Here is a 57,671-nt window from a genome sequence, read left to right as displayed (position 1 = left end):
CCCTAACGTGCAGATCATCCTGACCACCCACTCGCCGGCAGTCATCATGAGCGGATGGATGGACAAGGTGACGGAAGTGAACGACATAGAGGTTAACGGATAGAAAATGGGTAACCGGCTGAGTGATAATCTGAATTCAAGCTACTTCGAGGCGGCCAACAAGCTGAAGTCGAAGACGGCGCGGCGCAGGATCGTTGCCTACGTCGAGAGCTACGACGACATCTTCTTCTGGCGAACCGTACTCACACGCTTTGAGGACGACACCCGATACTTCGAGGTCATGCTGCCCACACACCGCAAACTGGAGCGCGGCAAGAAAGCCGTGCTGGCCTTGCAAGGACTGGGCGAGGCGATGATAGCCTGCGTGGATGCCGACTACGACTACTTGCTGAACGGCGCCACCGAACAGTCGCGCAGAGTGCTCGAGAGCCCCTACGTCTTCCACACCTATGCCTATGCCATCGAGAACCTGCAATGCTACGCCCCCTCACTCCACGACGTCTGTGTGGCAGTGACGCTCAACGACCACCGCATCTTCGACTTCGAAGACTATCTGCGCCAGTACAGCGAAACCATCTTCCCGCTGTTCGTATGGTCGGTATGGGCCTATCGCACCGGGCGACATAATCATTTCTCCATGTCAGACCTGTCACGCGTGGCCGACCCCGGCGGCTTCAATGTGTCCAATCCCCAGCCGTCCATCGACCATCTGCGCCACAAGGTGAGCACCCGCGTCCACCAACTGCAGCAGCAGTATCCCGGTGCCAAGGAAGAATACTTGCAGACCAAGGAGCTCGTCAAGTCGCTGGGTGTGACGCCGCAGACCACTTACCTCTATATGCAAGGACACAGCGTGTTCGACAATGTCGTGGCACCTATACTAAATAAAGTGTGCGGCAAGCTGCGCCTGGAACGTGAGGAGGAGATATGCCGCACGGCGCGCCACTTCACCCAGCGCCGCAACGAAATGTCCTGCTACGAACACTCGCAGCAGGACATCCGTCAGATGTTAAAGAAGAATATGGGCTATATGTTGTCCGAATGTTTTCGCCGCATACAGCAGGATATCAACACATTCCTTACGAAAGAACGTACGTCTCAAGAAACTTAATCGTTCCGCTGGTGCGCACCTCCTGAGCCGTTGCCGGGATGAGCATGCTCTCGCCCTCGCGGAAGATGCACTCCTCGCCGTCAACGGTCAGCGTGCCTGTTCCCTTCAGGCCAATGAGTACGACGAACGAATCGAGGTCGCTATAGTCGATGCACATCGGTTCGGTGAGGTCGTAAACGGCGGTATTGAAGTAAGGACACGCCACGAGCAGCTGGCTCTCATCCTTGCGGGCGGTGTAGTTCGTGCGGTAGTCGGGGAGCACGTGGTAGTCAATGCTCTCAGCAGCCTCCTTGGTGTGCAACTGCCGCAGGTTGCCGTCCTTGTCGCGCCGTTTGTAGTCATAGATGCGGTAGGTGACGTCAGAAGTCTGCTGAATCTCCGCCAGGTAACAGCCGGCACCGATGGCATGGATGCGCCCGGCAGGAATGAAGAAGCAGTCGCCCGCCTTCACCTGATACTGTGCCAGGGCGTCGCAGATGGTGTCGTTCGCCACCATCTCCTGATATTCTTCGGGTGTTATCTGCTGTCTCAGTCCGTTGTAGAGCATGGCGTCGGGAGCCGAATCCATGACATACCACATCTCTGTCTTTCCGCGGGGCTTGCCCTGGCGGTGAGCTGTCTCGTCGTCGGGATGCACTTGGATGCTCAGGTTCTGGTGCGCATCGATAAACTTGATAAGCAGTGGGAACTCATCGCCGAAGCGTCGGTAGTTGGCTGCTCCTACCAGCTGGTCTTTCAACTTGCGGACGAGTGCGTTGAGCGACTCTCCGTCTTTGGTCAACGTCTCATTGTCCTGGACACCGCTGAGTTGCCAACTCTCGGTGCCCCAGATAAGCGTTTTGACTAGTGGGGTGAATTGATAGAACTTCATCATGTATAGTGTTAACTGTCTTTCCAGAATGCACGAGTGAACAATACCAGTACCGACATAATTTCCAGACGCCCTACCAGCATGAGGAAAGAGCAAAGCCACTTGACCGTATCTGGCAGTTCCGACCACGACATCACCGGACCTATCTGCGTGCCCAGTGTGGGACCTACGTTGCTGATACAGCTAAGGGCAATGGTAATGGCATTGGTGTTGTCGATGCCTGACGCTATCATCAAGGTCGCCGTCAGCAGGACCATGATAGTGAAGATGGCAAAGAATGCCAGCAGGGTGCTGAGTTGAGACCGCGGTACGGGAACGCCGTCAATCTTCACAGGTAATACGGCATTAGGGTGGAGCAGTCGGTGGAACTCGTTGCGAAGCACCTTGAACACCATGACACAGCGGATGCACTTGAAACCGCCAGTGGTAGAACCCGAACAAGCTCCGATAAACATCAGACAGGCTAGGATGACCCACGTGATGTGTGGCCACATGGCGGCATCATCGTTGAAAAGCCCCGTGGTCGTGATGAACGACACCACCTGGAAGAGGGCGCTACGGAGGGCATGTTCCAAACCATAGCCATTGCGTGTGATGAGCAAATACATAATCCATACCGTGGAAACGAAGATGATGCTAATGTACATCTTGAATTCTGAACTCTTCAGCAGTGCACCCGGCCGGAGCTTGAAGATGCTGGCATAGAGCATCATGAAGTTGATGCCTGCAAGGAACTGGAAGAGAATGGCAAGATATTCGATGGTGGGTGAACGGAAGAACTCCGTGGAGTCGTTGTGCGTGGCAAATCCGCCTGTGGCTGTCGTTGTCATGGCGTAGTTGATGCTGTCGAACAGGTCCATGCCTGCAGCATAGTATGAAAGGATACACGCGATAGTGAGTGCCAGGTAAATGGACCATATCCATTTGGCCATCGTTGAGAGGCGTGGGTGCATCTTGGTGCGTAAAGGTCCGGTGGCCTCAGCGGCAAACACCTTCACAGAACCACTTCCCACCATGGAAGGGAGAATGGCGATGGTGAAGAACACGATACCCAGTCCGCCTATCCATTGTGTCTGGGTGCGCCAATAGAGTGTGGCATGGGGTAGCCACTCCACGTCGTCGAGGATGGAAGCTCCCGTGGTGGAGAAACCTGACATCGTCTCGAAGAAGGCATCAGTCACATGTCCTATATAGCCACTGATAAGGAAAGGTAGCATGCCAAATAAACTGAACACAATCCATGTGACCGTAACCAGTAGGTAAGCGTCACGGCGACTCAGGTTGTTGTCGGCATTGCGCCCCAGGTATCTTAGTACAAAACCGCTGCAGAGCGTAAGGAGCGCGGAAATGAGGAATGCAACGAAGTCGTCTTCCTGATAGCAGAAGGCAATGGTTGCACAGAAAAGAAGCAGCGATCCCAACATGAAGAGCAGAGCCCCCAGTACCTTATATATCAGTTGGAAGTTCACCATAACGTGTCGGTCTTGAAGTATTTCTCCAACTTCTTCAGGTTCTGCTCATGACAGAATACCATGACAGAGTCGCCAGCCATAATGCGGGTGTTACCATTGACCAGGATGCCTACGTCATTGCGGACCAGTCCGCCGATGGTGACACCGAAAGGAAGGCCTAAATCCTTGACCGCCTTTTTGGTGACCTTGGAGTCTTCTGCTGCCACGAACTCGGCAACGTCAGAGTCGACCATCATCAGTGAACGCACGTTGCTCACGTCGGCATCAAGCATCATTTGGTAGATATGGTCGGCTGCCAAAGTCTTTTTGTTAATGATGGTTCCAATATCAAGACTCTCCGCCATTTCGACATAATCCAGGTTCTCAACCATAGCTACGGTCTTTCGGACTCCCAGTCGCTTGGCTGTCAGGCAAGCAAGGATGTTGGTCTCTGCATTACCCGTAAGGGCAACGAAAGCTTGGGTGTTCTGAATGCCTTCCTCCTGAAGCAAACCAAGGTCACGGCCGTCACCATGGATAACCATCGTGTCGACATCGTTCAACTGCTCATTCAGTTGTTCGCAGCGCGACTCGTTAGCCTCGATGATTTTCAGGTTCATATAGTCGGGAGCTGTCTTCGCTACGCGTACAGATGTCTTGCCGCCTCCCATAATGATGACATTCTTTACATCGGCATAGTGCTCCTTGCCGGAAATCTTGCGGATATAAGGAATGTATTCACGGGTGGTCATAAAATAGGCGATGTCGTTGATGCGCAACTCGTCGTTACCGCTCGGTATCAGCGTGTCATTACCCCGTTTGATAGCCACGACATGGTAGGGGTCGTCGGGACCACATAACTCACGCAGTGGCTGGTTAAGGACTTCGCACGTTTCGCGCAGCTTGATGCCCAGCATAACCAATGCTCCTCCGTGTACATCCCACCGCTGGCGTACCCACGACATCTTCAGTCCGTTGGTAATGTCAATGGCTGCCAGCGCCTCGGGGTAAATGAGGGAGTTGATGCCCATCTGTTCGAAGAACGACAGTTGGGCTGGAGCCAGGTATTCGATGTTGTCAATACGCGCTACCGTTTTCTTGGCTCCCAGCGCATGGGCTATCATACATGCTGTCATGTTGCGACTCTCGTCGGTGGTGACACCCACAAAGAGGTCGGCATCCTCTACACCTGCTTCCTTTAGCGTCTGGATGCTGGTGGGTGAACCGTGCAGGGTCATGATGTCGTACCGACTTTCCAGTCCGGCCAACCGTTCCACGTAGTCGTCTACCAGCACACAGTCCTGGTGGTCTTTCGACAGTAGTTTAGACAGGTGAGTACCTACGGCGCCTGCCCCGCCAATGACTATTTTCATAAAAGTCCTTGTATAGTTTCCCTGATATGTTCCTCGTCAATGCCTACAATGTTCTGTAGTTGTGCCACCGTACCATGTTCCACAAAGTGGTCGGGCAGTCCGAGACGCTTGATAACTGGCGTATAGTCGTGCTCGCTCATCCATTCCAGGATGGCTGAGCCCATACCTCCGTTACGTACGCCGTCTTCTACAGTGACGATCTTCTTGAATTTGCGGCCTATCTCATGGAGCATCTCTTCATCGAGCGGTTTAAGGAAACGTAAATCGTAATGAGCAACCTTAGGGGTGAATGAGGCAATAGCTTTCGCTGCCGTGACGCCAATAGGACCAATGGTAATGACGGCCACGTCAGAACCATCTTGTAACTTGCGACCCTTTCCGATGGGTATTGCTTCAAGCGGACAGCGCCAGTTGACGACAGATCCATTGCCACGGGGGTAGCGGATGACAAAAGGTCCCTGATTCGGCAATTGTGCGGTATACATAAGTCGACGCAATTCGCACTCGTCCATTGGGGAGGAGATGGTCAGATTGGGAATGATGCGCAGGGCTGCCATGTCGAAGGCACCGTGGTGTGTAGGCCCGTCCTCGCCAACCAAACCTGCACGATCCAGACATAGAACTACGTTTAGTCTGAGAATGGCTACGTCGTGTATGATATTGTCGTAGGAACGCTGTGCAAAAGCACTATAAATGTTACAAAACGGTATCAGCCCTTCTTTTGCCATACCCCCTGAGAAAGTGACAGCATGTCCCTCGGCAATACCCACGTCAAAGGTGCGCTCAGGTATCTCCTTCATCATGATATTCATGGAACAACCTGTTGGCATGGCAGGTGTGACTCCGATAATATTCGGGTTCTGTCGAGCCAGTTCCAGCAACGTATGGCCGAACACATCCTGAAAGCGTGGGGGCATATTAGTTGTGTCCCTGACCAGTCGTTCTCCCGTTTCGGGATCGAACTTACCTGGTGCATGCCAAATGGTGACATCCTTCTCGGCAGGTGCATAACCGTGGCCTTTCTGGGTGTGCAGATGGAGCAACTTGGGACCTTTCATGTCCTTCAGTTGGCGCATGATGCGTACCAGTTCCTTGACATTATGACCATTGAAGGGCCCGAAATAGCGGATGTCCATACCTTCAAACACGTTCTGCTGATGAGAAATGGCAGACTTTAAGGCGTTTGACAGACGGATGATGCCTTTGCGGCGGTCATCATTAAGCAGTCCCTTGTTGTGCAGCCATCGCGAGGCCTTAAAGCGCAGGGCATTGTATGTCTCGTTGGTATTGAGTGACAGCAGGTATTCCTGCATGCCGCCAACAGCCCGGTCAATAGACATGTTGTTATCATTCAGAATGATGAGGATGTCACTCTGCGAGGAAGCTATATTGTTTAGTCCTTCGTAGGCCAGACCACCCGACATGGCGCCATCGCCAATAATAGCTACCACATGTCGGTCCTTACCTTCTGTCTTGGCGGCAACAGCCATGCCCAATGCTGCGGAGATGCTGTTTGAGGCATGCCCGCACTCAAAAGTGTCGTAAGGACTCTCCTCTGGAGATGGGAATGGACGGATGCCTCCCAGTTTTCGGTTGGTACAAAACTGCTCACGTCGGCCAGTTAAAATTTTATGTCCGTAGGCCTGATGGCCCACATCCCATACAATGCGATCTTCTGGTGTGTTATAGACATAGTGAAGGGCTACCGTAATTTCTACAACGCCAAGACTAGATGCCAAATGGCCAGGGTTTACAGACAGTTCTTTGACAATGTCTTCGCGAAGTTCCTGACACACTTCTGGTAGTTGGTCGACGCTCAGCTTCCTTAAATCATCCGGATATTGTATTTGGGCTAATAATCCCATATTTCCTTATTCCTTATTTATTATTATTTTGCAAAGGTAGTGTAAAATGATTAAATGGCAAAATAAATTAGGGAAATCCTTGCAGTTTACATAAAAACTTTATATATTTGCACAAAATAATACGCTACAGTTCATCTAACCTATGCTATATATAGACTTGCCCGAGGCATATAAAGATAGACAATTGTCATTCTATTTGGCAATGGAGGAGTTCGTGGCCCGTCAAATGGATATTGACGATTGTCTGCTGATGTGGCAGGTCGGGCCTAGTGTAATCTTCGGGCGTAATCAGTCTGTGGAAAGTGAGGTGAATCTGGCGTTTTGCAAAGCTCATCAAATTAATGTCTACAGAAGGAAAAGCGGTGGTGGCTGCGTCTATGCTGACCACGACAATGTGATGCTTTCGTATATCAGTCAAGGTGATAATGTGGGGCAGGCTTTCAATCGCTTTATCCAAATGATGCTCCTGGTTCTGCGACGAATGGGCGTTGAGGCTGTTAGTACGAGTCATAATGACGTTATAATTGGCGACCGGAAAGTTAGTGGCACTGCGTGCTACCAAGTAGGTGGAAAGAGTATAGTACATGGAACGTTGCTCTATGACACAAATATGGACTATATGCTACATGCTATCACACCGAGCAGTGAGAAACTTCACCAGAAGGGTATACAAAGTGTCCGCCAGCGAATCACGCTCCTAAAAGACCATGTGACGCTGACGAAGGAAGAGGTAAAATCTCTTTTTCGGACTACCCTCTGTCAGGGAGAACGTCTACTGACATCCGAGGAGGTAACTGCCATTGAAGTATTAGAAAAGGAGTATCTGTGTAAAGAATTTATCAATAAGCTATAAGTATTTAATAACTAAGGACAATATGGAAAATAAAAGAACTTGTCTCTATGACAAGCACGTGGCGCTAGGAGCTCTCATCTCTCCGTTTGGAGGATTTGACATGCCTATCCAGTATACCAATATCGTGGACGAACATCAGGCTGTTCGTCAGGCATGTGGTGTGTTTGATGTGAGTCATATGGGTGAGGTGCTCGTTAGCGGAACGGATGCAGAACGCTATGTGAACACCCTCTTCACCAATGATGTTAGAGAGATGCCCGTTGGGAAAATTCTTTACGGCATGATGTGTTATGAGCATGGCGGGGTCGTTGATGATTTATTGGTCTATAAAATGGCTACCGACTGCTTCTTCCTGGTCATCAATGCTTCGAATATTGACAAGGACTGGGCATGGATACAACAGCATGCCACTGGTTATGACGTGACATTGGAGAACCAAAGTGACTATTATGGAGAACTGGCCATTCAAGGTCCTGATTCTGAGCAGGTCGTCAAGGAAGTGTTGGGTATTGACGGCTCAGATCTCGCATTCTATACTTTTAAACCTCTTCGTTCGTCTATTACTCCTTCTCCCTCTCCTCTGATTAGCCGTACTGGCTATACAGGTGAAGATGGTTTCGAGGTGTATGCTGACGCAGCTTTTATCAATGAGTGCTGGGACAAACTGGTAAGTAGCGGACGTTGTAAGCCCTGTGGCTTAGGTTGTCGCGACACGTTGCGCTTCGAGGTCGGATTGCCCCTCTATGGAGATGAGTTGTCTGAAGAAATTACTCCCATTATGGCGGGCCTAAGCATCTTTGTCAAACTGGATAAGGATGAGTTTATCGGCAAAGATGCCTTGGTACAACAGAAGGCAATAGGTGCTCCCCGTAAGTTGGTAGGTATCGAATTAGCCGATAAGGCAATTCCACGTCATGGCTATGCCGTACTAAAGGACGGTAAGCAGATAGGTGAGGTGACGACCGGCTATCACACCATCTCGACCGATAAGAGCGTATGTATGGCACTCATTGACGCCTCTTATGCTGTTTTGGGAACGGAGGTAGAAATACAAATTCGAAAGAAAACGTTCCCAGGAACGGTTTGCAAGAAGAAATTTTACGAGAAACATTATAAGAAATAATAACTAAAAACAAGAACAATGGCAAAAGTATTAGAAGGACTCTATTACACAGAGTCACACGAGTATGTAAAAGTAGAAGGCAACATCGGTTATGTAGGAATTACGGACTATGCCCAACATGCATTGGGTAACGTCGTCTATGTCGATATGCCTGATGTAGATGATGAGGTTTCTGCCGGTGAGGAGTTTGGTGCTGTGGAGAGTGTCAAGGCTGCTAGTGACCTTATCTCACCAGTTACAGGAGTTGTCCTTGAGGTCAACGAAGCATTAGAGGACGAGCCAGAACGTATCAATGCCGATGCTTATGAGAACTGGATTATTAAAGTGGAACTGTCTGACAAAGGTGAATTGAAGAACCTGATGGACGCTAAGGCATATACGGAATTCTGCGAACAATGACCTATAAGTATTTTCCCCATACTGACGAAGACTTACGGCAGATGATGGAGAAGGTTGGCGTGCAGTCACTGGATGAATTGTATGCCGATATTCCTGATAATATCCGTTTCCGTAAGGACTATGACATTCCTTTGAGTGCCAGTGAACTGGAAGTTCGTCAGGCTTTTGAACGACTAGGCTCTTGCAACCAGCAACTGACCTGTTTTGCTGGAATGGGAGTTTACGACCATTATACACCGTCTGTCATTCCGAGCCTATTACAACGCTCAGAATTCTTAACAAGTTATACTCCGTATCAAGCAGAAATATCACAGGGCACGCTGCATTATATCTTCGAATACCAGTCGATGATGGCAGAACTGACAGGTATGGATATTTCCAATGCCTCGATGTATGATGGCACAACTGCGGCTGCTGAGGCCATGATGATGGCTGTGGCTGCAGGGAAGAAGGCAAGGAAGCTACTGGTGACAGAGGCTTATAACCCCTTGACTTATGAAGTGCTAAAGACCTATGCTTTACACCAGGACATAGAGTTGATAACCATCCCTGTAGAGGATGGAGTAACTACCCTTAATGCCCTTAAATCAAAACTTGTCCAGTATACTGGAGAGGTTGCAGGTGTTATCGTGCAACAGCCTAACGTTTATGGTATTGTAGAAGACTTTACTGGCTTCGCCGATGCCTGTCACGAGCATAAAGCCCTATTTGTCATGGACAGTGTAGCCGCAGACTTGGCGATATTGAAGACACCTGCAGAGTGGGGGGCTGACATCGCCGTTGGTGACGGACAGTCATTGGGAATCCCGATGGCTTACGGAGGTCCTTATGTTGGCTATATGTGCTGTACGGAGAAACTGATCCGCAAGATGCCCGGACGTATTGTCGGCAAGACTGTTGACAATCGTGGACAACGTGCCTTTGTATTGACATTACAGGCTCGTGAACAACATATCCGTCGTCAGAAAGCTACGTCGAATATATGTTCCAACCAAAGTTTGATGGCACTGCATGTAACGATGTATATGGCGCTGATGGGACGACAAGGGTTGCGTGAGGCTGCAGAACAGAGTTATGGAGGTGCTCACTATTTGTGTGAAGAACTGGTGAAGACTGGTCATTTCCAACTGGTTTATGATAAGCCCTTCTTCAATGAGTTCTATGTCAGGTATGACGGTGATGCCGATGAATTGTACCGCCGCTTTTTAAAAGCAGGCATCTTGGGAGGTGTACGCTATCGGGATGGTTTCCTCTTTGCGGTTACCGAGAAACGTACGAAGGAAGAAATGGATAACCTTGTAAAACTGGCAGCTCTATGAACAACCGACTATATGGAAAACTGATATTCGAACTCTCTAAAGAGGGACGAAAAGGATATAGCCTACCAAGAAACCGTTTTGAAGGCTATGAAATCCCCCAGGAGATATGTCGTGGACAAGAGGCGCAAATGCCTGAATGTGACGAGATGACAGTGGTGCGTCATTACACCAATCTCTCGCAAAATAATTTCGGCGTGGATAATGGATTCTATCCACTGGGGTCATGCACGATGAAGTATAATCCGAAGATTAATGAGGAAATGGCAGCTCTTCCCCAGTTCCAGAACTTACATCCCTTACAGCCCGATGACACTGCCGAAGGTGCGCGTGCCGTTATGGTGATGCTGGAACGTTTGCTGTGCCAGTTGACAGGTCTTCAGCATTTTACCTTCAAGCCCTATGCTGGTGCACATGGTGAACTGACTGGCCTAATGGTGATAGATAATTATCATCGTTCCCAGGGAGAATGGCAACGCAAGAAAGTCATCGTGCCAGATTCGGCACATGGCACGAATCCTGCCTCAGCTGCTGTCTGTGGGTTAGAGATTGTCGAGGTAAAATCTACCTCTGAAGGACTAGTAGATTTGGTTGATTTGGAACGACTTGTTTCTCAGGAAGGTCCGAATATTGCTGCCATGATGATGACTAATCCCAATACACTGGGTCTTTTTGAGCGTCAGATACCGGAAATCACCAAACTCATCCACGACTGCGGTGGGTTGATGTATTATGATGGAGCTAACTTGAACCCTATGTTGGGAGCTTGTCGACCAGGGGACATGGGATTTGATGTGATGCATATTAACCTGCACAAGACTTTCTCAACGCCTCATGGTGGAGGTGGTCCGGGTAGCGGACCTGTCGGCGTGCGTGAGGGACTACAGCCTTTCTTCCCCGTGGTATCGCCTTATCATGGTAATTTCACGGTTATGATGCGTGCTTTGGCCTATATCATGACGTTGGGTCGCGATCATGTGAAGGAAGTTGGTCCGTTGGCTACATTGAATGCAAACTACATCAAGGAGTCTTTAAAAGATGTCTATGAATTGCCCATCAGTGGATTGTGTAAGCATGAGTTCGTATTCGATGGCTTAAAGGATAAGTCGACGGGGGTTACCACGATGGATGTAGCCAAGCGTCTGCTGGACTACGGCTACCATGCACCGACGATTTACTTCCCGTTGTTGTTCCATGAGTCTCTGATGATTGAACCTACAGAGAACGAGTCGTTAGACACCATCAATGGCTTTATAGCGGTAATGCGTCGGATTGCTGAAGAAGCCAAGAATAATCCGGAAATGGTGAAGTCGGCACCTCATGATACCCCCATAGGGCGCGTGGATGATGTGCTGGCAGCCAAGCATCCGATAGTAACCTACAAGCAACTTATCAATGATGCAGACTGATCTTCTCATTATCGGCGCGGGGCCTGGTGGTTACCGCGCCGCTGAATATGCAGCCAAGCAAGGACTGCAGGTGGTTATCATAGAACAGGACGAGGTCGGAGGTACCTGTCTGAACCGAGGGTGTATCCCCACCAAGACCTTTGTTCATAGTGCTTCGTTTGCAGAAGCCGTGGAGCGCCAGCAGCAGGTGGTTAGCCAGTTGCGTAGTGGGGTAGAGGGCATTCTTTCTGCCCCAGGAATCACATTGGTGCGTGGACATGCGGCTTTTGCCGACGCTCGCTCTGTCTCCGTTGGGGATGATATCATTAGTGCTCGGCATATCATCATAGCCACAGGTAGTAGTGCCAAGATGCCACCTATTGAAGGTCTTGATGACCCTCGCGTGATGACGAGCACAGGACTATTACAATTAAGAGAACTGCCCAAGCGGCTTTGCATCATCGGTGCAGGCGTTATCGGAATGGAGTTCGCTTCTGTATTCCAGCGTTTCGGAACGGAGGTTACGGTGATAGAATTCTTAAAAGAATGTCTGCCTATGCTGGACAGTGATGTAGCCAAGCGACTACGTAAGCTGATGGAAAAAGCGGGTATTGTTTTTAAGATGAAAACGGCGGTTCATTCTGTTGATGATATCGATGCAGACGCAATCTTGATAGCTACGGGGCGTAAGGCTAATACTGAGGGACTGAACCTGGCTGCTGCAGGTATCACTCTCGCTCCTAACGGAACGATTCCTGTAGATGACAATTTCATGATTAATGCTCTCTCCAGTGTTTATGCCATTGGTGATGTGAACGGGCGTCAGATGTTGGCTCATGCTGCAGAGATGCAAGCCATGCGTGTGGTGAACCATATCGTGGGAAAATCGGATGGCATACGTTTTGATGTGATGCCGGCAGCAATCTTTACAAAACCCGAGGCTGCCTGTGTAGGTGTCAGCGAAGACCAACTGAAGGAACAGGGTGTTGACTATAAGTGTCACAAGTCGTTTTGGCGTGCCAATGGTAAGGCGTTGGCGATGAACGAGAGTGAAGGATTACTGAAACTTCTGGCTGATACTGATGGGCGTATTTTGGGCTGTCATGCTTTTGGCGCTCATGCAGCCGATATCATTCAAGAAGTCAGCGTGTTGATGTGTCGTGATACCACAGTCTGTCAGTTGCGTGATATGGTACACATCCATCCGACACTCAGTGAAGTGTTGAAGGCTGCTGTGGAATAAGCAGCCTTCAGACAGATACCTCTGCCTTGATATGGGGCCATGGGTCATAGCCTTCTAGCTCAAAGTCCTCGAACTGGAAATCAAAAATGTTTTTTACATCTGGATTGATTTTCATCGTGGGTAGTGGGCGAGGCTCACGGGTCAGTTGAAGCCTAGCCTGCTCCAGATGGTTCAAGTACAGGTGGGTGTCACCTGTGGTATGGATAAAGTCACCAGGCTTGAAGCCTGTCACCTGTGCCATCATCTGCAAGAGTAGGGCGTAGGAGGCGATATTAAAGGGTACTCCAAGGAACGTGTCGGCAGAACGTTGGTAGAGTTGTAGTGACAAGCGATCGCCTGCCACATAGAACTGGAAAATGGTGTGGCATGGGGGCAACGCCATCTTGTTCACTTCGGCGACATTCCATGCAGAAACAATCATGCGGCGTGAGTTAGGATTGTTTTTCAACTGGTCCACCACATATTGTATCTGGTCAATAACCCCTCCGTTGTAGTCGGGCCATGAGCGCCATTGGTGACCATAGACGGGTCCCAACTCGCCATTCTCGTCAGCCCACTCGTTCCAGATGCGGACACCATGTTCCTGCAGGTACTTTACATTTGTGTCACCTTTGAGGAACCAAAGTAGTTCGTAGATAATACTTTTCAGGTGCAGCTTTTTCGTCGTCAAAAGCGGAAAGCCGTCTTCCAGATTGTATCGGCTTTGCGTTCCGAAGATGCTGATGGTGCCAGTTCCTGTGCGGTCACCTTTCTCGGTGCCCTCCGTCAGGATGCGGTTCAGTATGTCTAAGTATTGCTTCATATCTTTTTTAGTATAGGTTCGTATGCTGTGGGTATATGTGTGGTCTTTATTCTCCAAGGTTTGGGATAGAGATTGTTGGCACGTGTGCCGATGTTTTTCACCTGTCCTAAGATCTTTCCCATGAAAGACACCTCTACCAGTCCTTTGGGAACATCACCGGAAAGGACCAATGATTCGCCTCGCAGGAATTTCAGGGCATCTTCATAGGATAGTCCTGCCTGTGGGAGTGCTCCCTCATGACGAGCCGTAATGTCGTTGGCGACGAGCCGTAATGTCGTTGGCGACGAGCCGTAATGTCGTTGAGAATGAGCCGCCACCCCTCTCTTGCGGAGCACGCAGACAAAGAGTCCTTCGCTGCGGCTGATACCAGGGATGAAACGATAGACAGGCTCCTGGAATCCCTCGAGCAATGACCCTGTGATGGTCCATTCTGGCTTTATCTCTACTTTCAGCACTTCTGCATCATACTCATTGAGTATCCAACGGATGTTCTCCTCGTTTTCCTTCGTGTTAAACGTGCATGTGCTATATATCAGGAATCCCCCCTCATTCAGGCAAGCCCAGGCATCGGCAACAATCTCACGTTGCAACTGCCAGCACTTCTCCACCTGCTGGGGACTCCATTCGCGGATGGTGCTCTCGTCCTTGCGAAACATCCCTTCCCCCGAACAGGGCACATCGCACAGAATCAAATCAAACTTCATCTTCGCCTTGCGATAGTCGCGTGGATAACAGTTGGTGACGAGGTGATTCTCGTAGCCCCACTTCGTTACATTCTCCAAAAGGATGCTGGCACGATTGCGAATGGGCTCGTTGGAGTAGAGCAAACAATCCGCTGGAAGTGCTGAGCGGAGTAGGGTGGATTTTCCACCAGGAGCAGCACAGAGGTCGAGAGCAGTAAGAGGTCTAATGGCTGATGGCTGATGGTTGACGTATGCGTTATGCATTTGTCTCAACACCTCGTCAAGGAACATCGAAGCAGCTTCCTGCACGTAATAGCAACCTGCGTGAAACAAAGGGTCCATGGTGAAGTTTGGACGTTGCTTCAGGTAATAGCCCTCTCGGCACCAAGCCACCGGTTCACCATCAATGACTTCCAACCTCTGCCCTCTGCCTTCAGACATCTTTTTCGGGTTCAGTCGGATGCTGACAGGAGCAGGCTCTTCAAACGATTTAAGGTATCGCCCGAAGCGCTCCGCACCCATTAATTGACGGGTATATTCGGTGAATTGAAGTGGTAATTGTGCCATTCGCTTGCAAAATTAAAAAAAAAATTGCATCTTTGCAACTAATTTGGCAAGGATTCCGTCAAACAGATAAAGAAATCAAAAAAAGTAAAGGTATGAAAAAGGTGTTATTATCTGTTATTGCGCTTGGGATGCTGACCGCTTGTAACGTACATTTTACTAAAAGAGTAAAGGCACAGGCAGAGGAACAGCGCCAACTGAAAGGCTTTGAGCGCATAGAGCTGTTAGGCTCGCTGGACGTGAAATATGAGCAGGCTGACTCGTTCTCTGTGGTGGTGAAGGCTCCCCAAAAGGTGATAGATGATGTACAGACCCGTGTGGAGGGTAACAAGCTGGTGGTCAATATGAAGGGCAGCAACAAATTCCTGAATATGGGCGTCTCTGATAGCAAAGGCGTGACGGTCTATGTGACATCACCCGATTTCATCGGCATCGAACTGAAGGGGTCTGGCGATTTTGAATGCAAGAAGCTGCTGGATACCGACCGTCTCGATATTGTGCTGAGAGGCTCTGGCGACATTGCATTTGACGACATTATCTGCGACCAAGTCAATGTGACGCTGGTAGGCTCGGGCGATGTGGATGTAAAGCATGTGAAGGCCCTGCGCTCCACAGTGGACTTGGTAGGTTCCGGCGACGTCAAGATGCGCTTTGATGACAGCGGTGAGGTGGAGTCACTCCTGACAGGTTCTGGCGACATCACACTGTCTGGCGCTGTCAAGAATTACAAATCACATGTTCGTGGTTCAGGTGATATGCACACGGAAAAACTGAACATTGGCGAGGGCACCCGCATAGTCAACAAGTGAAAACAAAACAAACTAACATAAATGATAGAATTGAGTATGAAGAAAGTATTATTGACAATGACATTGCTGCTTACGCTCAGCATGGGTTTGCAGGCAGCAGGACAGAAGCACCGACATACACCTCGTAAAGAACAGGTAGATTCGACCAATCAGGGTGGCATCGAGGTCTTCTCGGATACTACAAGTGCGGATACTGCCACCGTGACGAGAAAGGTCACCGTTACCACTCGTACATCACCCTGGAGCACGACATCTACGACATACGATGTTGATGGAGATGACCTGGGAAGCATAGTTGGCAGTCTCTTCAGTCAGATGGATGGTAAGGATTTCGCAGGCATGTTGTTTGTGCTGGGCGTACTGTTCATCCTCTTCGTCCTGGCTCCTGTGCTCATCATCATTGCCCTGTTCTATTTCATTAACAAGAACCGCAAGGAGAAGATGCGTCTGGCACAGATGGCCATGCAGCAGGGACAGCCTATTCCCGACCAGTTGTTAAATGAGCAACCAACGGATGTCAATGATGAATATCAGAAAGGCATGCGCCAGTGCTTTGTTGGTGTGGGCTTGATGGTGTTCTTGGGCTTCGCTGCTGGTGAGGTAGGTTTTGGCATCGGTGCATTGGTGTTCTGCATCGGACTGGGCAAGGTGTTTGCCTCCAAGACGGCTCAGAATAAACAACGTAGAGATAACGAATTAAATCAGAATAATTATGACTAAGAAATTAGAACGTAGCAACGACCGCGTGTTAGGCGGCGTTTGTGCAGGATTTGCGGAGTATATGGATTTTGACCCGGTAGCAGTACGCTTGGGCTATGCAGCATTGACGTTGTTTACCGCCTTCGCAGGTATTCCTTTTTACATCATAGCGTGGATTATCATGCCAGAGAAGAACGCTATCAGCAACTTGTAATCGTCAATCGTCAAAATGTCAAAGACAACTGATATCTCTCTTGTTGCGCAGGTGGCGGTATTCGGCAACGGACGGGCTTTCGACGAGCTTGTACGCCGTTACCAGTCACCTGTCCGCCGGTTCTTCCTGAACCAGACACTGGGAGATAGTCAGTTGAGCGACGATTTGGCACAGGACACCTTCATCAAGGCTTACACCAATATCCGCTCCTTTCGCGGTCTGGCATCGTTCCAGACGTGGCTGATGCGCATAGCCTATAACGTGTTCTACGACTACGTGAGGAGGGAAAAGGGGAAGGTAAACAGTGAACAATTTTCTTCCGATGCTCCCGCTGTGGAACGTGTGGCGGCAGCAAATTCCTCATTTCTCACTTCTCATTCCTCATTTAAAATGGATCTCTATGCTGCGTTGGCATTGCTGAAGCCTGACGAACGGACGTGTATCACCCTACAGCTTATCGATGGCTATGACATAGCAGGCATTGCCAAGATAACAGGACTCAAGGAAGGCACGGTGAAGTCACACCTGTCTCGTGGCAAAGAAAAATTAGCAACTTATTTAAGACAGAATGGATATGATAGATAAAGACGAACAGCTGCTCCGGCAGTTTTTCAGCGAGGCGGCTCATCAGAAGGTTGAGGACGATGGCTTCACCGAGCGCGTGATGAAGCGTCTTGAAACAGAAGGCAGACTTCAGGCATCCGTCATCCGGCTTCATACGATTACCCGTCTGTGGACGGTGTTCTGCATCTCCGTCTTCGTGATATTGTTTGTGGTATTCCGTGGCTGGGAGCTGTTGGCAGTCCACCTGGAAGTCATGCTGCGTACAATGGCTGCACAGTCGTTCAGCATCAACCTGATGATGCTGTTTAGCGTAGTCTTCGGCCTGCTGTTTGTGGGTACTGGTGAGATTATTTCTTCGGAAACAGCCCGTAAGTAGTGCGTAGCACACGGAACTCCGTACGGCGGTTCAGTTGGTTACACTGTTCCTGTTCGTCGTCTTTTAACGTCTTGATGTATGCCTCCGTCAGGACGTCATTTTCTTTTAAGAAGGGATATCGCTCTGCCACCTTTTTACGAATCAGCTTAGGCTGCTCCTTGCCATAGCCAACGGGGGTAAGTCGGTCGTTCTCAATACCATGTTCTGCTAGGTATTTCACTACCGACTCGGCACGTCTCTGACTCAGACGTTTGTTATATTCCGACGAACCCTTGTAGTCGGTATGGGCCGACAGCTCTATCGTCACGTTAGGATTCTCCTTCAGCAGCGCCACCAGTTGGTCCAGTGCCGCTGCGGATTCCGGGCGCAGGGTAGCCTTGTCGAAGTCATAGAAGATATTGTCAATTAAGACGGGTGCTGTGATGGAGGCCAACGGAAATTGCAAAACGTATTCTTCTGATTTTTTCACTGGCTCCACCTTGATGTGCTCCTGATGGTTCAGGAAACCTTTGCAAGTACCCAACAATACATAGTCTACCCCAGCTTTAATCTCTTGTGTGAACGACCCGTCACCCTTTACGCTTAGCTTCAGGTTGGTTCCGTCGTTGCCCACCATATAGACAACCGCCTGGGTTAGTTCATAGCCGTCCTGCTCGTAAACCCAACCCTTAACGGTTTGGATGATCTCTGGGTTATAGAAAGAATAGATGTGGTCCCACCCCTTGCCGTCGCCTCGGTTGCTGGAGAAGAATCCTTGGTTTTTCATACCTTCAAAGGTCATTCCGAAGTCATCACCTTGAGAATTGAGTGGGAATCCAGGGTGTGAGATGGTATAGCCATTCCCCTGCTGACGGGCAATGTAGATGTCCAGTCCCCCCATTCCTTCATGACCATCGCTGGAGAAATACAAGTCACCATTAGGACGGAATGTGGGGAAAAACTCATCGCCCGGGGTATTGATAGGAGAGCCGACATTTTCAACACCGCCCACACCACTTGTTGTCAGTCGGACGCGCCAAATATCATAACCGCCCATGCCTCCTGGCATATTACTGCTGAAGTAAAGCCATTGACCGTCTGGGCTGACGGCAGGGTGGGCGTATGCTGAAAGGGTGTCACGGGTTAGCTGTAGTTCGACAGCCTTGCTCCAAGCTGCATCAGACCGCTGACTGGTCACGATGGTAGCGTAGCGCGGATAGTCCGGATCGGTCTTACACTGAGTGAGATACATGGTGCGTGCGTCGGGCGAAAAACTGCAGGCACCCTCGTCGAAGTCGGTGTTCAGTTCAGTATCAATAGCCTCTGGTCGTTGCCATTTGCCGTTCTCATCCTTTTGTGAATAGAAGATATCGGCATTCTTGGTGCCGGTAATGCCGCTCAGTTCATCACCTTTAGCTTGATTGCGGGTGGAAGTGAAGAAAAGTTGGTTGCTGTCGTCGCCAGCCAGCATAGGGGAGTAGTCTGCCCGTCGCGAGTTAAACAGGTTCTCTCGTTTGGCAGTATAGTCGCTACCTTGCTTCTTCCATTCTGGAGCTTGCTGTGCTGAACGCAGCCCTGTACGTGCCAACTGGATATTGGCGGCTTGCTGTTGGATGTCGGCAGAATCAATAAAGGTCTGGAAGGCCTTGGCAGCCTCCTTGTAGTTGCCGTTCTTCATCAGTTGCTGACCCAGTCGCAATTGTGTTAGCGAATCTGTTTGTTTGTATCGGATGGCATTGTTGTAGGCTGCGATAGCCTTCTGTGTGTAATTGATACGTCGATAGCACTCAGCCATCTTTAGGGCGATGCGTCCTCGTTGTACTCGCTCTTTGGCAGGTGTCTGACTGTATGCCTTTCGATACTTTGTGGAAGCATCGTAGTATTCGCCTAATGCATAGAACTTATCACCCTTCTTTAGCGCTTGATCTGCACCACATCCCGTGAGGAGCATGGCTGACAATATTATATATATAATAAGGTGTAAGTTCCGTTTCATACGCTACGAAATTCCATTATTTATTTTTCTTCCCTTTCCCTTTCTTCTTTTCCTCTTCTGGAGGCATCACAGTAATGCGACGGTTCGTAGGGTCGGTCATCACATCGTGTACGATATCGGTCACCTGCTGTTTCAATTCATTGATAAACTGTTGAGCATCGTATTTCTGAAGTTCTATGTCACGTAACTTCTTTTCCCAAATACCTGTCAGTTCGCAGCTCTTTAACAGTTCTTCACGGATAAGGTCGATGAGTTCGATACCTGTCGGTGTAGCTACCAGCCGCTTGCGCTCACGTCTGATATAATGGCGTTTGAAAAGGGTTTCGATGATGCTGGCACGACTAGAAGGTCGTCCGATTCCATTCTCTTTCATAGCTGCTCGTAGGGTTTCGTCCTCCACGAATTTGCCTGCTGTTTCCATTGCACGAAGCAGAGAGGCCTCATTATAATAAGGTGGTGGAGTAGTCCATTTCTCTGTAAGTGTAGGGGCATGCTCTCCGCTCTCTCCCTTGACAAAGGTGGGGAGGGTACGCTCTTCGTCCTCTTGTGACTTCTTCTCATCATCCTCCTCATTTTTCTCACCTTTCACATCTAATCTCTCACCTCTGACAATGCGCCAGCCAGGTTCAAGGATCTCCTTACCCGTTACTTTGAATTCGATGTCGTCAACCTGCCCCAATACCGTGGTTGTCGAGAACTTACAGTCAGGTAGGAATACGCCAATAAAACGGCGAGCTACCAAGTCAAAAACTTTTTGTTCGGCATCGCTTAGGTTCTGGGGTATGACGCCTGTGGGGATGATGGCATGGTGGTCGGTTACTTTGGAGGTATCGAACACACGCTTAGTCTTCTTCAGTGGCTTACCACCGATGGGTTTGATGTATTCTGCATAGACGGCCTGACCGCCAAACTTGGTCTGGTAGAGACCATTCAGTGTTTGTGGACATTTAGGATAGATGTCGTCTGATAGATATTGAGTATCTACACGGGGGTAGGTGGTGAATTTTTTCTCATAGAGTGCCTGGATGAGGTTCAATGTCATCTCAGCAGAATAGCCAAACTTTCGGTTACAGTCTACCTGCAACGAAGTAAGGTCATAAAGTTGTGGCGGCTGTTCTTTGCCCTCTTTCTTTTCCACCTTGGTAACCGTAAAAGGCTTTCCTTCGATGGTTGCGAATGCTTGTTCACCTTCTTCCTTCGATGTAAATTTTCCCTTCGTTGCAGTAAATGTGGTGTCACGATAGACGGTCGCCAACACCCAATAGGGTTCGGGCTTGAAATGATCTATTTCCTTTTGACGGTTGACAATCAGTGCTAGGGTGGGAGTTTGTACGCGTCCGATGGAGAGCACCTGCCGATTTTGGCCGTATTTCAGTGTGTAAAGGCGTGTCGCGTTCATGCCGAGCAGCCAGTCACCTATGGCACGGCTTAGTCCTGCCATGTAGAGTGGTTGATAGTCAGCTTGGTCCTTAAGGTTCTGGAACCCTTCACGAATAGCTTCGTCTGTCATGGAAGAAATCCATAGCCTGCTGACGGGACATTTTGCCCCTGCCTTCTGCATCACCCATCGCTGAATGAGTTCTCCTTCCTGACCGGCGTCACCGCAGTTCACGATGCGCTCTGCTTTCTGCATCAGCCCTTCGATGATGGCAAACTGCTTTTTGATGCCTTGATCGTCAATCAGTTTAATACCAAAACGGTCGGGAATCATAGGCAGTGATGTTAAACTCCACGACTTCCACATGGGTGTGTAGTCGTGGGGCTCCTTGAGTGTACACAGGTGACCAAAAGTCCATGTCACCTGAAACCCGTTTCCTTCCATATAGCCATCGTGCGAACTGGTAGCACCAATAATACGTGCAATATCTCTTGCCACACTTGGCTTCTCAGCGATACATACAATCATAAACGGCTGCGAAGTTACAAAAAAAACTTCAGTAACCCAAATTTTCGCCTACCAAAATAACGATAATACGGCCTTGTTTGTTGTTGTTCCGCAAGAAATGGATGTAGTTGCAGATGCTCTGTGGTGAGTTGCAGTTATGACACTGACCATCCAGTTGACAGGGCGTTTGAATGTCAAAACGGGCTGCATTGATAGGACTGGCTGTCGAGCGAGCTCGTTTGAGGGCAGCTTCCATATCTTGGGCTACTTTGTTCATTCCTACCACGAAAATGACATGTTTCGGTCCCCATGTGATGGCTGCCACACGGTTCCCGTTGCCATCAATATTGACGATTACACCATCCTCCGAGATGGCATTGGCTGATGACAAGTAAAAGTCGGCAGTAAAGGCACGTAGGTATATCTCCTGTTTTTCTTCTGCTGTTTCCACGGCATCTCTGTCCCATACCTCAAGGGTTTCTCGTTCTCGGAGCATTTGTGGAATACCCATGTCACGTATTGTCATCGTTCCTCCCCAGGTGACACTGGAGCCATCGGGAATCAGTTCGTTGACTTTCGCCTTGGCCTCACGAGCTGTGGCGCAATAGTAGGCATCAAAATGGCGGTGTTGCATCGCTTTCACCATCTTGGCACCTAATCGCTCGTTACGTTTTTCTTGTATAGTCATCTTTTAATATACATGATCGTTAGTAAGTTCTTGCTTGTCCAGTTTTTTCTTGTCAATGGCTCGCCAGGCATAAACGATATAGGCCAGGACGAAGGGTACAAGCAATGAGACATAGAACATCGTGCGAAGAGTGAACTCGCTGGAACAGGAGTTGGCGAGTGTCAGCGACGACTGTAAATCAGCAGTGGATGGGTAATAGGCTGTGTTGTTCCATGCAGACATGAGCAGCAAAGGCAATACAACCAGAACAACACCAATACCTGCAGGCCAGATACCTCCGATATACTCTTTGCTGACAATGGTCTTGCCAATAGCGAAGAGCACCAGTATGACTCCTGCCAAGAAGAGAATGGTAAGTGGCCATAGTGTAATGAAATTGTCCAAATATTTGTAGGGTACTATATTGATGACGCCAGCTTCGTCGTAAGCATAGCCATCCTTGAGCAGCAAGTGTATGAGGTAGGCCACAAAGAGTACCAGGAAAGGTACAGCAGCGCCTAATAGTCGTACACTGCCCCGACTACGGATATTTTCGTCGTTCACGTTGTTCATGACATAAAGGATTCCAAGCACACGCGCCAAGAACATGACTGCCAGCCCAAACACCAGTACCCATGGATTGAGCAAAGCATCCAGACCGTGCGAAGCATTAGCCCATCGACTGATGATGGGAGAGAACGATGCTGCATCAATTAAATTGTTCTTCTCCACGATAAAGTTTGATCCTTCAAAGAAAGTGGCTACAGCACCGCCTAAGAGAAGTGGTCCTAAGAGTCCATTGAGAATGAGAAACCATTCGAATGTCTTGGGACCTAGGAAATTACCCAGTTTGTGCTGAAACTCATAGCTGACAGCTTGCAACACGAAAGTAAATAGGATAATCATCCACAACCAGTATGCTCCGCCAAATGAAGTGCTATAAAATAAGGGGAAAGAAGCAAAGAAGGCACCTCCAAAGGTGACCAGAGTGGTAAAGGTGAACTCCCACTTCCGACCTGTGGAGTTTAAAACGAGCCGTTTACCTTCTTCCGTCCATCCGAGAGAACGTATACAAGAGTTTGCTCCTTGTACGAACAACAAGAAGACCAGTAAAGCGCCCAATAGGGACACGATGAAGCACCAGTAGTGTTGTAAGAATTCGTATGTCATAGCTTCAATTTTTAAAGATTAGTTAGGCTTTTGCCGAATACGCTGGTCCTTTTTTGATTTGCTTCAACAGGATGCTGATCTCAACGGCCAGCATTAGTGTGAAGAGGAACAGGAAGATGAAGAAGGTCAGTGCCACGCTTCCGCTGTTGATATCGCTGACTGCAACCCAGGTGGGTAGCATGTCTTGAATGGTCCAAGGTTGACGTCCGAACTCGGCTACCAACCATCCGCTTTCTGAAGCGATATAGGCTAATGGTACCAAGGCGATGGCTAACCAGTAATGCCAATCAGGCAATCCGCTGATATCGTGCATATCAGCATCTGTTTCTGGTAAAATACCAAATGTGGCCAATAGACGACGCGTGATAATAGACAGATACGGAATGCGGAATGACAGGATGCTCATGAGTAAGAAATAAAGAATGAACAAACATCCTGCGCCCACCATGATGCGGAAGGCCCAGAAATTGATGGCAATAGGGGGCACCACATCCTTCTTTTCCTTCACATAGCCATATCCGAAGTATGGCATATTTTCTTTGATGGTTGCCAGTTCGGCATTAATGACCTCCTCACTGGCTCCTTCCTTCTTCGCCTTACGATAGGCTGCCAATGCAGCGATAGCTTTTTTTCCGCGCGCTATCTTCTCGTCGACAGAAGGTTCTTGGGTGCCATCAGCACGTGTATACCCATTTAGGATATCGTTTATGCCAGGCACATAGCCACTGGGGTCGTTAGTGGCCATGATGCTTAACGCATAGGGCACCTCTATTTTCGGTACGATGGTCAGTCCGACACCTTCGCCACCGTCATTCAGTGCTTCCATGGCAGCCAGTTTCATGGGTTGTACAGCTGCAATGCTTTGTGCGGATTTATGTCCTGTTGCAGCAGCTCCCAGTGAAGCGAAGAGTCCTACAATGGCTGCAATCTTGATGCTCTCTTTGGCTAATTGTGTCTCACGCTTCTTCATCAAATACCAGCATGATACTGCCATTACGAAGACGGCTCCGATAATCCATGCTGAAATGACAGTGTGGCAGAACTTGTCAATGGCAAAAGGTGATAGTGCTACGTCGAGGAACGACACCATCTCATTTCGCATCGTGTCTGGGTTGAAAGCGCATCCAACTGGATATTGCATCCAGGCGTTGGCCACCAGGATCCACCATGCAGATATGGTGGCTCCTAGTCCTGTCAACCACGTGGAAGCAAGGTGGAAACCTGGGGAAACTTTTTTCCACCCAAAGAACATTACTGCCACGAAGGTACTTTCCATGAAGAATGCTACAATACCTTCAATGGCTAAAGGAGCTCCGAAAATGTCACCGACAAACCAGGAATAGTTCGACCAGTTGGTACCGAACTCAAATTCAAGGATAATACCCGTTGCCACACCCATGGCGAAGTTAATGCCGAAGAGCTTCTGCCAGAACTGAGCGACATCTCGCCAAAAGACATTACGAGTACGATACCAGCACGTTTCGGCAATGCCCATAATGACTGCCAGTCCCAGAGTAAGCGGCACAAACAGCCAATGGTAGATTGCTGTCAGTGCAAATTGCGCTCTGGCCCAGTTGATGGAACCGGCGTCAACGTTCAGAAATAAATCAGTCATCATATGCTTATTGTTTTAGGATTTGAGTAGCTACGAATTCGGACTCCTTTCCTTCCTCGGCATGTTGTTTGAGGTAGTTCGGGAAGAAAAATAACTTTAATACGGCAAAGATGATAATGAGCTTCACGATGATGATTGCCCATAGCGTACGTCCCAGTCTCATGTTACGGAAACCGTCATAATAGAGATCAAAAACCCGATAGAAGAAACCAGATTTGTTTGCCATAGATTGTTCTTTTCTCGTTAATAATGATGCAAATATAATAAATTAATTATAATCAGCCAACTATTTTTTGCAAGTTTCGTATAAAAAGCTTATCTTTGCATCGTTTTTGAAAACAATTTAATATATTTATTGCATAAATGAGAAGATTCTTAGGATTCATCTTGTTGACGACGATGGTGCAGGCTGCAGAGGCTCAGCGGTTGCTGAATCTTGATAGTTGTAGGGCATTAGCGCTTCATAACAATAAGCAGCTCAGTATATCGCGGGTCAAACAAGAGGTGGCTGCCAATGTGCGCAAGTCGGCTCGTACTAAATACTTGCCGCATGTCAGTGCGTTAGGCGGCTACGAGTTCACAAGTAAGGAAATGTCTATCCTGAATGATGAACAAAAGGAAGCTTTGAGTGGACTTGGAACAAACTTGACAGGTACCCTTCAGAGCCAACTTGCTCCTTTTGTACAGCATCTTCCTGCTGACTTACAGCAACAATTAGGAGTGGAAATGACACAGATGGCGGGTATGTTGAATGGCGGAGGTCAGCGTATTGTTGATGCTTTCCGTACCGATACCCGTAATCTCTTTGCTGGTGCTGTTATGCTGGTACAGCCCGTCTTTATGGGCGGTGCTATCATTGCCATGAACAAGATGGCTGATCAGGGAGAGCTGCTAGCAGCCAACTCTGCCGAGGCCAAGCGCCAGACTACTTTGTATAATATTGATCAGGCCTATTGGCAAGTGGTATCACTTCGCCATAAGCAAAAACTGGCAGAGGCTTATCTTGACTTGGTAAAGAAACTCGATGGCGACGTGCAAAAAATGATTCGCGAAGGTGTCGCAACCCGTTCTGAAGGACTGAGCGTTAACGTGAAGGTTAATGAGGCTGAGATGGCACTCATTAAAGTAAACGATGGACTGACTCTGTCGAAAATGTTGCTTTGTCAGCTTTGTGGTCTTCCCGTAAATGAGCAGATTACACTGGCAGACGAGGAAAACCAAGAGTTGGGCCTAAGTGAGCAGACACCAGTTGCTGATGTAGAATTGGCTGCGGAGAACCGTCCGGAACTGAAGATGTTGCAGAATGTGGTTGACATCAGTAAACAGGCCACCAATATGCTAAAGGCTGGCAATTTGCCGCAGGTCATGCTGACTGGTGGCTATATGGTTAGCAACCCTAATGTGTTTAATGGTTTCCAGAAGAAATTCGCTGGTGTTTGGAATGTTGGTGTTATGGTTCGCGTCCCCATTTGGAATTGGGGTGATGTCGCCTACAAGGTTCGTGCTGCAAAAGGAGCTACAGCCATTGCCACCCTGCAGAAGGATGAGGCCCGCGAGATGATTGAGCTGCAAGTTAACCAGAGCTCGTTTAAGGTGAACGAGGCCGCAAAGAAACTGGAGATGGCTAAGGCTAGTACGGCACGTGCTGATGAGAATCTGCGTATGGCAAACCTTGGATTCGGTGAGGGTGTTATCTCGTCGACGACGGTAATGGAAGCTCAGACTGCATGGTTACAGGCCCAGTCACAGAAGATTGATGCTGAAATTGATGTCAAACTATCGCAAGTTAACTTGCAGAAAGCATTGGGTGTCTTGCGATAAGCGTCGGATGGCAATATTACGAAATAAAAGAAATAACGAAAAAATAAATATAACATGTCTGCAAAAACACAACATAACAATATCCTGCTTGCAATCCTCGGATTCTCCGCAGTGGTTATTATTGTTGCCTTGATAGGCTTTTTTGCCTTAGGGCGTGATCCTGAACTGATTCAAGGTCAGGTAGAGGTAAGTGAATATCGTGTATCTAGTAAAGTCCCTGGACGTATTTTAGAGATTCGTGTCAAGGAAGGTGACTTCGTAAAGGTCGGTGACACATTGGCAATTCTTGATGCTCCGGAGGTACGTGCCAAAATGGAACAGGCTCAAAGTGCACAGAACGCAGCTGCCGCTCAGGAAGAGATGGCGCGTAACGGTGCTCGTCAGGAACAGATACAAGGTGCATTCCAGTTGATGCAACAGGCAAAGGCTGGTCTTGACATTGCCGAGAAGTCATATCAGCGTATCCAGCGTCTATATGATGAAGGTGTGATGAGTGCCCAAAAGCGCGATGAGGTCTATGCCAACTACAAAGCTATGGAAGCCCAGTATAAAGCTGCAGAAAGCCAATATGAGATGGCTAAGAATGGCGCTCGTTATGAAGACAAGAAGGCCGCTGCTGCTATGGTTGGTCGCGCCAAGGGAGCTGTTCAGGAAGTCAATTCCTACATTCATGAGACGGTACAAGTCGCTCAGATGGAGGGTGAGGTCACCGATATCTATCCAAAGGTAGGTGAACTTATCGGAACGGGTTCTCCCATTATGAGTGTGGCTGTAATGAAAGACCTTTGGGGTACTTTCAATGTTCGTGAAGACCAACTGAATGGTATGGAGGTTGGTAAGACCTTTACCGCTTTCGTCCCAGCGTTCAACAAGAACATTGAGATGAAGGTTTACTATATGAAAGATCAGGGCTCTTATGCTGTATGGAAGGCTACCAAGGCTAACGGTCAGTACGACCTGAAGACTTTTGAAGTTAAAGCCCGTCCTGTTCAGGCCTTTGAGGGCCTACGTCCAGGCATGTCGCTCATCATCAAGTGAGAAATACCGATTGAGAAATGACCGTTCTCAGACAGATATATGAAATCATGATGCGTGAGTTGCTGATTCTGCGACGCAACCACATCTATCGCTTCTGCATGGTGGTCTTTCCGCTATTGGTGATTTTCTTTTTCACCTCCATGCTGGACGATGGTGTACCTACTGGTTTGCCTGTGGGTATAGTCGATCAGGATAATACCTCCACTTCACGAGCTTTGTGCCGTAAGTTGGATGGATTCCAAACCTCACGCATATATGCCTATTACCCCAATGTCTCTGAAGCGCGACGTGCTATTCAGCGCAATGAGATTTATGGATTTCTCTATATCCCCAAAGGAACGACGGAAAAATTGTTAGCTTCACGTCAGCCAAAGATATCCTATTATTATACTTATACCACTTTAGCGGCTGGTTCCATGATGATGAAGGACATGAAGACCGTTTCTACACTGGGATCCGCTGCTCTTGGACAGGCGACACTACGTGCCAAAGGAGCTACCGACCGACAGATACAAACGTTGTTGCAACCCATCGTTGTCGATTTGCATCAGATTGCTAATCCGTGGAGTAGTTATAACATCTATCTTACGACGGTCATGGTGCCAGGTATTATCATCCTCTTTATCTTCCTGATTTCCTCCTATTCGTTAGGTACGGAACTAAAATTCGCTACTTCGAAAGAGTGGTTGGCAATGGCAGACAATCGTATTGTAGTAGCCTTGTTGGGTAAATTCCTGCCCCAGACTCTAATCTGGCTAGCCATCGTATATGGTTACGAATACTATGTCTTCTTCCATCTGCAATTCCCCTGTTTGGGGAGTCCTTGGATGTTGGTACTTCTCGGACTGATTCAAGTATTGGCAGCTCAGGGATTTGGTATCTTTGCTTTCGGACTGATGCCTTCATTGCGTATGTCCATGTCTATTAGTTCGCTGTGGGCAGTGCTTAGTATCTCGATGGCAGGTTCTGCCTTTCCTATCATGGGTATGGATGGGGCACTTCAGTCCCTGTCGTGGTTATTTCCTTTACGTCATTATTATATGATGTATCAGATTTGTGTGTTCAATGGCTTCCCGCTCATTGAGGCGTGGTTTCATTTTGCAGCCCTTGCAGCCTTCATGTTGCTGCCTTGGCTTGTTTTGAAGAAAATTAAGAATGCAATGCTCACTTATGTCTATATTCCATAATATATATCAAGGATTGCTGAGTGCCTGTTATATCTGGCGTAAGGAGATGATACGCGTCTTCAAGGATGAGGGTGTGTTCATGTTTTTCCTTGTTGTGCCCATTGCTTATCCACTGCTCTATTCGTGGATTTACAACAACGAGTCAGTTCATGAAGTGCCAGTCTGCGTTGTTGACGACGCTCACTCTGCTATGTCACGTCAGTTTATCCGTCAGTGTGATGCATCTCCTGATGTGCGTGTAGCTTATTATGCACAAGACCTCGATGAAGCAAAGTCGCTTGTCAGCCGTCAGTTAGTCAAGGGCATCTACCATATTCCTAGCGATTTCCAGGCGAAGGTGTGCCGTATGGAGCAAGGTGTCATCAGCGTTTACTGTGATATGAGTCTGATGCTGACTTATAAAGCTATCTTCCAGACAGCTCAGATGGTTACAATGGAGATGGGTACAGAATTGAAAACCCAATTGGGTGGTCATTATACGGCACGAGAAGAAACCATTGCATCGCGACCCCTAGACTATGATGATGTTCCTTTGTTCAATCCTCAGGGGGGCTATGGTTCCTCTGTGCTTCCTGCTGTGCTGATTCTGATTTTGCAGCAGACACTGGTGTTGGGCATTGGACTTTCTGCAGGTACGGCGCGTGACGAGAATCCTCATCGCAACTTGATACCAATAGGTGATGTGCGCTATCAGTCGACTTTGCCTATAGTCATGGGTAAGGCTATGTGCTATGTCATGATTTATGCCGTTATGGGTGCTTGGCTGGTTGCTGTTGTCCCGCGACTCTTCCACTTCCCGCAGTTAGCAACCTGGCAGACATTACTCACCATAATGATTCCTTACACACTTGCTTGTATTTTCTTTGGTATGGTAGTGTCGTGTATGGTAAAATACCGTGAGAACGTTATGCTGCTGGTGGTATTTATCAGTGTCCCCTTGCTGTTCATGACAGGTGTGTCGTGGCCTCAGTCCAACATCCCCGGTTGCTGGCAAGGCGTTTCATGGCTTTTTCCAAGTACTTTTGGTGCCCGAGCCTATGTTCGTCTGAATACGATGGGAGCTTCGCTAAGCGATGTGATGACGGAATACCGCAATTTATGGATACAAGCGGGTGTCTATTTCACGTTGGCTTGCGCAGTCTATCGTTTCCAGTTCTTCAAAGCCCGTCAGCAAGCTGTCGAGCGCTTGGAGTTCCTACGTCATAAGCGACATATGAAATAAAAGAAAATGGCTGTCCGGAAAGGACAGCCTATTTTGTTTTGATTATTTGTCGTAAGCGTGTTGCGGATAGTCGGTGGTGAAATGGAGTCCGCGACACTCTTTACGCTCAAGTGCCCATCGGGTAATGAGGTAGCCCACGTTAATCATATTACGCAGTTCGCAGATGTCACGGCTGGCCTTGACACGTTTAAAGAGACGCTCGGTCTCTTCGTAAAGCATGTCAAGACGGTCCCAGGCGCGATGTAGACGCAGGTCAGAGCGTACGATACCGACATAGTTGGCCATAATCTGGTTCACTTCCTTGACACTCTGGGTGATAAGCACTTTCTCCTCGTTGGTCATCGTTCCTTCGTCATTCCACTCAGGCACCTTGTCGTTGAAGTCGTAGAGGTCTACATGCTGCAATGAGTCGCGCGCAGCAGTTTCAGCATATACAACTGCTTCGATGAGTGAGTTGGAGGCCAGTCGATTGCCACCGTGCAGTCCCGTACATGAGCACTCTCCCAAGGCGTATAGCCGTTGGATGGAGGATTGTCCGTTGAGGTCAACTTTAATGCCACCGCACATATAGTGTGCTGCTGGACGAACGGGGATATAGTCGGTGGTGATGTCGATACCCATCGAGAGACATTTTTGGTAAATGTTGGGGAAATGATGACGTGTCTCTTCCGCGTTTTTATGGGTAACATCGAGACAAACGTGGTCGATTCCATGTATCTTCATCTCCTTGTCAATGGCTCGTGCAACGATGTCGCGTGGAGCAAGTGACAGACGTTCGTCGTATTTCTCCATGAAAGTCTCGCCGTTGGGGAGTTTCAGGATGCCACCATAGCCTCGCATGGCCTCTGTGATGAGGTAGGCGGGGTGGGTCTCGTTAGGGTTATGCAGTACGGTGGGGTGGAACTGTACAAACTCCATGTCGGCAACGGTACCTTTGGCACGATAGACCATTGCTATGCCGTCACCAGTGGCAATGACGGGGTTTGACGTGGTGAGATAGACAGCTCCGCAGCCTCCGGTACAGATAACGGTAACCTTGGCGAGGTATGTATCTACTTTCTGATTCGGATTGAGCACATAAGCTCCATAGCACTGGATGTTAGGTGAACGACGAGTGACGCGTACGCCCAGATGGTGCTGGGTGATGATTTCGACGGCGAAGTGATTCTCCTTGACATCGATGTCAGGACAATGGCGTACGGCTTCCATCAGTCCTCGTTGAATCTCAGCACCTGTGTCATCGGCATGGTGGAGGATGCGGAACTCTGAGTGTCCGCCCTCACGGTGAAGGTCGAATTCCCCGTTCTCCTTACGGTCAAAGTTGACGCCCCATTGGACGAGTTCTTTGATTTGCTCAGGTGCCATCCGTACCACTTGCTCGACAGCCTGACGGTCTGAGATATAATCACCTGCAATCATCGTGTCTTCTATGTGCTTGTCGAAATTGTCGACAGCCAGATTGGTGACAGAAGCAACACCACCCTGTGCAAACGATGTGTTTGCCTCGTCGAGTGAAGTCTTGCAAATCATACAAATCTTACCCTTGTGGGCTCGTGCCACCTTGAGAGCATAGCTCATGCCAGCTACGCCTGCACCAATGATGAGAAAATCGTACTTGTATACCATGTTTTTTTACATTGAACGTTGCAAAAGTACAAAATATTTTTGTAACTTTGCCTACGATTATGAAGAAATATCTGCTTTTCTTGTTTTTAAGTGCTACTTTTGTGGCAGCAAGTGCCCAAGGAAGTCTTCGCTCGAAGCTCGAAGGGCTGTTGGATGATCCGATGTTCGAAACGTCGCAGGTAGGCTTGATGGTGTATGATCTGACGGACGACCAAGTCATCTACCAGTATCATGCTCGTCAAATGATGCGTCCGGCGTCAACGATGAAGGTATTGACTGCAGTAACAGCGTTGGACCGTCTTGGAGGCGACTACATGTTCTGTACGCGTTTCTGCTATACAGGTACAATCCGGAAGGGAAAGTTGACAGGTAATCTGTATTGTGTAGGCGGCTTCGACCCTTTGCTAGATATGAATGATGTGAAGTTTATGGTGGCTAGGCTCTATGAGTTGGGTGTTGACACTTTGCGAGGACATATCTATGCCGACCGTTCGATGAAAGAGCCGATAGAATATGGTGAAGGGTGGTGTTGGGATGATGAGAACCCACGACTGACTCCTTTGTCATTAGGACGCCAGGACACGTTTGCAGAAAGTCTGTTGAGCGAGATGAGCAATATGGGCATTGTGCTTCAAAATGTTTCCATAGGCGAGGCTACCTGTCCTGCTAATGCCCATCTCATCTGTCCACGATTCCATACCATTGATCAGGTTTTGGAACGGATGATGAAGAAAAGTGATAATTTCTTTGCTGAGGCTGTGTTCTACCAGATTGCTGCGTCAACAGGAAAGCCTCTTAGTAAGGCTACCGATGCTTCATCTATTGTCAAACAGCTCATTCGGCGCATTGGTTTAGGAGGTCAGCCGTACCGTATTGCTGATGGTTCGGGACTCTCGCTATATAATTACCTGAGTCCGGAACTGGAAACGATGATGCTACGACATGCTTGGCGTAATACTACTATTTACGAGCATTTGGCACCCTCGCTTCCTATTGCGGGTGTTGACGGGACGTTGCAGTCTCGTATGAAAGGAACGGCTGCCCAGGGGAATGTGCGAGCCAAGACAGGAACACTGACGGGTATCTCCAGCCTGGCAGGCTACTGCACGGCAGCCAATGGGCATCAGCTCTGCTTCTCGATTATGAATCAGGGCGTGATGCGCAATGCTGCGGGTAAATCGTTTCAGGATCGCGTGTGTATAGCACTCTGCGAACCTTGAATATACCAGTTTAGAATCCGCTATATCGATTCAGCTTGTTCATGAAGATGGCTTCGTGGGCTACCAATTGGCATAGCTTTGCGTCGTCCATCTTTATGGTTGTGGGCCAGTATTTGTTTCCGTCAACACTTTTTCCTGTCAGCATCTCACACCAAGTGCAGGCTACAGTGTATCTTCCCAACGTGTACGATAGGTGCTGACCGTCTCTGTTCATTGTGTCGCCCTTGTGGTAGCGCATGAGTCGGATAGCCATTCCAGATGGGATGACGTGTTGGATGTTTGCCTTGGGTACCTCGTTGCGCAGGCAATTCACAATGTCGTTATACATGCGTTGTTGGTCGCTACCGTAGACTTCAAAGAGTGCATTCTTGAAACTTTTGGCGTAAGCCCACGTCATATGCCACCATATCTGTACATCGTGGTTGGTAGCTAACAGTTTCACTTGTCGTTGTAACGAAGGCAGGTTCTTGTAACTGTCAGGCAAACCTGATACCAAACTGGCTTGTTGCAAGGTGATGATGTCCCATGGCTCGTCCAGAATGATGCGTTGCAAGGTGACATTCTTTTCTTCTGTCTTGACGCCTCCTACAACTTTGCGGAAGGCATATTTGCGACGTGAGAATTTCAGGTTATCAAGGTGCATCTCGATGGTACATGCCGGGATATAGGCATTGCCGATAACCAGTGAGTCCCCTTGGGCATAAGCCAGTTCGTAAAGATATTGCTCTACGGCATCTTCAGAGAAACTGTTGCCAATGGCCAGCACTTTGATGACCTTACCTGAGCAAGGTAAGGCCATCAGTGTGAGTAGGATGAATAATATCTTTCGTGTCATCTTATTTTGTGGGAATGTCTGCTAATGTTTTCTTCAAAAGTTCCCAGAATGGCGCTACCGTCTCGATGAGGGCACGCTCTGTAGTGGTATGCGGACTCTTCATGGTAGGACCGAGACTGACGACATCGAGGTGAGGATACTTGCCCAAGATGACAGAGCATTCCAGACCAGCATGGTCTACTTGGATAATGCCTTCCTTGCCGAACAGTTCCTTGTACTCCTTCAGTAGCAGGTGCAGAATTTCGGAGTCGGGGTTGGGATCCCATCCTCCGTATGAGCCAGCTGTGACGACCTTCATTCCTGCCATGTTGAAGCAGCTTTCCAAGGTCTTCACGATATAGTCTTTCATATCCTCGCGACTTGAGCGAGCCAGGATTTTCAGTGCTGCTTTTCCGTCACCAATGTTGATGATAGCCAAATTGCTGGATGTCTCGACAACAGTGGGGTAGGATGGAATCATGCGAATGACACCGTCGTGACAGGCATAGATAGCATTGACCAGATTGTCTTGGATCTCAACGGGAACTTCCTTCTGTGGGGTCTTAACCTCTTCAACGGTTAGCTCGATGCCACTCTCTATCTGTTTGTACTCATCCTGGAAGTCTTCCAACCAATCAGCAGCCAGTTCCTTCAAGGCTGGGATATTTTCCTTAGGTAAGGTCAGCACCACCTCGGCTTTGAAGGGGATGGCATTACGCATATTACCACCCTGCCAGGAAGCCAGACGGGCCTCAGTCTCCTCAATAGCCTCACGGACGAAGCGCACCATCAGTTTGTTGGCATTGCCTCGACCTTCGTGAATCTCCAGACCAGAGTGTCCGCCACGCAGACCTTTCAGGGTTACGCGGACAGCAGCATCCTCAGGGTCTGTTTCTACTTCCTGATAGTCCAGTGTAGCGGTGATGTCAATACCACCAGCAGAGCCAATAACGAACTTACCCCAATGCTCAGAGTCGAGGTTTAGTAAGATGTCACCTTCCAACTCGCCTTCGGGCAGAGCATTGGCACCAAACATGCCCGTCTCCTCGTCAGCAGTGATCAGGGCGTTGATAGGACCGTGAACAAGTGTCTTGTCTTCCATGATAGCCATGATGGCAGCCACACCTAATCCGTTGTCTGCACCAAGGGTTGTGCCCTTTGCCTTCACCCACTCGCCGTCAATCCAGGGCTGGATGGGGTCGGTTTCGAAGTTATGGGTGGAGTCTGGTGTCTTCTGTGGAACCATATCCATGTGGGCTTGCAGGATAACCCCCTTTCGATTCTCCATACCAGGCGATGCCGGTTTGCGCATAACGATATTGTCACCAGTGTCCTTGAAAGCCTCAACACCTGCCTGCTTGGCAAAGTCGAGCAGGAACTGCTGTATTTTCTCGAGATGGCCACTGGGGCGTGGTACTTGTGTCAGTGCATAGAAATTCTTCCATACACACTGTGGATTCAGATTCTTGATTTCAGACATAATATGATTGTTTAAGTGATTTGATACTTGTAAAGTTCAGTGCCATCCATGCATAGATACCAAGTGCTACCACCAGTAATGTCTGTACGGTATGCACTATCAGCACGAAATAAAGGGCTTTTACGTCTTGTACACCATAGAGTATCAGCATGGTCTTTACGGCAAAGTGCCAGGGACCAGCTCCGTTGGGAGTGGGTACGATAACGGCTATGGAGCCTACGATGAACGTGACAAGTGCACAGCCAATCCCTAAGTCTTCTGTAAAGTCAAAACAGAAGAAGGTTAGGTAGTAATGCATGAAATAACTGAGCCAGATGCCCAGCGTGAAGCAGATGAACAAGGGGATGTTGTGGACATCTTTGAGTGAGATAACTCCTTGCCCGATACCCCTTAGTGTCGCCCGTACCTTATTATATATAGATAACTTATGCAGCAAAAAGTACAACAGGATAAGAATGGCAATGACACACACTGCTGCTACGAAATAGCCTGCCCACGAGAATCGGTGCAGAATGTCTTCTATGTTAGTTCCTGTCTTGCGGAAGAAAGTGCCGAAGGTGCTCATTTCCATCAGCAACACTGTGGTCGTGATGCCCATGATGAGCAACGAGTCGATAGCTCGTTCAGTCACTACGGTGCCTAACGACTTGGGAAAAGACACGTCGTCGTAGCGTTTCAACACACCGCAGCGTGTAAACTCCCCCACACGAGGGATTAAGAGGGAGGCGGCATAAGAAAGGAAGATGGAATGTATGCATACCGATGTCCTGGGCCGTTCGCCTACCGGCTCCAATGTCTGCTTCCAGCGCCATCCGCGAAACATTTGTGCCAGGATGCCGAAAGGAAACGACAGCAACATCCATGTCCAGTCCATCTCGTCTGTCATCACATATAGAATGGTCTTCCAGTCTTCGCCTCGGTACATCCAATACAGAATAGCACCTCCCAAAGCGAGTGGCATCACAATTTTCAATATGATATTGCTTAGTTTCATAACCAAATGCAAAGTTACAAAATTATTATGAAATATGCATTAGAAATTTACGAAATATTTCGTATCTTTGCATCCATGATGAAACTAGTAAGACCCAAGAAGAATCTTGGTCAGCACTTTCTGACTGACCTGACAATAGCCAAGCGCATAGCTGACACAGTAGATGCCTGTCCTGACATCCCCGTTCTTGAAGTAGGTCCTGGTATGGGTGTGATGACGCAGTATCTGGTGGAGAAACCCCGTCCGTTCAAGGTTGTGGAGATTGACCGTGAGTCAGTGGCTTACTTGAACGAACACTTCCCCAAACTCCGTGAGAACATCCTGGGTGACGACTTCCTTCGCATGGACTTGCAACAGGTTTTCGATGGACAGCAGTTTGTGTTGACGGGTAACTATCCTTACGATATCTCGTCGCAGATTTTCTTCAAGATGCTGGACAATCGCGACCTCATTCCTTGTTGTACGGGAATGATTCAGCATGAGGTGGCTCTACGTATGGCATCTAAGCCGGGCAACAAGGCTTATGGCATCTTGTCGGTTCTGATCCAGGCTTGGTACGATGTGGAATATCTCTTTACCGTCGAACCCTCAGTGTTTAATCCGCCTCCCAAGGTACAGAGTGCCGTTATTCGCATGACACGTAACAAAGTGAGCCAGCTTAACTGCGATGAACAGTTGTTCAAGAAGGTCGTTAAGACGGTTTTCAACCAGCGTCGTAAGATGTTGCGTGTGTCGTTGCGCCAGTTGTTACCCACTGATTCTCCACTTTTTACCTCGGATTCTTCCTTCCTGACACGTCGTCCGGAACAACTTTCCATCGAAGAGTTTGTCGACTTGACAAATCAAGTGGAAAAAGCCCTGTGTGCGAGCACAAAATAACTGTGTTCGCACACAATCGCTTGATTTGAATCAAGAATACATCATTTTTTTGATGTTTTTGAATCAAAAAAGAACAAGTTATCCAAAATCGTCGTACCTTTGCATCGTGAATCAGAGATAACACACCTAGCGAGGTATTAGAATAAAAAGATTGAGGATAACAACATAAGGTTAGTTAGTAGTTTTAGGTTAGTAGTAAGTTATTTGAAAAAGGTGTTAGTGATTAAGGTAAATTAGAGAGAGCATTAGGTTTTTAGTTATTAATAGGAAAAGAAAAGATACAGTCTGCGATTGGTTCGTAGGCTGTATCGCTTTTTTATCCCTTTATTGTCAAGAAGCTATCTTCTTCAACCATCCGCCTCTAAACAGTCGGGCTAAGAAGATGAATCCTCGGAAAGACAGTTCTATCGCCATTGCCACCCATACGCCAGGCAAACCGTAGGTGGTAGAGAGTAGGGCAGCCAGTGTCAGGCGCACTCCCCACATGGACATCAGGCTCATGATGGCAGGTCTTAGCGTATCGCCGGCACCGATGAAGATGCCGTTGCAGACGATGGCAGCAGCAAACATGGGTTCGGCAAAGGCTTCAATGCGCAAGCACTTGGCACCAATCGCGATAATCTCGTCAACGGGAGTCATCAGCGACATTAGCTCAGGAGCAAAGACAAACATCAGTATGCCCATCATGGTCATGACGATCATGCCCAGTGCTGCTGACATCTTGGCAAAGGATTGCGTCAGCACACGTTTTCCTGCTCCAAAACTCTGGCCTACCAGTGTGGTTGCAGCCTCAGCAATGCCGAAGCCAGGCATGTAACACAAGCTCTCTACGGTGATTCCAAGCGAGTGGGCAGCAATAGCTATCGTTCCTAATGGTGCTACAATCAGGGTGCTGACAATCTGTGCCGATCCCATCAGGATGTGTTGCAATCCCATTGGGGCTCCTATCTTGAAAGCATTGCCCACAATGTCCGATTTAGGACGGAAGGAACCTGGTCGCCCCTTTAGCTTAAGCATATCCGACCGATACAACAGGAAGTATAGCATCAACAGGGCCGTTATCAGTTCGGCAACTCCTGTTCCCATAGCAGCACCCATGACACCCAGGTCGAGTACATATATAAAAAGGTAGTTGAAAGCAACATCCATCGCACACATCAGGATATTCAGCATGGATGGTATCTTCATGTTGCCCGAACATTTCAGCATCGAGCCTGCCAGTCCCTCCATCTGGAAGAAAATGCCACAGAATCCGATGATGGCGAAATAAAGAGACGCGTCGTGTGCAATCTCCTCCTCACCGCCTAGCCAGTAGGGCAGGGGACCGCTGATGGCAATGGCAGTCAGTGAGATGGTCAATGCCCATATCATGCAGCATACGAGCGACTGTCGCAATACCCTGCGTGCTCGCTCAAAGTCGTTGGCACCAATGGCGTGAGCCACCTGAACACTGAATCCCATGTTGGCAGCTGAGGCCAGTCCACCCATCAGCCATCCGGTAGTCTCTACAATACCTATGGCTGCTGAGGCTTTGGCTCCCAGATGTCCTACCATCGACGCGTCGATGAAGAACATGACGGTGGCAGAGAGCTGGGCAAGGATGGACGGAATACTCAGGCTGACAATCAGCCTGAGTTTCTCGCCTTGTGTCATCTCGCGACCTTCGCGGATGTAGGCCAGCAGATCTTTCTTCTCGCCTCTCACCTCTTACCACTCACCTCTTATCATTCCGCTTCCAACAGCAATACACGACTAGCCCAGTCTGTCTTCTTGCCCCAGTCTACCTCGTTGCGATAAGGCACGTCCAGACCGTGGTTCATCAGGTAAGCTCCGCTGTACGATTTTCCTTCACAGTCCAATGGCTTGAGGTCGATGCGGTTCAGTTCGTGCACCTTATACATACGGTTGGCATCCAGTCCTGCCATCTTCACACGAGGCAGGTGCTCGTTCTGGAACGATTCCGTTTTCCACCAGTACCATACGGCTTTGTCTTTCTGGTCTGTCACATACATCATCGAGGCCAGTCCCTTCCTGTCGTAAGGTGATACCAGTCGGTAGATGTTGCCAAACTGCACGATAGGCCGTATCTGCTTATATTCCTTGATAGCCTGACGGCACAGGGCTTTCTCCTCGTCCGTCATGTTCTTGGGCTGAATCTCCATACCCAGACGTCCGCTCATAGCCACATCAATGCGGTATTTCATCGAAGTGGTGCGGAACACGGTGTGGTTAGGTGTTGCCGAGATGTGCGAAGCCATAGCGATGGCAGGGAAGAAATAACTCGTTCCCCATTGCATGTAGATGCGTTGCAGGGCATCGGTATTGTCTGACACCCAGAACTCATCGAACCAGGGGAGCACACCCCAGTTGGCACGTCCGCCACCTGATGCACAAGCCTGTATCGTGACGTCAGGATATTTGTCGCGAATACGTTGGCATACCTTTTCAAATCCACGATGATATTCGATGTACAGGTGACTCTGGTTGCCCATGGTCAGATATTGTGAACCGTGGTTCATGATAGCCATGTTGGCATCCCATTTGATATAGTCAATCTCTGGATACTTGCTCATCAGGTTGTCCACGATGCTGAACACGAAGTCCTGCACTTTGGGATTGCTCAGGTCGAGCACTACTTGCGTACCACCACGACCTAACACCGGCTCACGGTTGGGCGCCTTGACAATCCAGTCGGGATGCTTCTCATACAGTTCACTCGTCGTGTTAGCCATCTCGGGCTCTATCCAGATGCCAAACTTGACACCGTTCTTCTTGGCGTCTCTCAGCAGTCCTTCGATACCCTCAGGCAGTTTGTTCTTGTCAACCACCCAGTCGCCCAGACTCGAGTTGTCCACCTTACGGGGATATTTGTCGCCAAACCATCCGTCGTCCATCACGAACAGTTCGCCACCCATTGAGGCAATGTCAGCCATCATCTGGTCCATGCCTTTCTGGTTGATGTCGAAGTAGACACCCTCCCACGAGTTCAGTAGGATTTTGCGCTCCTTATTGCCGTGCATCAGCTTGTAGGTGCGTCCCCATTTGTGGAAGTTACGGCTCACACCGCTCAGTCCTTCCTGCGAGAAGGTCAGCGCCAGTGCGGGTGTCTTGAATGTCTCACCCTTCTTCAGGTGGTATTCCGAGTTGTCCTCGTTGATACCGGCAAAGAAGTAGTGGTAGTCAGTATCGTCCGTGACCACTTTCAGTCGGTAGTTGCCTGAGTAGCAGATGGCAGCTCCGATGACGTCGCCCGTATTTTCCTGTCCCTTGCCGTTCAGCGAGAACATCACCTCTCCGTGATCAGTGTGCGAGTTACGCGTACCGTCCTTGTTCACAATGACCTTCTGACCAGGAGTCAGAGGCTCTTCCACCAGTCGGGCTTCGTTAGCCCACGAACCATAGAAGTGGCTCAGCCATACGTCACCTCTGCGAATGGGCATCATGGCCGAGGCAAAGGTGGTCAGCGTGACAGGTTGCTTCTCGCCATTGGTAATCTCCGTCCAGGCTTCTATCATGTCCACCTCCTCGTATGCCTTGTATTTCAGCTTGACGGTGATGGGATATACAGGGTCTTTCAGGTTGATTGTCGTGAGGTCGCCGTTCTGTTCCACGCTCTCTGCTATCAGGGCCGTCGACAGGTTCCCGTCAGCATGGCGCATAGCCAAAGCAGCCTCTGCAGGGGTGTTCAGTCCGTGTGCAGGATATATCTCCATTCGCCCGTCTGCTCGGGGAGTCTGCAGGTGCTGCAAATCCAGTGCACTCAGTTTTGCACCATAGTACACATACTTGGGCTGTGCCCCTTTCTCTACGTTTAATACTAGGGTGTTGTGGCGTGTCTGCACCACTACCTGCTCTGCTTTTGCCAGGGATGCAGTCACACAGAACAATGCCAAGAAAAATACCTTCTTCATATATCATTAATCTTTAATGTTTAATCTTTAATCGCTTCCGCAATGATTTCTGCCATTCGTCGTGCCCCCTTATGGTCAGGGTGAATGCCGTCGTTCAGCATCTTGTCACCATCGCCAGCATAGCTCGTATGCAGGTCTATGACGTTGAACTTGTTCTGCTTGGCGACCTGTTTGATGATGGGTATGATGCCATTCACGATAACGGAGTCGTTGATGTTCCACGTCGGCTTAAAGGCAGGTATGGGCGTACAGAGGTAGATGCGCTGATTCGTCTTGCCGTGTTGACGTCCGCAGGCTCTCAGCTGGTCTGTCATCTGCTGCAAGTCTTCCTTAAAGCCCTTGTTGAATTGCCAGTTTTCGGGTTTCGAGTCGTTCGTTCCCAACTTAATGATGATGATATCGGCATTGAAAGCCAGTGCGTCGCGCCACGCTTTCTCCTTCTGATAGGGTAGGTCGCCCTTGTTCAGCAAGGTTCGTCCAGTCACTCCGAAGTTTTTCACATAATAGCCGTTGCCCAACAGCTTCTGCAACTGTGCCGGATAGCCAATCTGAGTAGCCATCTCGATGCCGAATCCGTCGGTGATGCTGTTGCCGATGCAAGCCACTCGCAGGGCTCCTGGCTTCGGACCCTGGTGGTTCTTCAGCCATGTTGTCAGGTCGTTCAGCATCTGGTCGTGATAGGTGAACGAACTGCGGAATCCGAAACCGTGTCCACCGGTGGGGTAGATGTATAGCGCGCAGTCGTTGCCTTGCCAGCGCATAGCCGAGTAGTAAGCCACGCCGTTAGTCACGGGAGGCACTGTCCGGTCGTCGTTTGCCGTCAGGATGATGGCTGGCGGGGTAAGGTGTCTGCGTACGGCATGCTGGTTAGAGAACTCCTTTACCAACTTGGCGTCCTTCTGTCCCTCCTCACCTAGGAAGTTCACGCATGAGCCCTTGTGTGTCTCCTTCTCGTTCATCGAGATGACAGGATAGAACAGTATGGAGAAATTGGGGCGTACGGCATATTCGCTATGGGTGGACACTGTCGAGGCGAGGTGTCCGCCTGCCGAGAATCCCATGATGCCCACGTCGTCAGGGTTGATGTGCCATACGTTGGCAGAATCCCTTACCGTGCTGATGGCCTTCTCTGCATCCCCGATGGGAATCGTTCGGTCACCCTTCGGCATACGGTAGGTCAGCACGAAGTAGGCAATGCCTTGCTGGTTGAAATATGTTGCCCAATCGTGACCTTCGTTCTGCATCGACAGTCTACTATAGCCACCTCCCGGGCATCCCACCACGGCCTTGCCTGTCGGCTGTTCTGGCAGGTATCCAACGATGTTCGCCTGACCGTCTTCCGTCAGGTTCACTTTCAATGTTCTCAGCGTCTGGGCCTGTGTCGTAGCGACACTCAGTCCCACCGCAATAGCTATTGCAAATATCCTTCTCATCATACAGTTGGTTAGTAAATCTGGTTTTCAAGCTACAAAGATAAGGATATTTCGTGAAATTATCAAATTTGCAGCACGAAAAGGCAAAAATTTGCAAAGATAGTATTACTCTGCTGTCTGTTTCGTAACTCATAAACAATCTTAATTTTATGGCCAAAAAAATATAATATCGGAAAAAATGATTATTTTTGCCTGTCATTATTGAGAATTTATGGACAAAAGAATAATAGCTACTCTGATGCTGGCATTCATGGTATTGACAGCATGTACGGACAAGAACGATAATCCTGGTGACAACCCTCAGCAGACACCTGTCGACGTAGGACCGGCGTATACCGACAAACTGGTGGATGTAAATCGCGACGGCAAAGTCAGCGGACGGGTGTCACTGCGCTTCTATAGCGATATGCCCAGTGTGGCGTATGTTTCCGTGGCAGACTTCCACAAGGTAATGACAGATGGCGAGACGATGAAGGTGACGCGACAAGGCGACCTCTACCAGTTGGTCACACGTAAGGGTACTGCTACCGTGGATGTCAAGGCTGACTGTCTCTCTTCCACGACCTATGCCGCCTTTGTGGATCTTCTGTGGATGGTGGACCCAGGGCTTGCCCCCAATGCCATGTACGACGGCAGCAAGTATATCCGGTTCGTCAGTCTGGAAAACGTGTCGTCATTCAAGCCCGTCAGCGCTGTCCGCCTGGACTTTGGCAAATACAACATCGACCTGCACGACGATGGAAGCAATGTCTACTTCCCTTTTGCCACGTTGGCCGACATCTATTCCGACTGTAACTTCCACAACATCTCCTATCACGACGACTTGGTGGTTGTAAGCACCAAGTTGGACACCTATTCCATCAACAAAATCGCTCCGGAATATGCCGCCAAACCCTATCTGCGGGATGAAGTAACAGCAGACATGGCTAAGTTCCGCTATCAGGAGCTGTGCTTCGTGTTCGACAACCTCTTTGGTTTCCCTGGCTGCACTATCATGGAGCAGAACGGAATGGAAGAGAAGGGTTTCGATGCCACGCTGGACGCGATACAGGATGGCAAGACCGTGAAGAAGTTGCTACAGTCTACCGATAATATGGATTTTGCCTGGGGACGCATGGCTCTGCAATACCTCATTGATGATGGTGGTCATACCGGAACTGCTGTATCGTCAGGACTACCAGCAGGCATTGAAGCCGACTATATGTCCCGTATGAAGGCTACTGCCAGCAAATATCCCGAAGCTGCAGCCTTGTATGACAAGTGGGAAAAATGTTTGGTCGAAAGTTCTGAGAAAGCAGAGACGCTGGAGAAAATGCAAAAGCAGGCTTACGGCGATAACCTTTATAAGGTCAACGACAGCAAGACCACAGCAGTCATCCTCATCAACTCGTTCTTCGATATGAACGAGGCCGCCTGGAAAAAATACTATGCCAGCGCGAAGACCGATGCCGACTGGCAGGAGCTGTTGAAAAACTATCGTAGTGACAACCTCATCACCTTGCTCTATGGACTGCAGCAGGCGAAGGCCGATGGTGTGAAAAACCTGATTATCGACATCACGAAGAATTCTGGAGGTTCCTGTGACCTTGTAGGTGCTTCTGTAGCCCTGCTACGCAAGAACCGGACGGTGCAGTTCTGGTCGCAAGACGCCCTGGAGGGTAAGAACAAGATAGCCACATACTATGTGGACAGGAATTTTGACGGCGTGTTCGACGAGAAAGACGATACCCAGCCCAAGTTCGACTGTAGCGACATGAGCATCGGTGTGCTCATCAGCAGTGCGTCCTTCTCGTGCGGCAACCAGTTTCCAACCATCATGAAGGACTACGGCTTCACCATGATGGGTGAGCGTTCTGGTGGCGGTGCATGTTGCATACAGGTCATGCAGACGGCAGACGGACAGAATTACAAAATTTCGACTTATCGCGACCGTTCCACCGACAAGCACTTTGTGAGCAATGATTCGGGCGTACAACCTTCCGAGGGTTGCACATTCAGTCTCGACAAATTCTGCAACTTGGACTTCTTGGGTGGGAAGCTGCATCAATAATCCTTTCCACCACTTTAACATCTGCAGGCAACCACTTCACGCTGTCCAGCTCATCCATCGTGAGCCACTTAGCTGCCTCATGCTCATTCAGATGTAGCGCCTCTGTCTGCAAAGAGCAGAGGTAGCAATGCATCGTCAGGTGAAAGGCTGCGATTGAGCGAGTGGAGACCAAAGCTTGCTTTGAGTCTTCCGAGCGTGAGCAGGCTCGACCGGAGGTCAATTTCGGGTAATCATACTCCACCGTACAAAGGAAGTCATCCACGCTGATGTCCGTTGACAGTTCCTCGCGAATCTCCCGCTTCAAAGCCTCCTCAGGCGTTTCCCCAGCCTCCATTTTGCCACCAGGAAACTCCCACCAGTCTTTGAAATCACCATATCCTCTTTGCGTGGCGAATATTTTATCATCCTTGCGAATGATTGCTGCAACGACTTCTATTTGTTTCATAACTCTTCCTCCGCGGCTTTCAAGTAATTTTCACTTTCTTCTTGGTGGTATTCCTTACTATTTTCATCTGCCATCTTACATCTTCTATCTTGCAGAAATATATGGTTCAACGTGAAAGCAATCGACTCCAGAGTCTCTTCACGCTTTGAGGGCTTCAACTCACACTCCCATACTGTGATGCAATGCCACCCCATCTCTGCCAGTCGCTTTTGTTCCTCCTTGTCGCGCTCCTTGTTCCTGCGGATTTTGTTCACCCAGAACTCACGGTTCGTCTTTGGAATCTTGCAACAATCGGAGTTTTCAATTATATCTTCCATCTTACATCTGCCATCAGACATCTGTGGCAACGCCACATTGTGTCCGTGCCAGAAGCATCCGTTCACAAAAATACAAGTCCTATATTTCCTCAGCACCAAGTCCGGATGCCCAGGCAACCGCTTATGGTTCAACCTATATCTAAACCCTCTACGCCACAACCCACGACGCACAATCATCTCCGGCTTCGTGTCCTTCGACTTGATAGCCGCCATATTCGCGTGTCTTTGTCGTGCAGATAGTTTATCCATATAATGATATTTCAAGTCCCGTCTCTTCCCTGCGTATAGTATCAAGCCCAGTTCCTGTGGCATCTCTGTCCCTATGGCATAATCTTACAGTTCAATGTTTACTTTCCAATATCCCGTTTTGTTGCTGCCCACTCGTACAAGGAGTCCTACTTGTTTCAGCTTGTTAATATACGTTTTTACCTGACGCTCTGACAGGTTTAATTGTTGACCTATCTCGGCAGCATTTAAACCACGATGTGCGTTTAAGACTTCAAGCACTTCTATAGCCTTAGCAGACAGTTCAGGGAATTTATCGTGCAGCTTATCGTGCAGCTTATCGTGCAGTTCTGTATTCTCTTCCTCTTCTGGCTCGCTGTAGTTCTCCATTGCCTCCAACAAGCATTGGAGCATGAATTCTATAAACAGTGTGCTTTCTCCAGCTGCATCACATTTAGCTATAACGCCATAATACTCTTGCTGATGCTCTTTCACGATGGTTTCAACAGGAATCCACGAGAAGATGCCCTTCCAACGGCTCAGCAGCATCGTCTGCCAATAGCGGCCCATGCGTCCGTTGCCATCTATGAAAGGATGAATAAACTCAAACTCATAGTGGAACACGCACGAATAAACCAGCGGATGCGTCTTGCAAGTCTTCACCCAATGGAACAAGTCGCCCATCAATTCTGGTACGCGGTCAGGCGGTGGAGCCATGTGCAGGCAGTTGCCATTGCCATCGAACACCCCGACACCCTCTTGCCGATAGTGTCCAGCGTTTCGCACCAATTGGCTCATCATCAGACCATGAGCCTTCAGCATATCTTTCTCTTTGAAAGCATCCAACTGAGGCATCAGGCGGTAAGCCTCAATGGCATTCTTCACCTCCTGTATCTCATCAGGAGCACCCAGCACATGTTTGCCGTCGATGATGTCCGTCACCTGCTTCAGAGAAAGTGTATTATTCTCAATAGCCAGCGACGAATGGATAGTCCTTATTTGGTTTTTCTTTCGCAGCATAGGAGAAGGCAGGTCGTTTTCTATGCGTGAGTTTAGGCTTCCCACTTGTTCAGAAATCTCTGCAATCTGGTGAAGAATCTTCTCTGTTATGTTAAATGGCGGTATATACATACTACTTTATCCTTTTATTTCTGTTTTGCCTGTTACTGCTTCGTAGATAACGCTCTTCTTGTATTCCTTTAGCGTTACGCCAACTACTTGCTACGTATATCTTCCGTTTCATATCTGAGGCAAAGATACGAATAAGTGAGAAGAAAACCAAAAGAATTTCCTCTTTTTTAATCCCTGCATTATAGCCGTCCCTTATCAAGGGACTCTAAATCTCGAACGGAAGTATCTTCGAGATTTATCTCAAAGATACAAAGAAATATGAATACGGCAAAAAATTATCTTAAAATTTGGAAGATTAGAGAAAAATGTCTATCTTTGCAGTGTGAAAGGAGAAACCAAGTAGAGCCACGATGTGCGGAACGGTGGCATCTGTGTGATGATGAGCAATTCGACCTTGCCGCTTGGTTTCCTTCACTTAAATATAGAGCTGGTCACGAGTGACCAGCTTTTATAGTATTTTTATGTAGCGTTTGCCGTTGAACTCTTTTTTATCTGTTTTGCCTGTTACTGCTTCGTAGATAACGCTCTTCTTGTATTCCTTTAGCGTTACGCCAACTACTTGCTACGTATATCTTCCGTTTCATATTGAAGGCAAAGGTACAAATTATTTCCTAAACTTCCAAATAATTTTCCATTTCGCCAAAAGTTGTGTCAAGGAAAGTGTAATCGATTAAAACATGAGGCTTTAAGTTTTGGTATTCTTGTGACAACTTATGATGCGGCTTAAGATGGAAAGCTAACCTTAAATCATCCTTTCCTTCTTCCATATCAATCTGTTTAGCTTCACTTCCTTTGATGGTTCTCACCCTTGTTATCTCATAAACATCACGAATACCCTTACCCTTGAAATAAGGAATAAAATAGTGTAGATTATGCAATGCTATAGACGTAGGAAACGAGGGACCTGTATAATAAAGGTCAGCCGTTCCTTCCTCGAACTTTTTAAGGTAGTTCTTTCGACTACTCTCCCTTACCATTCCTATGAGCACTCTATCACCCACTTCAATGAAGGCGCCCTTCTGTGGTATTACCTTAGAAATAGTTGTAGACGACTTGGTCTCTATCAGTTCTTTGATGAAATGCTCCAATAGTTTTCTATTTTCCTTGTCTTTTGGCCTTAAAGGAAAGGCTCCTATATTCACCTCACTGATAGTCTTATAGAACTTAGAAACTTCAACATCGGCTTTTTGTCCATCACCAGGAAAAAGGATATAACCACCAATGACTTCTTTCTTCAATTCATTGGATGAGTGCTCTTTGTAATAGATGGCATCCCTATATCTATGCATTTGATTGATGGCATCTTCTGGGGGTGTGTCAACGCCTGTTGGTGTTCTGCCCTCAATTCGGTATTTTGCATCGAAGAGATAAGTCATCTTCATGTCCTTCTGCAAATCTTGCTTGGTCAGTTGTAGTACAATGTCAGGCTTTTGAGCTACAGTGGGCACCACCAGGTTCTCCATGCTGATATTATCGTTCTCTTTCTCAGTATGTTTAGGGTTATAAACCAATTCGGCCAACTCTACATTGTCTTTCTTGAATAGGATGCGCGAATGTTCTCCTTTTCCTAGCTCCCAAGTGAATATGCCGTTCATTTCCATACGGTTGCGATGGTCAACATCCACGTCAATACCCAAAAGCTCTTTCACGATATGGCTCACCTCAATGAAGCACCAAATCTCATAAAGGGTAGCAATATCTTTCGATTGGAGACGATATATACCTTCATTCAGAGAATAGGCTCTTCGCAGCAAGTTCCAAGTCCGATAAACTTGACTATAACCAGTTGCTTTTTGTAGCACCATACTCTCTTGGTTCAATCCTTTGAAACGTCCAACAGTACGAAAGAACGGATTCCTTTCTAGATGTTTCAAAGTGTTGAGCATCTCCTTCATGTCTTCCTTGTAAGGATCGGACATGCCTCTAATGCTCTCAATTCGTTTCTTCAGCGACTCGTATTTATTGGTTATCTGTCCGAGGGCATGCTTTAGAAATCGGTTTTCTTGTGTGTCGTTGCTCTGAATCTGTTGTTCAACTCTATAGAGGTGAGCCTGTTCCCTTCGATGCTCAGCCAATTCATTTTCAAGATTGACGGGAATCCTCGTCAGTTTGTCTGCACGAAGATAGGTTTCTATTCCATGAAGTCGGTGTCGAGGACGTTCAATGATACCTTTTACAGCTTTGATAAATTTTTTTTGTTCCTCTGCAAAGATACTCCACCATACAAGGTCAGGTGTCTCTCCGCTGCTTTCTGGTGAGAATCCATGAAACGTTCGTTTCATATAGTCAAGCGAAAGCATACGATATTCGCTTTCTATGTCTTCGATTATCTGGCGCCAATGCTCATGATAATTCAGTTTAGTCGAGAGCACCTCAAAGCCAAAACGGAAGTGGCGCAGTTCTGTACCAACTTTATAGTCTATCAGAATTTCGCTCTTACCAATATCGTTGCCGTAATTGATAAAGCCTGCAAGAATGCCTCTTCGGAAACTGAAGTTCTCATTGTCACCTTGAAGCATGCTTCCAAAACGGGCATCCTTTACGTGGCTGCCAAACTCCACCCAAATAGGATATTCTGCATTATCAAAGAAAACAGCAGGAGCAGATTCTCCTTGATTGATGTTTTGCTCGTTGCCGTCTTCATCCTGTCTGACTACAGACACCACTCCATCCGTCCATGAGTAGTTAGAGGTCAGGTTCTCTTCCCCTACATTTCTCACGGCCTTGTCCCAAATGGCATCGAACTTACTACATTCAATGCTCATGGTGAAGTCTTGGTGCTTGATGGTCAGAAGTTCCATATATGTTTAGCTCCAGAAACTTGTATAGCCTGATGAAAGACGTTTTTTCATCTCGTCTAACTTTGCAAGAGAGATTGATTTGTATGGTTCTTCATCTTCGTCTTCATCAAAGATTTCTGCAAAAACATCTTTTAGAGCCTCTTCGATAGTATCACCAAGACCTTCTAAAAACTTCATGCTAACCTTTGTTTCATCTCCTTCTATTCGAGAAAGAACCTTCATGTTGGTAATTTCATCCAAAGCACGAGCTATTACGAACTCATCTTTATACTCAGAATCTTCATCTCCCTCTATCTGTTTATAAGGAAGGTTATTTACAACATAAAGCAACACTTCATTTCTCGTCCTATATGCTATCTTGAATGGCGTACCTTCTAATTTGTCATTTATCTTCTGCAGGTAATCAATAGCAGTATCACAAACTTCCTTATAAGAGGAGTAAATGTCAACTCCCTCCACAGCATTGCCGATTAGCTCAGCTGCGCCAAGTTTGCCAATCCTCTCATACTTGTTTTCTAGGCCTCCTGAAAGATTGACCTCATTCATCTCAATGGTCATTGCCCTATCAAGTACTTTGCGACTGAATGAGAATGTTGTTTCATCCATATTGACAGTACCAACAACGATTAGGTTTTGTGGAATACAGATGCCGTCCTCAAGGAATTGATGGCGTATGTCTTCATCGTCTGTCAATTCGCTTGTTAATATACGATACCAATCCTCTGGGCTTTTCTTTAATATAGGGTCAGTCGTAATATTCCCTTTTTCATCAGCCTTTCGACTTTCTATCACACTAAGATATTCCGCAAAGTATTGCTCTACAGGAGCGAGATTCATTTCGTCCAAACAAAGGAAATAAGGAACATCTTGTTCTTCCCATGCTTTTGCGATGAACTTCAGAAAATTTCCTGCTACAAAAACAGGCTCTCCACTAACACGACTTACATAGCCTATCAGTTCCGATGAATCGTGCCAATTCGGTTTCACCTGCACCATCTCAAAGTTCCTTGGTTTCTGTGCTTTATATTCCTCAGTGCCTTCATCCCAACATGCGCGTGCCAGCTCACGAACTATACGCGACTTACCTGTACCAGAGATACCTGCAAGTAACAAAAACGGTTTGGATTTGATGGCTGTGATGTAGGGGCGGAAATAAGAAGCAGTTTGCTGTATTTCACTATTTGTTATATTTAGTCCACCTTTATAATCTGATTTAATGGATGTATCAGGTATCAATTCTAACCAAGCATCTCGTCGTTCTGATGAATTTGCATATCTTATAGAATGATTCTCATCAACAATTACAGCTGACAAATGTAATTCATCTTGATTATATACTTCTATGCTGTATACAAACCAACAAGCTTGTTCGTTTAAGCCTAACACTTTTCGAGCATGACGAATAAACTCGGAATTTGAAAATTGTTCTCCATTATACTGATAGGCATTCTTATCAGAATACTTAATACTCTTTCTTCCTGAATGACTTTCCGAATCCTCCTTAACAAGGACCATAATAAAAGGATAGTCAATTCTTGTCCCATTAATAAAAACTTTTCGAAAAAGAGAAGCAATTTGGCATTCATCAAGTTCGGAAGCTTGATAAATCCGACCACCTTTCCCTAAAGGAAGGCTTACCCTATCTAATGGCACGGAGCAATAAACCATTCCAATGAGTATCACCTCTGCTCCTGGATATGTAAATTTGTATGCTGGTTTTGATTGTCCCAACGCTGTGCCCCATGAAGGAGTGCCTGTTCCGACATTAAGGTATGTACCAAATGCGAAAGAGCCTAAATCTAAGTTCATAATACCTGACTAAAAATATGATTTAACAATATACCGACCAAATTAACATCCCAGCCGTTGCCTGCTCTAGTAGACAACTGAGAATAGGATTGTCCTGCGTAATTTAATTCACCATCTTCAAATCCCATAAAACGGAATTGTTCATCAACGGACATTTTTCTTACGATTTCCAAACCATCTTCTTTTGGGACTTCAATTACCCTTAAACTATTGTGCTCAGGTTGTGTGATAGTTATACTCAATGCATTTGTCTTTATCTTCTTGTTGTAAACATCGAAGCAAAGTGGCTCATCAACCACAAAAGATTCTATACGATGTTTCTCTTTTAGATGCTCTATTTGTGCCTGTGACAGATAAAGATAGTCAGGTGCTTTAACATCCAAGAAATCTCCAAACCTCTTTGTCAACTTCATTTTAGGTGGAACAATGTTAAAACCTTCTGGAACACCACCTAACATTGCAAACATCCATATTCTCTCACGATTTTGAGGTATTCCATAATCGCAGGAGTTGAGTATTGCATACTGAAGTTCACCATAACCTAATTCACGCAGAATCTCCTTTATGCGGTTTCTTGTTGGCTCGAATTTCTTGGCTGTGAAGCCTTTCACATTTTCAAGCAAAAGGTATCGAGGACGTTTTTCTTTCAGAATCCTCATTATTTCATAGAATAACGTTCCTCTGCCATATCTGTCATCCTCGCCCATTTGCATTCCTGCGGAAGAGAATGGCTGGCACGGAAAACCACCTGTAAACATATCAAAATCAGGAAGTTCTTTCGGATCTATCTTTGTGATATCGCCCCAATTCTTAATATTAGGAAAATTTGCTTCGAGTAATTTGCTTGCAAATGGATTAAACTCTGACATTCCTATAACCTTATAATTCAAGCCAGAGCGTTTTAATCCAAATGAAGCTCCACCATATCCTGCAAAACCTTCAAAGACTCTGATAATCTCATGGGGTGGTAATTTTTGTAATTTCTTCTTTGACATGAAAAAGCCCTCTCTTCGTTTTCGAAAAGGGGGCGTGGAATTGTGAAGTGTTTAACCAAGGCTTACGACGGCCCACATCAGACAACAATCATACTGTCCACGCCCTTTATGAGCGTAAACATCCAATTGCTTGTCCGACTGATGTGTTTCCCTGAGGTCGTAATTCTGGTTAATCAGTCAACCAAGGATGTCAATGACGCTTATTTTTCCCTTATTCTATTGTTTTAGTTCTACTTTTAATATTATAGTCCGTGTGCACCAAAACGGACAGGTTAACTTTCTTGGTTACTACAAATAAAAAACGTGGTGCTTAACATCTGCCCGTTCGTCTTCGCGGCCTTCCACAGCCATGCTGAAAAACAGACAGAGTAAACACCCACGTAGGAGTATATTATACACCGTAAAGTGTGCCAGAAGGTACACGACCTTCACGACACACTACGGAGAGTATATGTTACACCCCGTGGAGCTACATCTGCAATGTTCTTGTTCAGCATTCGATTGTGGAAGTTTCGAAGACCAAAAACAAAGCGTCAGTAACGCCTTCTAATATGTAGTGCTCTGCCCAATAGCTCCATTCTCCTCAGAGAATTTCATTGCCACCAAGGGCGGAATGCAATTGCAAAGATACAACTTTTATTGTAAATAAAGAAAAAAAGTTGGGAATTATTTGGTTTTAGGCGAACTTTGGGATGTGGCTTTGTCTTCTACTTTTCTTTCTCGAAGGTGATGCCTTCGTAGAGTTCCTGGGTGCCTTCGTCGCTTTTGGGGAGGAAGTGGATGCGCACACCGCGGATGTGTTTCTTGGCGCGGAAGGTTTTGGGATCGTCTACTTTCGCGCTTTCTATCTCGAGTTTCATCATGCCCCAGTCTGGCAGACGGACGCGGTCGCCGTCGCGCAGGTGGCTGTTGACGACTTCGGCGAGTGTCATGATGACACCGTTGATGGTGCCTTCGTGGATGTACATGCGTCGGGCAACTTCCTTGACGAGTTGTTTGCTCTCGATGGTTTTGTCGTGGACGGCTACGGCCTTGTATTTGCCGAAGGTGGCGAGGTTGGGTTTGCTTTCTTTCTTGATTTTGTACTTCATAGCTCGTTTTATTTTATATTTGATGCAAATATACGATATTTTCGAGAGAATACAAAGAAATTTCTAGAAAATATTTGTTTTTGGAGTTTCTTGATGTTGTTTGTGCTGCAAAAATATTTTTTCAAAAAAGTTCATATTAGCCTACATGCCTACACAAAATGTGGCTTAAATGCCGATAAATACGATAAAATCTTGGTTTTTGAGCCTACACAAAGCCTACATAAAGCCTACACTGTGCCTACACGATTTATGTGTTTTTTGACCTAAAACACGCAGAAAAGAAAGATTTACCATACGAGGGAACGAAAAAGAGTGCGCGAGATTGTAACTTTTTTGATTAGGAATCGTATTGAAATTCTCTAGAGAATTTATGGCTTACTATACGTGGCAGTAATTGCTGGTAGCCTAGGGAATGGTTAAATTCTCTAGAGAATTTTGAAGATAGTCTGAATAGAAGATTTTGCGGTTCTTCGAGCGCGTTTTTGCTAGAAGCCTATGCAGGTTTTGTGTAGGCTGTATGTTTTTTGTGAAGGCATAGTGTAGGCTTTGTGTAGGCTTTGTGTAGGCTTGATTTTTTGAAAAGTGCAGATAATCAGTCGTTTAAGTGAAAATTGTGTAGGCATGTAGGCTTATTGCTGATTTTTTTCAAAAAAATATTTGCATTGTGACGAAAAATTTTGTATATTTGCAGAAGAATTCAAATACTTAAAACTATAAAATACACATGAAAATATCTATCCTCAAAAGAAAAAGAAAGACGGAAGTCATCAATCGTGTCGAGTTGGCGGATCTGGCTCAGGACATCAGGAATGGTAAGATGGACAAGGAGGTGAAGTACCACCGTGAGATTTACCATCTGATGAACCCGCACAGACTGCCAGACGGTCAGATATCCATACAATGGGCAGGTGGCATCAAGTTGCCCCGGATTTGTTTCTCGGCTTCCTATCGCAAGTTGAAGGACGATTGGGTGATGATGAACTACAATGGACTCGTCGTGTTGGAGGTGAACGACCGTGCCACCTACGAGGAAGCCGTGAAAATCAGGGAGATGGCGAAGAAGTTGCCTGAGACGCTGATGTGTTTCCTGGGAGGTTCGGGACGTAGTGTGAAGATTGTGTGCCGAGGTGAGTTGTTCGGCACCTCACCCGCGCTCTCCAAAGGAAACGAGAAGTTGCCCACGAAGGAAGAAGACATCCGTCAGTTCCACCATAATATATATGATACGGCGCGAAGGGCTTACCAGAACCAGTTTGGTCTGGACATCGAGTTCCTGGAGCCTCGCCTGGACCGTTCGGTATATATGAGTGCTGATCCGCAGATGGGCTTTAATCCGGATGCCCGCCCGTTCTATGCCGACACGCTGAAGCACGACCAGCCGCAGTCCGTCAATATCAGTCGCGAGGAAGACAGGCTGATGCCTGGGCGTACCGTCACGCGAACATACCATCTGAACTGGCAGTTTATTGTGGAAAATGTGCTGGGGCATTACTTCGATTTGCCCGATGAGAACAAGGAGGCCGAGCTGCTGATGCAGATAGCCTCGCTGTGCCTTGACCAGGGCATTCCGTTGGCTCACGCCCAAGGGCTGACCTTGCTGCATCCTGCACTGAACCGCGACAAGCTGTTGGTGAAGAAAACCTTCCAGACGGTGTATAGCGTGACGGAGCAGGAAGCCTATCGCAAGCGCCATAAGATTCGTCCACTGAAGAGCGTGCCCGACGACACCCTGAACCAGATGAAGGCGGAGATATTCCTCGAATCGAACTACGAGATGCGCAAGAACCTGCTGACGGGCGTGCCCGAATACCGCGAGCGATATTCGGACTTCCAGGAGTTCGTCCCGTTGACGCCTGAGGTGCGCAACAGTATGTCGCTAACGGCTAACGAACTGGGACTGAGGGGATTTGACAAACACATGAACCGATTCATCGACTCGATGCACATCGAACAGTATGACCCCGTGAACCAATGGCTGGACGGACTGCCGAGGTGGGATGGGGTAGACCGCATCAGCGAACTGGCTAAGCGTGTGCCTACCGACCAGCCACACTGGCCGATGTATCTGCGCTACTGGCTGGTCGGTATGGTGGCACAGTGGCGCGAGAGTGACCGACAGCTGACAGGCAATGCGCTGACACCGTTGCTGATAGGTCGTCAGGGGTGTGGCAAGACGCGATTCTGCAAAATCCTGCTGCCTCCCGAGTTGCGCGACTATTACAACGACAAGATTAATTTCAAGAACGAGTTCGACCTGAACATCGCACTGACCTCGTTTGCACTCATCAACATCGACGAGTTCGACAAGACCACCAACTCGCAACAGATTGTGCTGAAATACCTGCTCTCATCGGCTGACGTCAAGTTCCGTCCGCCCTACGGCAAGACCATCAGGCAGTACAGGCGATATACCTCGTTCATCGGGACGACCAACCAGATGAAACCCCTGGTGGATCCCACGGGAAGCCGCCGGTTCGTCTGCGTGGGTGTGACGGGAAACATTGACTTCGAAGACTCGCTGGACCATGAACAAATCTTCGCACAGGCCCTGCACCTCTTCAACAGTGGGGCGCGTTACTGGCTGAACGACAGTGAGATAGCTATGCTCATCAAGGAGAACGAGCCCTACCAGCGACTGAACGACCTGGTGGAGATGATCGGCGAGACGTTTGCCAATCCCACGAGTGATGAAGTAGCCAGCTGGTGGAGTCTGAGTGACATCAGTGCCAAGTTGTCGGTGAAATATCCCAACTACGACCCTGAGACACCTTTCCAGAAGATTGGCAATGCCCTGAACGACGTGCGGTTCAACTTCAAGAGCAAGCGTAATGCGAAACACATGGCATACTGGCTGACAGAGAAATAAATTAAAATAAAAAGGAATGCGTATGACTACGATTGAACTGGATATGATACAGACAGCTGCCATTGGTGCCTTAGCGCTCATGGCGGGTATGGTCTTGACGCGAAAAGTCGCATTGCTCCAGAGATACTGCGTACCATCGCCCGTGAGTGGTGGCATCATCTTCTCATTGCTCACCCTGGCACTTTACGGGTGGTGCGACGTGGAGGTGTCGTTCGACGGCACGTTGAAGGATGTCTTCATGCTGGCATTCTTTACCAGCGTGGGATTCCAGAGCGACCTGAAGGTGCTCAAACAGGGTGGCAAGACGCTGTTGGTGATGCTGGGCCTGCTGGTGGTCATCATCACTTTGCAGAACCTGATGCCAATGGGAATTACCCGGTTCATGGGCGTTGACCCTTTAATTGGTATGGCTGCTGGTAGTATCTCAATGACAGGCGGACACGGTACGGCAGGTGGGTTTGCTAGCGTTCTCGAGGGAATGGGACTGCATGGCGCAGGTACAATCGGAATGGCTGCTGCCACCTTCGGACTGATTGCCGGCTCCATGCTGGGCGGTCCACTGGCAGAGAAGATAATCCGCACGAAACTGACTCACGAGCAGATGCAGCCACAGGATGAAGAGATAGACCCCGCAATGGCTGGTATCGAGAGTGACGAGGCTTCGCCAGCAGGTCGTGAGAAGCGTGTCAGCACCAACGAACAGGAGTTCCAGCAGTATGCGAAGGCTACTTATTGCATCTTGCTGGTCATGGGTGCCGGCACGTTGATGAGCTGGTTACTTACCAAGACAGGCATCACGTTCCCCACCTATTTCGGGGCCTTGATATTAGCTGCTATCGTGCGCAACGTCATGGGATTCCTCCGTTACAAGGAGGATGGCAAGTGGGTGAGGGCAGAGAAGTCGCTTGATATGGATCGGATAGTCAGTGTGGGCAATATCTGCCTGTCTTTGTTCCTCGGTATGGCGATGATATCCCTGAAGCTGTGGGAACTGCAGAGTCTTGCCCTGCCCCTGATCGTCATCCTCGTGTCCCAAATTGTCATGATGGGGCTCTTTGTATTCTTTGTAGCCTTCCCGCTTTTGGGGCGCGACTATGATGCCGCTGTCTTGTGTGCAGGAATATGCGGTTTCGGCTTAGGTGCAACCCCTAACGCAATGGCTAACATGAGTGCCGTATGCTATAAATACCGTTACACCGTCAAGCCCTTCCTCATTGTCCCCATCATCGGCGCCATGTTCGCTGACCTGATCAATACCGCCATCATCACCACCTTCCTGAATCTGTTGTAAGGTCCTCAT

The 57,671-nt window shown here is 48.0% G+C and carries 48 protein-coding genes (1 of these 48 running past the window's edge); 22 read left to right on the top strand and 26 right to left on the bottom strand.

What is annotated here, in order from left to right; genetic code table 11:
• Both BLU47_RS01125 and BLU47_RS01120 read left to right on the top strand, forming a co-directional pair.
• Positions 1 to 103, top strand: partial view of an AAA family ATPase gene (locus tag BLU47_RS01125; RefSeq protein ID WP_091957339.1) — the 3' portion only. It extends 707 nt beyond the left edge of the window; only the last 103 of its 810 coding nucleotides appear in the window; its start codon lies off the left edge, out of view; the stop codon is at positions 101 to 103.
• 3 nt (positions 104 to 106) lie between these two features.
• The gene (locus BLU47_RS01120) at positions 107 to 1,111 is read left to right on the top strand and encodes a DUF4435 domain-containing protein (RefSeq protein WP_091957338.1); all 1,005 of its coding nucleotides are present in this window, start codon (positions 107 to 109) and stop codon (positions 1,109 to 1,111) included.
• On the opposite strand, the gene BLU47_RS01115 is transcribed toward BLU47_RS01120, so the two are convergent.
• From BLU47_RS01115 to dxs, 4 genes are read right to left on the bottom strand one after another with little or no spacing between them, the layout of a single operon-like run.
• Positions 1,080 to 1,982 (bottom strand): type I phosphomannose isomerase catalytic subunit, encoded by a 903-nt coding sequence (locus tag BLU47_RS01115; protein WP_091957502.1) that lies wholly within the window; start codon positions 1,980 to 1,982, stop codon positions 1,080 to 1,082. The genes BLU47_RS01120 and BLU47_RS01115 overlap by 32 nt on opposite strands.
• Positions 1,983 to 1,993: 11 nt before the next feature.
• Positions 1,994 to 3,454 carry a TrkH family potassium uptake protein gene (locus BLU47_RS01110; protein ID WP_091957336.1) on the bottom strand — a complete coding sequence of 487 codons (1,461 nt, stop codon included), beginning with the start codon at positions 3,452 to 3,454 and terminating at the stop codon, positions 1,994 to 1,996.
• Entirely contained in the window at positions 3,448 to 4,806 is a 1,359-nt protein-coding gene (trkA, locus tag BLU47_RS01105; RefSeq protein WP_091957334.1) for a Trk system potassium transporter TrkA, read from the bottom strand. The genes BLU47_RS01110 and trkA overlap by 7 nt, the downstream gene beginning before the upstream one ends.
• Positions 4,803 to 6,671 carry a 1-deoxy-D-xylulose-5-phosphate synthase gene (dxs, locus tag BLU47_RS01100; protein WP_091957333.1) on the bottom strand — a complete coding sequence of 623 codons (1,869 nt, stop codon included), beginning with the start codon at positions 6,669 to 6,671 and terminating at the stop codon, positions 4,803 to 4,805. Before dxs ends, trkA begins: the two co-directional genes overlap by 4 nt.
• A 142-nt stretch (positions 6,672 to 6,813) precedes the next feature.
• Here dxs and BLU47_RS01095 point away from each other — a divergent pair, with 142 nt between their 5' ends.
• The 6 genes from BLU47_RS01095 to BLU47_RS01070 are packed head-to-tail and all read left to right on the top strand — an operon-like array spanning position 6,814 to position 12,993.
• On the top strand, positions 6,814 to 7,524 hold the full coding sequence (locus BLU47_RS01095) for a lipoate--protein ligase family protein (RefSeq protein WP_091957331.1): 711 nt from the start codon (positions 6,814 to 6,816) through the stop codon (positions 7,522 to 7,524).
• 22 nt (positions 7,525 to 7,546) lie between these two features.
• The gene (gene gcvT, locus BLU47_RS01090) at positions 7,547 to 8,647 is read left to right on the top strand and encodes a glycine cleavage system aminomethyltransferase GcvT (RefSeq protein ID WP_091957329.1); all 1,101 of its coding nucleotides are present in this window, start codon (positions 7,547 to 7,549) and stop codon (positions 8,645 to 8,647) included.
• An 18-nt stretch (positions 8,648 to 8,665) separates the two neighbouring features.
• A complete protein-coding gene (gcvH, locus tag BLU47_RS01085; protein WP_091957328.1) occupies positions 8,666 to 9,046 on the top strand; it encodes a glycine cleavage system protein GcvH in 381 nt (126 codons plus the stop codon).
• Positions 9,043 to 10,365: an aminomethyl-transferring glycine dehydrogenase subunit GcvPA gene (gcvPA, locus tag BLU47_RS01080; RefSeq protein ID WP_091957326.1), complete on the top strand. Its 1,323-nt coding sequence runs from the start codon at positions 9,043 to 9,045 to the stop codon at positions 10,363 to 10,365. Before gcvH ends, gcvPA begins: the two co-directional genes overlap by 4 nt.
• Complete coding sequence (gene gcvPB, locus BLU47_RS01075; protein ID WP_091957324.1) at positions 10,362 to 11,771, top strand: aminomethyl-transferring glycine dehydrogenase subunit GcvPB; 1,410 nt, start codon at positions 10,362 to 10,364, stop codon at positions 11,769 to 11,771. The genes gcvPA and gcvPB overlap by 4 nt, the downstream gene beginning before the upstream one ends.
• The gene (locus tag BLU47_RS01070; RefSeq protein ID WP_091957322.1) at positions 11,758 to 12,993 is read left to right on the top strand and encodes a dihydrolipoyl dehydrogenase family protein; all 1,236 of its coding nucleotides are present in this window, start codon (positions 11,758 to 11,760) and stop codon (positions 12,991 to 12,993) included. Before gcvPB ends, BLU47_RS01070 begins: the two co-directional genes overlap by 14 nt.
• Positions 12,994 to 13,000: 7 nt before the next feature.
• On the opposite strand, the gene BLU47_RS01065 is transcribed toward BLU47_RS01070, so the two are convergent.
• Positions 13,001 to 13,795, bottom strand: coding sequence for a thymidylate synthase (locus BLU47_RS01065; RefSeq protein WP_091957320.1), 795 nt, complete (start codon positions 13,793 to 13,795; stop codon positions 13,001 to 13,003).
• On the bottom strand, positions 13,792 to 15,045 hold the full coding sequence (locus BLU47_RS01060; RefSeq protein WP_091957318.1) for a methyltransferase RsmF C-terminal domain-like protein: 1,254 nt from the start codon (positions 15,043 to 15,045) through the stop codon (positions 13,792 to 13,794). The genes BLU47_RS01065 and BLU47_RS01060 overlap by 4 nt, the downstream gene beginning before the upstream one ends.
• Positions 15,046 to 15,137: 92 nt before the next feature.
• On the opposite strand from BLU47_RS01060, the gene BLU47_RS01055 reads away from it, so the two are divergent.
• Genes BLU47_RS01055 through BLU47_RS01035 form a run of 5 tightly spaced genes read left to right on the top strand, consistent with a single transcriptional unit; the run spans position 15,138 to position 17,704 of the window.
• Entirely contained in the window at positions 15,138 to 15,851 is a 714-nt protein-coding gene (locus BLU47_RS01055) for a head GIN domain-containing protein (RefSeq protein WP_143025416.1), read from the top strand.
• A 36-nt stretch (positions 15,852 to 15,887) separates the two neighbouring features.
• Positions 15,888 to 16,571, top strand: coding sequence for a DUF6249 domain-containing protein (locus tag BLU47_RS01050; RefSeq protein WP_143025415.1), 684 nt, complete (start codon positions 15,888 to 15,890; stop codon positions 16,569 to 16,571).
• A complete protein-coding gene (locus BLU47_RS01045; RefSeq protein WP_091957314.1) occupies positions 16,564 to 16,764 on the top strand; it encodes a PspC domain-containing protein in 201 nt (66 codons plus the stop codon). Before BLU47_RS01050 ends, BLU47_RS01045 begins: the two co-directional genes overlap by 8 nt.
• Before the next feature lie 15 nt (positions 16,765 to 16,779).
• Positions 16,780 to 17,349: an RNA polymerase sigma factor gene (locus BLU47_RS01040; RefSeq protein WP_091957312.1), complete on the top strand. Its 570-nt coding sequence runs from the start codon at positions 16,780 to 16,782 to the stop codon at positions 17,347 to 17,349.
• Positions 17,339 to 17,704, top strand: a complete 366-nt coding sequence (locus tag BLU47_RS01035; protein WP_176780403.1) for a DUF5056 domain-containing protein — start codon at positions 17,339 to 17,341, stop codon at positions 17,702 to 17,704. Before BLU47_RS01040 ends, BLU47_RS01035 begins: the two co-directional genes overlap by 11 nt.
• Here BLU47_RS01035 and BLU47_RS01030 read toward each other — a convergent pair.
• From BLU47_RS01030 to BLU47_RS01005, 6 genes are read right to left on the bottom strand one after another with little or no spacing between them, the layout of a single operon-like run.
• Positions 17,676 to 19,679 carry a PorE family type IX secretion system protein gene (locus BLU47_RS01030; protein ID WP_091957309.1) on the bottom strand — a complete coding sequence of 668 codons (2,004 nt, stop codon included), beginning with the start codon at positions 19,677 to 19,679 and terminating at the stop codon, positions 17,676 to 17,678. The two genes, BLU47_RS01035 and BLU47_RS01030, sit on opposite strands and share 29 nt — an antisense overlap.
• A gap of 16 nt (positions 19,680 to 19,695) precedes the next feature.
• A complete protein-coding gene (locus BLU47_RS01025; protein WP_091957307.1) occupies positions 19,696 to 21,585 on the bottom strand; it encodes a DNA topoisomerase 3 in 1,890 nt (629 codons plus the stop codon).
• Between the two features lie 28 nt (positions 21,586 to 21,613).
• Positions 21,614 to 22,252: a lactate utilization protein gene (locus BLU47_RS01020; protein ID WP_091957306.1), complete on the bottom strand. Its 639-nt coding sequence runs from the start codon at positions 22,250 to 22,252 to the stop codon at positions 21,614 to 21,616.
• Positions 22,253 to 22,255: 3 nt separating this feature from the next.
• On the bottom strand, positions 22,256 to 23,401 hold the full coding sequence (locus tag BLU47_RS01015) for a cytochrome d ubiquinol oxidase subunit II (protein WP_091957304.1): 1,146 nt from the start codon (positions 23,399 to 23,401) through the stop codon (positions 22,256 to 22,258).
• A 22-nt stretch (positions 23,402 to 23,423) separates the two neighbouring features.
• On the bottom strand, positions 23,424 to 25,016 hold the full coding sequence (locus tag BLU47_RS01010; protein ID WP_091957499.1) for a cytochrome ubiquinol oxidase subunit I: 1,593 nt from the start codon (positions 25,014 to 25,016) through the stop codon (positions 23,424 to 23,426).
• A gap of 7 nt (positions 25,017 to 25,023) precedes the next feature.
• Positions 25,024 to 25,242, bottom strand: a complete 219-nt coding sequence (locus BLU47_RS01005) for a DUF4492 domain-containing protein (RefSeq protein ID WP_091957303.1) — start codon at positions 25,240 to 25,242, stop codon at positions 25,024 to 25,026.
• A gap of 137 nt (positions 25,243 to 25,379) precedes the next feature.
• Here BLU47_RS01005 and BLU47_RS01000 point away from each other — a divergent pair, with 137 nt between their 5' ends.
• Genes BLU47_RS01000 through BLU47_RS00985 form a run of 4 tightly spaced genes read left to right on the top strand, consistent with a single transcriptional unit; the run spans position 25,380 to position 30,284 of the window.
• On the top strand, positions 25,380 to 26,837 hold the full coding sequence (locus BLU47_RS01000) for a TolC family protein (protein WP_091957301.1): 1,458 nt from the start codon (positions 25,380 to 25,382) through the stop codon (positions 26,835 to 26,837).
• Positions 26,838 to 26,891: 54 nt separating this feature from the next.
• Entirely contained in the window at positions 26,892 to 27,875 is a 984-nt protein-coding gene (locus BLU47_RS00995) for an HlyD family secretion protein (protein WP_091957299.1), read from the top strand.
• Positions 27,876 to 27,892: 17 nt separating this feature from the next.
• Entirely contained in the window at positions 27,893 to 29,062 is a 1,170-nt protein-coding gene (locus tag BLU47_RS00990) for an ABC transporter permease (protein ID WP_091957298.1), read from the top strand.
• Positions 29,046 to 30,284: an ABC transporter permease gene (locus BLU47_RS00985; protein ID WP_091957296.1), complete on the top strand. Its 1,239-nt coding sequence runs from the start codon at positions 29,046 to 29,048 to the stop codon at positions 30,282 to 30,284. The genes BLU47_RS00990 and BLU47_RS00985 overlap by 17 nt, the downstream gene beginning before the upstream one ends.
• Positions 30,285 to 30,326: 42 nt before the next feature.
• On the opposite strand, the gene nadB is transcribed toward BLU47_RS00985, so the two are convergent.
• A complete protein-coding gene (gene nadB / locus BLU47_RS00980; protein ID WP_091957295.1) occupies positions 30,327 to 31,910 on the bottom strand; it encodes an L-aspartate oxidase in 1,584 nt (527 codons plus the stop codon).
• A 59-nt stretch (positions 31,911 to 31,969) separates the two neighbouring features.
• Between nadB and dacB the strand changes: the two genes are divergently transcribed.
• Positions 31,970 to 33,130 (top strand): D-alanyl-D-alanine carboxypeptidase/D-alanyl-D-alanine endopeptidase, encoded by a 1,161-nt coding sequence (gene dacB, locus BLU47_RS00975; protein WP_091957293.1) that lies wholly within the window; start codon positions 31,970 to 31,972, stop codon positions 33,128 to 33,130.
• 10 nt (positions 33,131 to 33,140) lie between these two features.
• Here the strand turns inward: dacB and BLU47_RS00970 are convergent, their stop codons facing one another.
• From BLU47_RS00970 to BLU47_RS00960, 3 genes are read right to left on the bottom strand one after another with little or no spacing between them, the layout of a single operon-like run.
• On the bottom strand, positions 33,141 to 33,965 hold the full coding sequence (locus tag BLU47_RS00970) for a DUF4886 domain-containing protein (RefSeq protein WP_091957291.1): 825 nt from the start codon (positions 33,963 to 33,965) through the stop codon (positions 33,141 to 33,143).
• A 1-nt stretch (position 33,966) separates the two neighbouring features.
• Positions 33,967 to 35,424, bottom strand: a complete 1,458-nt coding sequence (locus BLU47_RS00965; RefSeq protein ID WP_091957290.1) for an aminoacyl-histidine dipeptidase — start codon at positions 35,422 to 35,424, stop codon at positions 33,967 to 33,969.
• Positions 35,417 to 36,418, bottom strand: coding sequence for a lysylphosphatidylglycerol synthase transmembrane domain-containing protein (locus BLU47_RS00960; protein ID WP_091957288.1), 1,002 nt, complete (start codon positions 36,416 to 36,418; stop codon positions 35,417 to 35,419). Before BLU47_RS00960 ends, BLU47_RS00965 begins: the two co-directional genes overlap by 8 nt.
• 78 nt (positions 36,419 to 36,496) lie before the next feature.
• On the opposite strand from BLU47_RS00960, the gene rsmA reads away from it, so the two are divergent.
• Positions 36,497 to 37,297: a 16S rRNA (adenine(1518)-N(6)/adenine(1519)-N(6))-dimethyltransferase RsmA gene (rsmA, locus tag BLU47_RS00955; RefSeq protein WP_091957496.1), complete on the top strand. Its 801-nt coding sequence runs from the start codon at positions 36,497 to 36,499 to the stop codon at positions 37,295 to 37,297.
• Between the two features lie 330 nt (positions 37,298 to 37,627).
• Here rsmA and BLU47_RS00950 read toward each other — a convergent pair whose 3' ends face one another.
• The 3 genes from BLU47_RS00950 to axeA1 form a co-directional block, all read right to left on the bottom strand.
• A complete protein-coding gene (locus BLU47_RS00950) occupies positions 37,628 to 38,950 on the bottom strand; it encodes an MATE family efflux transporter (RefSeq protein ID WP_091957495.1) in 1,323 nt (440 codons plus the stop codon).
• A gap of 71 nt (positions 38,951 to 39,021) precedes the next feature.
• Positions 39,022 to 41,208 (bottom strand): alpha-galactosidase, encoded by a 2,187-nt coding sequence (locus tag BLU47_RS00945; RefSeq protein WP_091957286.1) that lies wholly within the window; start codon positions 41,206 to 41,208, stop codon positions 39,022 to 39,024.
• A 20-nt stretch (positions 41,209 to 41,228) separates the two neighbouring features.
• Positions 41,229 to 42,644, bottom strand: a complete 1,416-nt coding sequence (axeA1, locus tag BLU47_RS00940; RefSeq protein ID WP_091957285.1) for an acetylxylan esterase AxeA1 — start codon at positions 42,642 to 42,644, stop codon at positions 41,229 to 41,231.
• 208 nt (positions 42,645 to 42,852) lie between these two features.
• On the opposite strand from axeA1, the gene BLU47_RS00935 reads away from it, so the two are divergent.
• On the top strand, positions 42,853 to 44,691 hold the full coding sequence (locus BLU47_RS00935) for a S41 family peptidase (protein WP_091957283.1): 1,839 nt from the start codon (positions 42,853 to 42,855) through the stop codon (positions 44,689 to 44,691).
• Here BLU47_RS00935 and BLU47_RS00930 read toward each other — a convergent pair.
• The 7 genes from BLU47_RS00930 to BLU47_RS00900 all read right to left on the bottom strand — a co-directional run bounded on the left by BLU47_RS00930 (position 44,636) and on the right by BLU47_RS00900 (position 53,505).
• On the bottom strand, positions 44,636 to 45,136 hold the full coding sequence (locus BLU47_RS00930; RefSeq protein WP_091957282.1) for a (deoxy)nucleoside triphosphate pyrophosphohydrolase: 501 nt from the start codon (positions 45,134 to 45,136) through the stop codon (positions 44,636 to 44,638). The two genes, BLU47_RS00935 and BLU47_RS00930, sit on opposite strands and share 56 nt — an antisense overlap.
• On the bottom strand, positions 45,133 to 45,702 hold the full coding sequence (locus BLU47_RS00925) for a very short patch repair endonuclease (RefSeq protein ID WP_091957493.1): 570 nt from the start codon (positions 45,700 to 45,702) through the stop codon (positions 45,133 to 45,135). Before BLU47_RS00925 ends, BLU47_RS00930 begins: the two co-directional genes overlap by 4 nt.
• An 84-nt stretch (positions 45,703 to 45,786) precedes the next feature.
• Positions 45,787 to 46,809 carry a Fic family protein gene (locus tag BLU47_RS00920; protein WP_091957281.1) on the bottom strand — a complete coding sequence of 341 codons (1,023 nt, stop codon included), beginning with the start codon at positions 46,807 to 46,809 and terminating at the stop codon, positions 45,787 to 45,789.
• Positions 46,810 to 47,420: 611 nt separating this feature from the next.
• The gene (locus BLU47_RS00915; protein WP_091957279.1) at positions 47,421 to 49,610 is read right to left on the bottom strand and encodes a DUF2357 domain-containing protein; all 2,190 of its coding nucleotides are present in this window, start codon (positions 49,608 to 49,610) and stop codon (positions 47,421 to 47,423) included.
• Positions 49,611 to 49,616: 6 nt separating this feature from the next.
• Positions 49,617 to 51,419 (bottom strand): McrB family protein, encoded by a 1,803-nt coding sequence (locus BLU47_RS00910; protein ID WP_255402037.1) that lies wholly within the window; start codon positions 51,417 to 51,419, stop codon positions 49,617 to 49,619.
• Complete coding sequence (gene dcm / locus BLU47_RS00905; RefSeq protein WP_091957278.1) at positions 51,416 to 52,414, bottom strand: DNA (cytosine-5-)-methyltransferase; 999 nt, start codon at positions 52,412 to 52,414, stop codon at positions 51,416 to 51,418. Before dcm ends, BLU47_RS00910 begins: the two co-directional genes overlap by 4 nt.
• A 707-nt stretch (positions 52,415 to 53,121) precedes the next feature.
• Positions 53,122 to 53,505, bottom strand: a complete 384-nt coding sequence (locus tag BLU47_RS00900; RefSeq protein ID WP_091957276.1) for an HU family DNA-binding protein — start codon at positions 53,503 to 53,505, stop codon at positions 53,122 to 53,124.
• A 724-nt stretch (positions 53,506 to 54,229) separates the two neighbouring features.
• Between BLU47_RS00900 and BLU47_RS00895 the strand changes: the two genes are divergently transcribed.
• Entirely contained in the window at positions 54,230 to 56,371 is a 2,142-nt protein-coding gene (locus tag BLU47_RS00895) for a BT4734/BF3469 family protein (RefSeq protein ID WP_091957275.1), read from the top strand.
• 22 nt (positions 56,372 to 56,393) lie between these two features.
• Entirely contained in the window at positions 56,394 to 57,662 is a 1,269-nt protein-coding gene (gltS, locus tag BLU47_RS00890; protein ID WP_218131525.1) for a sodium/glutamate symporter, read from the top strand.
• The last annotated feature ends 9 nt before the right edge of the window (positions 57,663 to 57,671 follow it).

Source organism: Prevotella sp. tc2-28 (genome assembly GCF_900107705.1).
Taxonomy (GTDB): domain Bacteria; phylum Bacteroidota; class Bacteroidia; order Bacteroidales; family Bacteroidaceae; genus Prevotella.
The sequence above is the reverse complement of the archived record's forward strand: the minus strand, read 5'-3'. Positions and strand labels throughout refer to the sequence as shown.

Excerpts from the sequence above, each read along its gene's own strand:
- BLU47_RS01120 (WP_091957338.1), top strand. The coding sequence starts at position 107 with ATGGGTAACCGGCTGAGTGATAATCTGAATTCAAGCTACTTCGAGGCG.
- BLU47_RS01115 (WP_091957502.1), bottom strand. The coding sequence starts at position 1,982 with ATGAAGTTCTATCAATTCACCCCACTAGTCAAAACGCTTATCTGGGGC.
- BLU47_RS01110 (WP_091957336.1), bottom strand. The coding sequence starts at position 3,454 with ATGGTGAACTTCCAACTGATATATAAGGTACTGGGGGCTCTGCTCTTC.
- trkA (WP_091957334.1), bottom strand. The coding sequence starts at position 4,806 with ATGAAAATAGTCATTGGCGGGGCAGGCGCCGTAGGTACTCACCTGTCT.
- dxs (WP_091957333.1), bottom strand. The coding sequence starts at position 6,671 with ATGGGATTATTAGCCCAAATACAATATCCGGATGATTTAAGGAAGCTG.
- BLU47_RS01095 (WP_091957331.1), top strand. The coding sequence starts at position 6,814 with ATGCTATATATAGACTTGCCCGAGGCATATAAAGATAGACAATTGTCA.
- gcvT (WP_091957329.1), top strand. The coding sequence starts at position 7,547 with ATGGAAAATAAAAGAACTTGTCTCTATGACAAGCACGTGGCGCTAGGA.
- gcvH (WP_091957328.1), top strand. The coding sequence starts at position 8,666 with ATGGCAAAAGTATTAGAAGGACTCTATTACACAGAGTCACACGAGTAT.
- gcvPA (WP_091957326.1), top strand. The coding sequence starts at position 9,043 with ATGACCTATAAGTATTTTCCCCATACTGACGAAGACTTACGGCAGATG.
- gcvPB (WP_091957324.1), top strand. The coding sequence starts at position 10,362 with ATGAACAACCGACTATATGGAAAACTGATATTCGAACTCTCTAAAGAG.
- BLU47_RS01070 (WP_091957322.1), top strand. The coding sequence starts at position 11,758 with ATGATGCAGACTGATCTTCTCATTATCGGCGCGGGGCCTGGTGGTTAC.
- BLU47_RS01065 (WP_091957320.1), bottom strand. The coding sequence starts at position 13,795 with ATGAAGCAATACTTAGACATACTGAACCGCATCCTGACGGAGGGCACC.
- BLU47_RS01060 (WP_091957318.1), bottom strand. The coding sequence starts at position 15,045 with ATGGCACAATTACCACTTCAATTCACCGAATATACCCGTCAATTAATG.
- BLU47_RS01055 (WP_143025416.1), top strand. The coding sequence starts at position 15,138 with ATGAAAAAGGTGTTATTATCTGTTATTGCGCTTGGGATGCTGACCGCT.
- BLU47_RS01050 (WP_143025415.1), top strand. The coding sequence starts at position 15,888 with ATGAAGAAAGTATTATTGACAATGACATTGCTGCTTACGCTCAGCATG.
- BLU47_RS01045 (WP_091957314.1), top strand. The coding sequence starts at position 16,564 with ATGACTAAGAAATTAGAACGTAGCAACGACCGCGTGTTAGGCGGCGTT.
- BLU47_RS01040 (WP_091957312.1), top strand. The coding sequence starts at position 16,780 with ATGTCAAAGACAACTGATATCTCTCTTGTTGCGCAGGTGGCGGTATTC.
- BLU47_RS01035 (WP_176780403.1), top strand. The coding sequence starts at position 17,339 with ATGATAGATAAAGACGAACAGCTGCTCCGGCAGTTTTTCAGCGAGGCG.
- BLU47_RS01030 (WP_091957309.1), bottom strand. The coding sequence starts at position 19,679 with ATGAAACGGAACTTACACCTTATTATATATATAATATTGTCAGCCATG.
- BLU47_RS01025 (WP_091957307.1), bottom strand. The coding sequence starts at position 21,585 with ATGATTGTATGTATCGCTGAGAAGCCAAGTGTGGCAAGAGATATTGCA.
- BLU47_RS01020 (WP_091957306.1), bottom strand. The coding sequence starts at position 22,252 with ATGACTATACAAGAAAAACGTAACGAGCGATTAGGTGCCAAGATGGTG.
- BLU47_RS01015 (WP_091957304.1), bottom strand. The coding sequence starts at position 23,401 with ATGACATACGAATTCTTACAACACTACTGGTGCTTCATCGTGTCCCTA.
- BLU47_RS01010 (WP_091957499.1), bottom strand. The coding sequence starts at position 25,016 with ATGACTGATTTATTTCTGAACGTTGACGCCGGTTCCATCAACTGGGCC.
- BLU47_RS01005 (WP_091957303.1), bottom strand. The coding sequence starts at position 25,242 with ATGGCAAACAAATCTGGTTTCTTCTATCGGGTTTTTGATCTCTATTAT.
- BLU47_RS01000 (WP_091957301.1), top strand. The coding sequence starts at position 25,380 with ATGAGAAGATTCTTAGGATTCATCTTGTTGACGACGATGGTGCAGGCT.
- BLU47_RS00995 (WP_091957299.1), top strand. The coding sequence starts at position 26,892 with ATGTCTGCAAAAACACAACATAACAATATCCTGCTTGCAATCCTCGGA.
- BLU47_RS00990 (WP_091957298.1), top strand. The coding sequence starts at position 27,893 with ATGACCGTTCTCAGACAGATATATGAAATCATGATGCGTGAGTTGCTG.
- BLU47_RS00985 (WP_091957296.1), top strand. The coding sequence starts at position 29,046 with ATGTCTATATTCCATAATATATATCAAGGATTGCTGAGTGCCTGTTAT.
- nadB (WP_091957295.1), bottom strand. The coding sequence starts at position 31,910 with ATGGTATACAAGTACGATTTTCTCATCATTGGTGCAGGCGTAGCTGGC.
- dacB (WP_091957293.1), top strand. The coding sequence starts at position 31,970 with ATGAAGAAATATCTGCTTTTCTTGTTTTTAAGTGCTACTTTTGTGGCA.
- BLU47_RS00970 (WP_091957291.1), bottom strand. The coding sequence starts at position 33,965 with ATGACACGAAAGATATTATTCATCCTACTCACACTGATGGCCTTACCT.
- BLU47_RS00965 (WP_091957290.1), bottom strand. The coding sequence starts at position 35,424 with ATGTCTGAAATCAAGAATCTGAATCCACAGTGTGTATGGAAGAATTTC.
- BLU47_RS00960 (WP_091957288.1), bottom strand. The coding sequence starts at position 36,418 with ATGAAACTAAGCAATATCATATTGAAAATTGTGATGCCACTCGCTTTG.
- rsmA (WP_091957496.1), top strand. The coding sequence starts at position 36,497 with ATGAAACTAGTAAGACCCAAGAAGAATCTTGGTCAGCACTTTCTGACT.
- BLU47_RS00950 (WP_091957495.1), bottom strand. The coding sequence starts at position 38,950 with ATGACACAAGGCGAGAAACTCAGGCTGATTGTCAGCCTGAGTATTCCG.
- BLU47_RS00945 (WP_091957286.1), bottom strand. The coding sequence starts at position 41,208 with ATGAAGAAGGTATTTTTCTTGGCATTGTTCTGTGTGACTGCATCCCTG.
- axeA1 (WP_091957285.1), bottom strand. The coding sequence starts at position 42,644 with ATGATGAGAAGGATATTTGCAATAGCTATTGCGGTGGGACTGAGTGTC.
- BLU47_RS00935 (WP_091957283.1), top strand. The coding sequence starts at position 42,853 with ATGGACAAAAGAATAATAGCTACTCTGATGCTGGCATTCATGGTATTG.
- BLU47_RS00930 (WP_091957282.1), bottom strand. The coding sequence starts at position 45,136 with ATGAAACAAATAGAAGTCGTTGCAGCAATCATTCGCAAGGATGATAAA.
- BLU47_RS00925 (WP_091957493.1), bottom strand. The coding sequence starts at position 45,702 with ATGGATAAACTATCTGCACGACAAAGACACGCGAATATGGCGGCTATC.
- BLU47_RS00920 (WP_091957281.1), bottom strand. The coding sequence starts at position 46,809 with ATGTATATACCGCCATTTAACATAACAGAGAAGATTCTTCACCAGATT.
- BLU47_RS00915 (WP_091957279.1), bottom strand. The coding sequence starts at position 49,610 with ATGGAACTTCTGACCATCAAGCACCAAGACTTCACCATGAGCATTGAA.
- BLU47_RS00910 (WP_255402037.1), bottom strand. The coding sequence starts at position 51,419 with ATGAACTTAGATTTAGGCTCTTTCGCATTTGGTACATACCTTAATGTC.
- dcm (WP_091957278.1), bottom strand. The coding sequence starts at position 52,414 with ATGTCAAAGAAGAAATTACAAAAATTACCACCCCATGAGATTATCAGA.
- BLU47_RS00900 (WP_091957276.1), bottom strand. The coding sequence starts at position 53,505 with ATGAAGTACAAAATCAAGAAAGAAAGCAAACCCAACCTCGCCACCTTC.
- BLU47_RS00895 (WP_091957275.1), top strand. The coding sequence starts at position 54,230 with ATGAAAATATCTATCCTCAAAAGAAAAAGAAAGACGGAAGTCATCAAT.
- gltS (WP_218131525.1), top strand. The coding sequence starts at position 56,394 with ATGACTACGATTGAACTGGATATGATACAGACAGCTGCCATTGGTGCC.